This is a genomic window from Sphingobium sp. VMM (assembly GCF_056790315.1).
In genome coordinates this window covers 224854-281584 of record NZ_JBXGSI010000001.1, presented here as the reverse complement: position 1 = coordinate 281584, position 56731 = coordinate 224854, and the positions used below count along the sequence as shown (strand labels likewise).

Below are 56731 nucleotides of genomic sequence, written 5' to 3'. Positions count from 1 at the left end.
CGGCACCGCGATGATGAAGACGTCGCTGGCCTCGACGCTGAGCGACGCGCGCAGATTGCCGCGTGCCACCACGCCCTGCACCAGGCCGTCCAGATCGACTTCCTCAATATGGACCCGGCCCGAATTGACCGTCTCGACCACATGGGCGCTGACATCGACACCGACGACCTGCGCGCCGCCGCGCGCGATCAGCGCCGCAGTCGGCAGGCCGATATAGCCCAGGCCAATGACGGAAACCTTCTGCTTGCTGTCGACGGGCATGGGGGAGATAATCCTTCATTCACCAAGTTTCGGAGCGACATTGCCCGGAAATGTTGAAGATTCCGGTAATATCAGGCGGCAAGATGCGCCGCGCCGGCCTTTCCTGCAATGATATCGGCAATCCGCTCCGCCGCCTTGCCATCGCCGAACGGGTTATGGGCACGGGCCATCGCCTGATAGGCGGCATCATCGTCGAGCAGCGCCAGCACCTCGCGCACGATCCGGTCCCGGTCCGCCCCGACCAGCTTCGCCGTGCCCGCCTGCACCCCTTCGGGCCGTTCGGTGGTCTCGCGCATCACCAGCACCGGCTTGCCGAGCGAAGGCGCCTCTTCCTGCACGCCGCCGCTGTCGGTCAGCACCAGATGACACAGGTCGAGCAGGCGGACGAAATGGGGATAGTCGAGCGGTTCGATCATCGCGACATTGGGCAGCTCGCCCAACACCGCATCCATGACCGGACGGACATTGGGATTGGGATGGACGGGGAAGATCACCGCGACATCGGGCCGCGCGGCAATGTCCGCGATGGAACGGGCGATCGCCTCCATGCCGCCGCCGAAATTTTCGCGCCGGTGACTGGTGACGGCAACGATCCGCTTGCCCGCGAAACGCGCCGCCAGATCATCAAGGCCGCTGGCCAGCGCTGGTTCGCCATGGACCCGATCGACCGTCGCCAGCAGCGCGTCGATCACGGTATTCCCCGTGACATGAATGCCGGCCGCATCGCGATTTTCCCGCAGCAGTGCGTCGGCCGCCGCCTGGGTCGGCGCGAAATTCATGTCGGCAATGCACGCCACAACGCGGCGATTAACCTCCTCGGGCCAGGGATGATGGATGTCGCCGCTGCGCAGGCCGGCCTCGACATGGGCGACCGGGATCTTGCGATAATAGGCCGCCAGGCTCGCCACCATCGTCGTCAGCGTGTCGCCATGCACCACCACCCGGTCGGGCTTCTCCGCGTCGAACGCCTCGCCCAGCGCGACGATCAACTTGGCGGTCAGCCCGTCCAGCGTCTGGTTGGGCGTCATGACGTCCAGATCGATGTCGGGCACGATACCGGCAATCTCCAGCACCTGGTCCAGCAGGCCGCGATGCTGCGCCGTCACGATCACGCGGGTGTCGATATCGGCACGCGCCTTGAGCGCGTGGATCACCGGAAACAGCTTGATCGCTTCCGGCCGTGTCCCAAATACCAGCGCTACTTTCACTCTGTGCCCTTTCGTTCGGATGCGCCTTCCCTGGCAAAAAAGGGTAACCAGCCGCTAAACGGTAGCATGGTAATTACGCAAAGGCGCGAATTGTATTGCGTTATGACTATGCTAGAGCCTCAAACCAATCACTTCCCGTTTGGAGTTCCACCAACTCATGAAAATCACCATGATCGGCACCGGCTATGTCGGCCTCGTCTCCGGGGCCTGCTTTGCGGATTTCGGCCATGATGTCGTCTGCGTCGACAAGGATGCGGGCAAGATCGCCGCGATCGAGGCCGGCACCATGCCGATCTACGAACCCGGCCTTGACCAGCTGGTCGGCACCAACGCCGCCGCCGGTCGCCTGACCTTCACCACCGACCTGCCCGAAGGCGTGAAGGGCGCCGACGCGATCTTCATCGCCGTCGGCACGCCCTCGCGGCGGGGCGATGGCCATGCCGACCTCAGCTATGTCTATGCCGCCGCCAAGGAAATCGTCGAATCCCTCGATGGCCCGGCGGTCATCGTCACCAAGTCGACCGTGCCCGTAGGCACCGGCGACGAGGTCGAGCGGATCGCGCGCGAACTGCGCCCGGACCTCGACATCCAGGTCGTGTCGAACCCCGAATTCCTGCGCGAAGGCGCCGCGATCGGCGACTTCAAGCGCCCCGACCGCGTCGTCGTGGGCACCACCGGATCGGAACGCGCCATTTCGGTGATGAGCCAGGTCTATCGCCCGCTGAACCTCAACCAGGCGCCGCTGATGTTCACCGGCCGTCGCACGGCCGAACTGATCAAATATGCCGCCAACGCCTTCCTGGCGACCAAGATCACCTTCATCAACGAGATGGCGGACCTGTGCGAGGCGGTCGGCGCCGAAGTGCAGGACGTGTCGCGCGGCATCGGCCTCGACAAGCGGATCGGCAGCAAGTTCCTGCATGCCGGTCCGGGCTATGGCGGCTCCTGCTTCCCCAAGGATACGCTGGCCCTGGTCAAGACCGGGCAGGATTATGACGCGCCGATCCGCATCGTCGAAACGGTGGTGCAGGTGAACGACCTGCGCAAGCGCGCCATGGGCCGCAAGATCGTGAAGGCGCTGGGCGGTGAAGCGCGCGGCAAGACCGTCGCCCTGCTGGGCGTCACCTTCAAGCCCAATACCGACGACATGCGCGACGCGCCCAGCCTGGCGATCGTGCAGGCACTGGAGGATGCCGGCGCGAAGGTCGTCGCCTATGATCCCGAGGGCATGGACGTCGCCGCGCCGATGATGCCCGGCGTCACCATGGCCGGTTCGGCCTATGAGGCCGCTTCCGGCGCCGACGCGCTGGTGCTGGTGACCGAATGGGACGCCTTCCGCGCACTGGATCTCAAGCGCCTGGCCAGCTCGATGAGCGCACCGGTGCTGGTCGACCTGCGCAACATCTATCCGGTCGCGGAAGCGGAAGCCGCGGGCTTCACCGTCACCCGCGTGGGTGGAAAGGGCAGCGCCGCCTGATGTGGCCATGGGAAGAGGAGGGCGTCAGCGCCCTCCCCCGACTGCGCCACTGGCTGCTGGCAGCCATGCTGATCCTGGGCGCGATGCTGGCCGTGCCGATCTTTGCGGCCCTGACCTGACGCCGTCAGGCCTTGAGCTTCCAGCCCTTGCGCAGCAGCACATAGCAGAGCACCGCCAGCCCGGCATTGAGCGCCAGCAGCACGACGCTGCCGACCAGCACATTGCCGTCCGCCGCCGCGACGAAGCCATAGCGGAAACCGGAAATGGCGTAGAAGAAGGGGTTGGCGTGGCTGATCGCGCGAAAGAGCGGCGACAGGCGGTCGATCGAATAAAAGGTGCCCGACAACAGGGTCATCGGCCCGATCACGAAATTGGTGATGGCGGCGGCATGATCGAATTTTTCTGCCCAGATCGACGTCATCACGCCGATGAACGCGGTCAGGCTGGCGCCCATCAGGCCGAACCAGATCACCGCCCACAGATGCGTCGGCGTCACATGCACGCCCGGCCACAGCGCCATCGCCCCCCACAGCGCCAGACCGACCGCAACCGCGCGCGTCACTGCCGCGCCGACCAGCGCCAGCAGCAATTCGCCCACCGACAGCGGCGGCATCAGATAGTCGATCAGCGTCCCCTGCATCTTGCCCGCCAGCAGCGAGAAGCTGCTGTTGGCAAAGGCATTGTTCATCATGCCCATCACCATCAGGCCCGGCGCGATGAAATCGGCAAAGGGCACGCCCAGCACCTGGCGGTTCGCCCCGCCCAGCGCGATGGTGAAAATCACCAGGAACATCAGCGTGGTAACGGCCGGCGCCCAGATCGTCTGGAGCTGCACCTTCATGAAGCGCCGCACTTCCTTGCGGTAGAGCGCGCGCATGCCGGCCCAGTTGACGTTGCGGATCACCAACTCCCCCGGTTCATGGAAGGGAACGGGTGCGGGATGGGCGGCTGCAATTTTGGGCTGGTCGTTCATGATGGGATCGACTATCGGCTGGTCCGTTATGCCGCAAGGGCGTTCTGCGCGGTTGGAAGTCGCGCCTGCATGCCCCATATAGGGCGCATAGCACAGATTGTGAGGAGTTTTCATTGTCCTGGACCGACGAACGTATCGACCAGCTCAAGGCGATGTGGGAAAAGGGCCTGACCGCGAGCCAGATCGCGGACGAACTGGGCGGCGTCAGCCGTAACGCGGTAATCGGCAAGGCGCATCGCCTTGGCCTGCAGTCGCGCCCGTCCCCGGTGAAGGCCAACGAGGCGCCCAAGAAGGCCGCGCCCGCCCGCAAGCCGGCAGCCCCTGCCCCGGAAGCCGAAGCGCCCCGCGCCGCCGCGCCCGTGGCCGCCCCGCCGCCGCCGCCGCGTCCGGCCCCGGTCGCCGCACCGACTGCGCCTGCCGCACCGGCTGCCGCCGCTGCCCCCAGCGACGCGCCCGCCGCGCCGCAGCCGCGCATCGTGTCGGTCGGCCCCGGCGGCTTCCTGCGCCAGGGCCCCGGTGACCAGCAGGCACCGATCCCGCCGGCACCGCCGCGCCGTCTGGTGCCCGCCAAGCCGAGCGCCGAAATTGCCGGCAAGACCAGCCTGCTCGACCTGACCGAGCGGATCTGCAAGTGGCCGATGGGCCATCCGGGCGAGCCGGACTTCCATTTCTGCGGCGAAGCAGTGAACCCCGGCTTCCCCTATTGCGTGGAACATTGCGGCCGCGCCTATCAGGCACAGCTGCCGCGCGGCACGCGCCGCCCGCCCCCGCCGCTGCCCTTTGGCGGCCCGCGGGTTCGCTGAACAAACGAGACAAGGAAGGCCGCCCCACCGGGCGGCCTTTTCTTTTGCTCCTATTTGCCGACCAGTTGCGGATTTTCCGCCTTCCAGACCATCGCCGCATGGATGCGCCGTTCGACACTGGGATGGTCGTAGAACAGGATTTCCTCCAGCCGCGAGGGCGATGAGGCGCGATATTCGATCGTCTTGACCAGCGCCTTGGCAAGGCCATCGGGTTCATGCGCGACCTTGAGCGAGAAACGGTCGGCGGCATTCTCGTCATAGCGGCTGATGCTTTTCATCAGCGGCACCAGGAATACCCCGACCACCGCTGCGACCGCCCAGGCGACCGGCATATGCGCCGGATCGCTGATCGCGCTGCCCGCGCCGAACCAGCGCGCCGCGACCGGATAGAGCCGGTCGACCAGGAAGAAGAGCAGCATCGCCAGCAGGCTCATGCCGCCGGCCAGCCACAGCACATGATGTTCGGCATAATGGCCCATTTCATGGCCCACCACGCCCCGCACCTCGGCCAGGTCGGCGCCGCGCTTGAACATGGTGTCGCTCATCGCCACTCGCGCCGTGCCGAACAGGCCGGAGACATTGGCGGTATAGCGTTCCGACTGCTTCGACCCGTCATAAATATAAATTTTGTCGCCCGGCACGCCGGCACGATGGGCCAGTTCGACCACCGCATCGCGGGTCGGCCCGGCTGGCGCGGGGGTATATTTGTTGAACAGCGGTTCGATCGCCACCGGTGCGATGACGACCATCAGGATGATGCCCAGCACGACCACCAGCCCCGACCAGGCCCACCACCAGCGCGGCGTGCGGCGCATCAGCGCATAGATGGCGACCGCCAGCAGCGCCACCAACGGAATGCTGATCGCGCTCGACAATATATCCTCGCCCAGCCAGCCGCCGAAACCCTGGCTGGTCAGCCCATAGCTGCGCTCGCGTCCCCAATTGGCATAGACGGACCAGGGCAGTTCGATCAGCCAGTCGAGCAGGAAGAAGAGCAAGGCGGACAGGAACACCGCCAGATTGGGGCGCCGCACATGCACCCGCCGCCCCAGCCGCACCAGCAGGCCGCTGCGCCAGATCAGCGCCATGGCGACCAGTGTCACCAGCATGCCCCAAAGCAGCAGCCAATGCCCGCCCTGGGTATAGGCGATCGCCCGTTCATGCTGGGCCGGCGACAGCGTCGCGAGATAGGCGGCGGTCGCCGCATCGGGGTTGAAACCTGCCGGCATTTTCTCGACCTCCCGCCAAATCCTGTCGGCGGGAAGCTATGTCGGGCGCGGGATCAGGTAAAGATCACAAGAGGAAAGGGCCGGAGCATCGCCCCGGCCCTTTCATTGCGGCGGATCAGAAGCGGAAGCTGGCGGTCGCCATCAGGCTCTGATTGTCGAACTTGTCGCCACGGTTGATGCTGGTGCCGCCGGATGGTGTGATGATGAAGGGGTTGGTCGCGGGCGCGCTGCCCTGCCCCACATCGACGCGATAGTCGCCCGTGTTATAACGGGTCCAAAGATAGCGCGCGCCGATCGAGAAATTCTGCGCGACCTTGGCCTCGACACCGCCGCCCATGGTGTAGCCCCAGGCATCTTCCTTGCGATCATATTCGGTGAAGCTGTTGGCGGTGTTGCTGGTGTCGAAATGGTTCTTCACCTTGGCATAGGCCAGACCGCCGGTGATATAGGGCATGACCCCGCCATCGGTGGTGTAGCCCAGCCGCGCGCGCAGATTGGCGTTCCAGCCGATCCGCCGGGTCATGGTATAGCTGGCGGGCGTGGTCGAATATTCGGTCACGCTGTCGCTGACATAGGCCTTGCCCGCTTCGCCGACGATGCCCGCCACGATATTGCCGAACTGCCGGTCATAGCCGACATGGCCCATCCAGCCGATCGCATCCTTGTCGCCATTGCAGCCGCTGGCCGACGTCGCGCCCCGTGCCGAACCGCCGCAGGTGCCGGGCGAAAAGGCATTGGCCCCGGCCGCCGTGGTGACGACATTGTCATAATTGCCGTCCCCGTCCGTGTCGAAGCGCAGATGCTCGCCGCCGTCACCCTTCGACCAGTTATAGCCGAAGGAGCCGCCGACATAGGGGCCGGTCCAGTCGACCTTACCGCTGTCCTGCTGCGCCAGCGCGGGGGTCGCCAGGGCGAGCGCCAGCGTGGCGCCGATCGGCGCAAAATGCTTGAATGTCATGAATTTCTCCAGCCTGACCTTGGGAATATACCCTGATGGAGGCAACGGCTCTGTCGGCCAATTTGTTGCAAAGCGCCTTGTAACAATTGATTGCTAGCGATCGCGTGCGCGCAGCGCTTGCGCCCGACGCCCGGCTGCCTATAGCTTGGCGGAATGTCCGAAGACCTGTTCGCCTCCGCCCAGTCCACCACCTCGCCGGGCTATGACGCCTCCACCATCGAAGTGCTCGAAGGACTGGAGCCGGTCCGGCGCCGTCCGGGCATGTATATTGGCGGCATTGACGAGCGCGCCTTCCACCATCTCGCCTCCGAAGTGCTCGACAACAGCATGGACGAGGCGGTGGCCGGTCATGCCACCCGGATCGAGATCAGCCTGGAACCGGGCAACAAGCTGACCATCACCGACAATGGTCGCGGCATTCCGGTGGATGACCATCCCAAATTCCCCGGCAAGTCGGCGCTGGAAGTCATCCTCACCACGCTCCATTCGGGCGGCAAGTTCGAGGGCAAGGCCTATGCCACCTCGGGCGGCCTGCATGGCGTGGGCATCAGCGTCGTCAACGCCCTGTCGATCAAGACCGTGATCGAGGTCGCACGCAACAAGGAACTGTTCCGCCAAAGCTTCAGCCAGGGCCTGCCCACCAGCGGCCTGGAAAAGGTCGGCGCCGCCCCCAACCGGCGCGGCACCGCGGTCAGCTTCATCCCCGACGGCGAGATTTTCGGCGAGCAGAAGTTCAAGCCGGCCAAGCTCTATCGCCTTGCCCGGTCCAAGGCCTATCTGTTCGCCGGGGTCGAGATACGCTGGAAATGCGCGCCCGAACTGATCGGCGACGACACCCCGCCCGAAGCGGTATTCCAGTTCCCCGGCGGCCTGGCCGACCATCTGAAGGAGCAGCTGGGCGACCGCGAATGCGCCACCACCCAATTCTTCTCGGGCAATCAGGATTTTCCGGGCGAAGCCGGCCGGGTCGAATGGGCGGTCGCCTGGCCGCTCTGGTCCGACGGCAGCTATAGCTGGTATTGCAACACCATCCCCACGCCCGATGGCGGCACCCATGAAAACGGCCTGCGCGCCGCGCTGGTAAAGGGCATCCGTGCCTTTGGCGAACTGGTGGGGCAGAAGAAGGCGAAAGACATTACCGCCGATGACATCATGACGTCATCGGAGATCATGCTGTCGGTCTTCATCCGCGATCCCCAGTTCCAGAGCCAGACCAAGGATCGCCTGACCAGCCCGGACGCCGCGCGCCTGGTCGAAAATGCCGTGCGCGACCATTTCGACCATTTCCTGACCGACCATATGGACCGTGGCAAGGCGCTGCTCGCCTATGTCATCGACCGCATGGACGAGCGCCTCAAGCGCAAGCAGGAAAAGGAGGTCAAGCGCAAGACCGCGACCAGCGCGCGCAAGCTGCGCCTGCCCGGTAAGCTCACAGATTGTTCGAACGACGACCCGGAAGGTGCTGAAATCTTTCTGGTCGAAGGCGACTCGGCCGGCGGATCGGCCAAGCAGGCTCGCGACCGCAAGACGCAGGCAATCTTGCCCCTGCGCGGCAAGATCCTCAACGTTGCCTCAGCAAACACCGCCAAGATATTGGCAAACCAGGAAATTGCAGACATGATCCTGGCGCTGGGCTGCGGCACGCGCAAGGATTGCAACCCCGACAATCTGCGCTACGAACGCATCGTCATCATGACCGATGCCGATGTCGACGGCGCCCATATCGCCACCCTGCTGATGACCTTCTTCTTCCAGGAAATGCCCGAACTGGTGCGGCGCGGCCATCTCTATCTGGCGCAACCGCCGCTCTATCGCCTGACCGCCGGCGGCAAGAGCCTCTATGCGATGGACGATGCCCAGCGCGAGGCGATGCTGGCCAAGGAGTTCAAGGGCAAGAAGGTCGAGATCAGCCGCTTCAAGGGGCTGGGCGAAATGAACCCGATGCAGTTGCGCGAAACCACCATGGACCCCAAGACCCGCAGCCTGATCCGCATCACCCTGCCCGACGATATCGAGGATCGGCAGCAGGTGCGCGATCTGGTCGAGCGGCTGATGGGCACCAACCCGGCCCATCGCTTCGCCTTCATTCAGGAAAATGCGGCAGCGGTCGATGAGGAAGCGATTGACGCATGAGGCTGCTGGCGGCCGCGCTTGTCCTCATCGGGATGGCGCTGCTGCCGGGTCGCGCCATGGCTGATCCCGCCCCCGCCTTTCGCGCGCGCGCCGCGCAACTGGTGACCATCCTCGCCGGCCCCGGCAACGAATCGGACTTCTTCTCCCCCGTCTTCATCGACGCCATCCCGGTCGACCGCTGGCGCGCGCTCGCCGCCGACCTGCGCCGCCAACATGGCCGGCCGGTCGCGCTTGGCGCGCTCACCCAGCAGAGCGCAACCGCCGGGCAGATGGAGGTCCGCTATGAACGGGCGATCGTCGCCATCACGCTGGTGATCGCCCCCGATCCGCCCAACCGCGTCGTCGGCCTGCGCATCATCGGCAGCCGCCAGGCCGATGACAGCATGGCCACAGTGCTGCGCGACATCGCCGCCCTGCCGGGTCGCAGCAGCTTCGCCATCGCCCGGCTGACCGATGCCGGCCCCGTCCTGCTCCAGTCGCACCATCCCGACCAGCCGATGGCGACCGGCTCCTCCTTCAAGCTGACTGTGCTGGCAGAACTGGCGCGTGCGGTGCAGGCCGGCGAGCGGCGCTGGAGCGATGTCATGCCGCTCGGTCCGAAAAGCTTTTCCGGCCGGCTGATGGCATGGCCTGATCACGCGCCGATGACGCTGCACAGCCTGGCGACCGCGATGATCGCCGAAAGTGACAATAGCGCGTCGGACACGTTGCTGCTGGGCCTCGACCGCGACAAGGTCGACGCCATGCGCCAGCGCTTCGGCATAGCCGATCCCCGCAGCCTGCCGATGCTGACCACGGCCGAGGCCTTTGCCCTCAAGATGCCGGCCAATGCCGAATTGCGCCGCCGCTATGAGGCCGGGACCATCGCCGATCGCCGCGCCCTGTTGCGGGATGCCGCCACCCGGCTGACCGCCGCTCATGTCGATGTCGGCACCGTGTCGGAAAATCCGGTGGCGATCGACACGCTCGAATGGTTCGCCAGCCCGCAGGAGGAAATCGCCCAGCTCGACTGGCTGCGCCGCACCGGTGGCGATGCCCTGTCGATCATGGCGGTCAATCCGGGCATCGCCCCCGCCAACGCGAAACGCTGGCGCTATTTCGGCTATAAGGGCGGCAGCGAACCCGGCGTCATTGCGATGAACTTCCTGGTGCAGGCGCAGGACGGCCAATATTACGCAGTCAGCGGCGCCTGGAATGATCCGGTCGCCCGCGTCGACGAAGGCCGCTTCGTCATGCTGATGACGCGCGCGCTCAACCTGCTCGCCGACTGATCGCCCGGTCCGGCGCCTGTCCTACACGCCGCCGATCCTCTACACATGCCCGATGGGACATGGACGACGCTCGCAACAATCCATCACCAGTTGGACATTTAATGTCAAAATGCGCGGGAAATATGCGAAGTTAAGCGGACCAAATCCTATTTTCCTGCCCCCGCCGGGTCAGGCCGTGAGCGCCTCAACCAGCGCCTTGACCTTCTTCTGGCGCCATTGCGGCAGCGGGGCGATCAGCCAGTAGCTGAGCATTGTCGGCAGGGCATCGCCCACCTTGCGCACCCGTCCATTCTCGATATCCGCCTGCGCCAGCAACAGCGGCACACTCGCCCGGCCAAAGCCGTTCGCCGCCGCCTCGATCGCCAGCCCAGCATCCGCCACCCGGATTGCGGCGGGCAGGCCACCCGAGGGACAGCCGGGCCATTCGATCCGCTGCTCCGGCCCGCCCGCCGCCGCTTCCACGGTGACGAAGGCGGTTTCGCCGATCTTGATGCCCTCATGCTCGCCCGCGCCATCGGTCAGGCGCAGCGCCAGATCCAGATTGGCCTCGGTAAAGTCCAGCGCCTCATCGGCGGCGACCAGCGAGAAGGTCAGGCCGGGCTGGCCCGCAGCATAGGCGGCCAGGCGCGGCTGCAGCCATTTGGCGGTGATGTCGCGCGGCGCGGCGATCGTCAGCGACGAACTGGACTGGCCCGCCTGCATCGCCCGCACCGCTTCCTCGAACTCCAGGAAACCGGCGCGCAGCGCTTCCAGCCCCGCCTCGGTCTCGGGCGTCAGTTCCAGCCCCTTGGGCGTGCGGCGGAACAGCACCACGCCCAGCATATCCTCCAGCGCGCGGATCTGCTGACCGACGGCCGCCGGCGTCACCGCCAGTTCGTCCGCCGCGCGGGTGAAGGACAGGTGGCGTGCCGCTGCATCCAGCACGCGCAGGCCGTTGAGCGGCAAATGGGTCCGCTTCATTCGGCCACCGCCGGCGCGATCAGCGCGAAATGGGGAATGGTCACCTCGAACGTCTCGCCATCGGAACCGATCATCGTATAGGCGCCGCGCATCGACCCCGTTGCCGTGTTGAGCGGGCAGCCCGACACATAGTCATAGCTTTTGCCCGGTTGCACCACCGGCTGTTCCCCGATCACGCCTTCACCCTCCAATTCCTGCTGAATGCCCCGCCCATCGGTGATGATCCAGTGACGGCTCAGCAGTTGCACCGGCTGTTCGCCCTGATTTTCGATCCGGATATGATAGGCCCAGAACCAGCGCCCCCGGTCCGGCTCCGACTGTTCGGGCAGGAAAGTCACGGCGACATGGATGATGATGTCCCGCGTCGTCGCGTGCAGGGGGAACAATGCGTTCATATCTCCCGCATGCGCCTCCCTGCCCGGTTCCGTCAACGCCCTATCGTCTTGAGCGCCTGGTCGAAGTCCGCGATCACATCGTCCGGATCTTCCAGGCCGACGTTCAGGCGCAGCATATCCTCGGTGATGCCGACTTCCAGCCGGGCTTCCTCGGCCATGCCGAAATGGGTGGTCGATGCCGGATGGGTCATTAGCGAGCGCGAGTCGCCGATATTGTTGCTGATGTCGACCAGTTCCAGCGCATTGAGCAGGCCATGCGCCTCGGCCCGGCCGCCGCCGACATAGAGCGAGAAGATCGGTCCGGCCGCGTCCATCTGCCGCATCGCCAGCGCATGCTGGGGATGGCTCTCCAGCCCCGGATAATTGACCTTGGGCAGGCGGGTTTCCAGGAACTGGGCAACCTTGAGCGCATTCTCGCTCTGGCGGCGGATGCGCAGGTCCAGCGTCTCCAGCCCCTTCAGCACCACCCAGGCGTTGAACGCGCTGAGCGTCGGGCCGGTGTTGCGGTGGAAGGGCAGCAGCACATTGTCGATCCACTCGCGGCTGCCGCAGATGGCGCCGGCCAGCACGCGGCCCTGCCCGTCCATCATCTTGGTCGCGCTATAGGCAACCACGTCGGCGCCGAACTCCATCGGCCGCTGCAGCGCGGGCGAGGCGAAAGCGTTGTCGACGACGGTGGTGATGCCGCGGGCCTTGGCGATCGCGCAGACGGCAGCGATGTCGACCACGTCCATGGTCGGGTTGGCCGGCGTCTCGAAGAAGAAGACCTTGGTATTGGGCTGTACCGCCGCTTCCCAGGCGGCAACGTCGCTGCCGTCGATCGTCGTCGTCGCGATGCCGAACTTGGGCAGCAGCGTGTCGACCAGCCAGCGGCAGGAGCCAAAGGCGGCCTTGGCCGCGACGACATGGTCGCCGGCCGACAGCTGGCACAGCAGGGCAGCGGTCATCGCCGCCATGCCGGTCGCGGTGGCGCGACAGGCTTCGGCGCCTTCCAGCAGGGCGATGCGCTGCTCCAGCATCTCGACGGTCGGGTTCTGCAGCCGGCTATAGGTCATGCCCTGCTGTTCACCGGCGAAGCGCGCGGCGGCATCCTCGGCCCGGTCGTAGCAATAGCCGCTGGACAGGAACAGGGCCTCGGACGTCTCGCCATATTCGGTGCGCGCGGTGCCGCCCCGGATGGCCAGCGTCGCGGGCTTCCAGTTCTTGGTGATCTCAGGGTTCTGCCCGCTCTTCCGCTTCATATCGCCTTCCGCATATCCGTCGTGACGCGCGGCGTTTCGCCGCCCAATATCTGTGCCATCTGGCTCATGTCGCCATTACCGCCCGAGAGGATAACCGCAACCTCCTTGCCACGCATTCGATCCTTTTCCTGGATCAGCGCGGCCAGCGCCACCGCACCGGCACCCTCGGCCAGATTGTGGGTGTCCTGCCAGTAGATGCGGATCGCAGCCGCCACCTCGTCGTCGGTGACGCCGACGAAGCGGTCGGCGCGCGGCCCGAAATAGTCGAGCGCGGCCTGGACCGGGGTGCAGACGGCGACGCCATCGGCAAAGGTATAGGCGGTCGGGCTGGTGAGCAATTCTCCGGCCTCGAACGAGCGCTTGGCGGCATCCACATGGGCGGACACGACGCCCACGACCTTCGTCGTCAGGCCCAGCGCATCGCGCGCCGCGATCGTGGCGCACAGGCCCGATCCGCAACCGACGGGAACATAGACGGTGTCGAGGTCGGGCACCGCGTCGAACAGTTCCAGCCCATAGCTGGCGACGCCGCGCACCAATTGCGCATGATAGGCCGGGACCATGAACAGCCCCTGCTCGGCGGCGAGGCGCACCGCCTCCGCCTTGGCGCTGTCGAAATCATGGCCATGTTCGATCAGGGTCGCGCCGAATGCGCGCATCGCCGCATTCTTTTCCAGCGCATTGCCATGGGGAACGACGATCGTCGCCTGCAGCCCGGCGGCGCGGGCCGCACGCACCTGCGCCTGGCCATGATTGCCGCGGGTCGCGGTGATGATGCCCTTCACCTCGGGATGGGTGCGGCGCAGCCAGTCGATATAGGTGATGGCCCCGCGCACCTTGAAGGCGCCGGTCGGCGTATGGTTCTCATGCTTGACCCAGGTCTCGACGCCGATCCGCCCGGCCAGCAGCGGCCAGGCATATTGCGGGGTCGGCGGCACCTGGTCATGGACCATGGCGGCGGCGGCACGAAGGCTGGGCAGGGAAAAGTCGTCCATGCCGCTGCCTAGCTGGCGCGTGGCAGAGCCGACAGGACCGATATGCGCGAATTGGCCCCCTAGAGCCTGATCGTTTGAGGCGGAAGCGCCTTGCGCTTCCACCGATAGCGTGAATCAGGCTCTATTCTTGGATGCTAGACCTTGATTCACGCTTCAGGCAGATTCAGCCTGAAGCGATCAAGGTCTAGGCGGCCCTGCGCACCCTACCCTCGATCAGCGGATGCAGATGCGCCTCTTCCCACTCCATATGGTCATAGAGGGAATCCTGCAGCGCCAGCGTCGCCCGCTTGTAATTGCCCCAGTCGGCGGCGATCTGGGCCGGGGTCCATTGCTTGATATGGTCGCTGTAGCGCAGGAACAGGGCCACCATGGTGCGGCCATGCTGATGCACGACCGGCTCGGCTTCCATCGCCAGCGGCCCCTGGCGCAAGCTCCGCGCCAGCATGTCCTCACGCCCCATATGGTCGCGGAACAGCTGGGCGAAGCGAATACGCCAGCGGGTCAGAAGTGCCATGTCGCGGACGTCATCGTCCATCATGCTGGCAAAATCCCGCATCATGCCCCGCAGGACATGATGGTCTTCAATCAGTTCAGTCGGCATTTGCGTCCCCATTCACCGCTCATATCGACCGGAAACGAAGAAACTTTACGTTCGCGTCACGCAAATGCGACGAACCGAAGTCGGATCAGAGCGCAGCGAGAACCGCGTCGCCCATCTCCACCGTGTTCATCGTGCCGCCCAGATCCGGCGAACGGGCGCCGTCGGCGAGCGCCTTGGCCACTGCCGCCTCGATCCGGTCGGCCGGCTCGGACAGGTTCAGCGAATAGCGCAGCATCATCCCCGCCGACAGGATGGTCGCCAACGGATTGGCCTTGCCCTGGCCGGCAATGTCGGGCGCGGACCCATGGATCGGTTCATAGAGGCCCTGGCCGCTACCGTTGAGCGTCGCCGACGCCAGCATGCCGATCGAGCCGACGCACATGCTCGCCTGATCCGACAGGATATCGCCGAACATGTTGCCGGTGACGATGACGTCGAACTGGCCGGGGTTGCGGACCAGCTGCATCGCGGCATTGTCGACATACATATGGGTCAGGGCGACGTCGGGATATTCGGCCGACACCTCGATCACCACGTCGCGCCACAGCTGGCTGGTTTCCAGCACATTGGCCTTGTCGACCGAGCAGAGCTTGCCGCGACGGGCGCGCGCCGCCTGGAAGCCGGCATGGGCGATGCGGCGCACCTCGGCCTCGTTATAGGACATGATGTCATAGCCTTCGCGCAGGCCATCGGCGATAGTGCGCATGCCCTTCTCGCCGAAATAGACGTCGCCATTGGTCTCGCGCACGATCAGCAGGTCGATCGATCCGGCCACTTCGGGCTTCAGCGCGCTTTCGTGCGCCAGTTCGGGGAAGACCTTGGCCGGCCGCAGGTTGGAGAAGAGGCCCAGTTCCTTGCGCAGGCCCAGGATCGCCTGTTCCGGACGCAGATGGCGTTCCAGCGAGTCGCAGTCGGGATCACCGACCGCGCCGAACAGGATGGCGTCGGCGCGCTTGGCGATGTCCAGCGTCTCGGGGGGCAGCGGATGGCCGACCGCCTTATAGGCCGAACCGCCGACCAGACCCTCTTCATAGGTGAGGCCGTCGATCGCCAGCGCATCGAGCACGCGCTTCGCCTGCGCGACGATCTCGGGGCCGATACCATCTCCAGGGAACAGGGCGATCAACATGGGAAACCTCTTTCTAAATCTCTGCCGGCACGGTTCCGCGAAAGAAAATGGCCGCCGTTGCCCGACGGGCGAACGGAGAATGCGGAAACGGCGCGCCCGCCCTTGCAAAAACTGCGCGCGTTACGCAACCGCTCTTTTCAGCCGATCGACCAGTCTTTCGCGCGCGGCCAGCACATCGGCCCGCCTTTCGGTCAGCACGGACCGCTCCAGGAAGAAGCCGGTCAGGCGCAATCCATCCATGATCTGCGGCCAGTCGCCAGCCCCGCCTTGCAACAGGAAAGGCGGCAGCGGCAGCAGGCGCGCCTCATAGCCATCCGCCCCGACCCGGCTGACTGCCGCCGCGCTGCGCGGGCTGACAAAGGCCAGGTCGTCGGCAGTCCCGGTGGCGGCGCAGCGGCTCAGATCAAGGCCGAAACCCAGCTCCGCCAGCAACAGCAATTCGTAGCGGACCAAAGCCGCCGCCCAGCCCCGCGCCGCCGGCGCCGCCTCGACCGCGCCAAGCACGCCATCGAGCGCTTCGTAAAGCGTCGGATAGGGCGTTCCTTCCGGCAAAGCCGCCGCCGTCAGCGCGCAGGCCCAGTCGATCGCTGCCGCCGGCAATGGCTCGCCCAGCAAAGGCGCGCGGCTATGCTCCAATTCGACGGTCAGGCTCGCGAGCTGATCTTCGGTACGGGCGCGGAACTCGGCCTTCACCGCATTGCCCGGCAGCAGCACCGGGCGCAGCGCCCGCGACCGCCCGCCGCGCACATAGCCCGCGACTAGCCCATGATCGGGCGTCAACAGCCGCGCGACCGCGCCATGTTCGCCATGGGCACGCAGCGCGCAGACGATGCCGGATGTGATGAGGACGGGCATGGCGCCTTCCTATCGACGATCCGGCATCCGTGCCAAAGCTAATGTTGCGGCTGCGCCTCGCCACGGGTGCGCCACAGCGACAGGCCGATGCCCGCGCCCAGCACCCCGGCCGTCACCAGCAGGGAAAAGAGCGGCGGGATCTTCTCCAGCCCCAGCGCATCGGCCAGGAAGATCTTGGCGCCGATGAAGATCAGCACCACCGACAGCGCATATTTGAGATAATGGAAGCGGTGGACCGCCGCCGCCAGCGCGAAATAGAGCGCGCGCAGGCCCAGGATCGCGAAGATGTTGGAGGTATAGACCAGAAAGGGATCGGTGGTGATGGCGAAGATCGCTGGTACAGAATCCACCGCGAAGATGACGTCGGCAATCTCGATCATCACCAGCGCCAGGAACAGCGGCGTCGCATGGAGCAGCGGCTTGCCACCCGGCTCGGCCGGCTGGCGCACGAAGAAATGGTCGCCCTCCACCCGGTCGGTCACACGCATGTGGCGGCGCAGGAAGCCGAGCAGCCGGTTGCCCTCCATCGTCTGTTCCTTGCCCACCGTCCACAACATGCGGATGCCGGTGAAGATCAGGATCGCTGCGAAGACATAGAGCGCCCAGGAGACATTCTGGACCAGCGCCGCGCCCAGCCCGATCATGATCGCGCGCAGGACAATGACGCCGATGATGCCCCAGAACAGCACCTCATGCTGATAGCGGCGCGGCACATGGAAGAAGGAGAAGATCATCGCGATGACGAAGACATTGTCGAGCGCCAGCGATTTTTCGACGACGAAACCGGTGAGATAGGCGACAGCCGCCTCCTGCCCCATCTGCCAGGCGATCCAGCCGCCAAAGGCCAGGCCGATCGCAATGTAGAAGCCGGCCAGCTTCACGCTCTCGCGCACGCCGATCTCGCGCTGCTTGCGATGCAGCACGCCCAGATCCAGCGCCAGCAGCGCGATGATGATCGTCAGGAAGAGCGCCCACATCCAGATGGGCTTGTCGAGAAAGTCGGTCGTCAGGAAATCCATGATGGGTCCGTGCTGCGAATATGCAGGTCAAGCGGACGGCATGGCTCCCGGTTCCCTCAGCGGGAATATGTCGGAAAGCGGCAATCGAACAGCAATGATCAGTGGCCCGGCGCAGGTCAGGCTGCACCGGGCCATTTATGATCAGCCCGGCATCATGGAGCCGGTATCGATGAAGCGCTGGTGCCAGGCGAAGGCCTCGGCCGGCAGCATCGGCGACTGCAGGCCATAGCTGCCCTGCATCGCCCGCCTGAAATAATCCTTCAGCATCGGGCGATAATCGGGATGGGCGCAATTATTGATGATCAGTTCGGCCCGCTGCCGCGGCGCCAGCCCGCGCAGGTCGGCCAGCCCCTGCTCAGTGACGATCACCTGCACATCCTGATTGATATGGTCGACATGGCTGGCATGCGGCACGATCGCCGAAATCTTGCCCTGCTTGGCGGTCGAGGGCGTCATGAAGATCGACAGATAGGCGTTGCGGGCAAAGTCGCCCGATCCGCCGATGCCGTTCTGGATGCGCGATCCCATGACGTGGGTGGAGTTCACATTGCCATAAATATCCGCCTCGATGAGGCCGTTCATGGCGATGCAGCCCAGGCGGCGAACCAGTTCGGGATGGTTGCTGATTTCCTGCGGGCGCAGGATCATCTTGTTGCGGAAACGGGCCATGTCGGCATTGAGCCGCGCCGCCGCCTCGGGACTGAGCGAGAAGGCGGTGGCGCTCGCCATGCGCAGCTTGCCGGATTCCAGCAGGTCGAGCATGCCGTCCTGAATGACCTCCGTATAGGAAACCATATTGTCGAAGGGCGCATCGATCAGGCCGGTCAGCACCGCATTGGCAATATTGCCGACGCCCGACTGGAGCGGCAGCAGCGACGCCGGGATGCGGCCCATCTTCACTTCATGGCCGAGGAATTCGAGCAGATGGCCGGCGATCGCCCGCGCACTGTCATCGGGCGGGGTGAAGGGCGCGTTGCGATCCGGCGAGTCGGTTTCGACCACCGCCAGCACCTTGGCGGGATCGACGCGGAAATAGGGCTCGCCGATGCGATCGTCGGCGCGGGTCAGCGGGATCGGCACGCGGCTCGGCGGCAACGCCGTGCCGTAATAAATGTCGTGCATCCCTTCGAGTGCGGCATTCTGCCAGCTATTGACCTCCAGGATGATGCCCTTGGCACGATCGAGCCAGGTCTTGTTGTTGCCGACCGAGGCGGACGGGATCAGCAGGCCGTCGGGCGTGATGCCGGTCACTTCGACCACCGCGACATCCAGTTCGCCCAAAAAGCCCTGCCATGCCATCGGCGCGACCTGGCTCAGATGCATGTCGAAATATTGCATCTCGCCGCGGTTGATCCGCTCGCGGGCGATCGGATCGCTATTATAGGGAAGACGAAATTCGACGCCGTCGGCCTTGGCGAGCGCGCCGTCCAGTTCCGGCCCGGTCGATGCGCCGGTCCACACCTTTACCCGGAACGGATCGCCGGCCGAATGGGCGGCGGTGATTCGGTCGGCGAGCGCCAGAGGGACGGCCTTGGGATAGCCCGAACCGGTGAAGCCGCTCATGCCCACGGTCATGCCGTCGGCAATCAGGGCAGCTGCGTCCTGCGCACTGCGCCTTTTTGCCGCAAACCCTGCATGACCGATACGATCCGATGCCATCCTCTCGTCTCCATTAAATGTCTGACTGGCGTCCCTGCGCCGGCGCTTAGGTCTGGCTTTTCCGTTCTCCGCACAATAGGGATTCCCGGCACAATATCTGTGCAGGACATGTTCAAATGAGCGACCTGCTTCTTTCGATCCGCACCTTCATACGGCTATGCGAAAAGCCCAGTTTCACGCGCGTCGCTGCCGAGATGCATGCGAGCCACACCACCATAGCGCGACGGCTCGATCAGGTGGAAGCCCATTTTGGCACCGTGCTGTTTCATCGCACCACGCGCCGGCTGGTCCCGACGCCAGAGGCGGACCAGTTGCTGGTCCATGCCCGAATGCTGGTCGATGCGCTGGAAGTGGCCGAACAGGAATTGCGCCCGGTCCAGGGCGATGTCAGCGGCACGGTGCGGATCGGCGTCACCACCGCGCTAGGCCTCTATTATCTGGGCCTGCTGAGCCTGCTGAGCGATCAGCATCCCGGCCTGCGGATCGACATGGCGATGACCGACTGGCAGCGCGATCTGGTCCAGGACCGGCTCGATCTGGCGCTGCGCGTCGGCCCGGTCGGGGACGATATGCTGGTCGTGCATCGGCTCGGTGCCCTGCCCCGCATGCTGGTCGCCCATCCCGACTATGTCGCGCGCCATGGCCTGCCAACCAGCGCCGACGACCTGCCCGGCCATCGCTGCATCGCCTATGGCTATGGCGACCTGCCCGCCAAATGGACCGTGGACGGCCGCGACCAGTTGATCAGCGGCCCGTTCCGCAGCGACAATAGCGAGGCGGTGCATCGCGCCGCGCTCGCCGGCCTCGGCATCGCGATGCTGCCCGCGGTTCGTGTCGCGGACGATCTGGAGGCGGGGCGCCTCATGCGCGTCCTCCCCGCCAGCCAGATCGACCCGATCGACATATTGGCGGTGCATCCCGCGCTGAAGCGCCTGCCCGCCCGCGCCAGGCTGGTGCTCGATTTCCTGAAGGCGAATTTCCCCGGCGACCCGCCCCAGCGCTAAGCGGCACGCAGTTCCTCCAGCACGTTACGCACCGTTTCCTGCAATTCCTGTGAACGACTGGACAAGGCGGTCGCCGCCGCGTCGGTTTCGCCCATGGCCGATTGCGCCTCCGCCAGCGCCAGGCTCAGCGCTTCGGCCTGGGACGCCGCTTCGGCGATATGGCGGGCCATCTCCTCGGTCGCGGCCGCGATCTCGCCGGTGGCGCGTATCTGCTCCGCCACATCATCGACGATGCCGGCAGTCGACCGGTCGATCGTGTCGGCCGATTGGGTCGCGACATCGATCGCGCCCGACACGCTGTCGGCCGCGCGGCGGATATCCTGCAGATAGATGTCGATCTGGCGGGTCGCCTCGGCCGTCTGCGCGGCGAGGCTCTTCATCTCCGATGCCACGACGGCAAAGCCGCGCACCTCGCTGCCGCTACGCGCCGCCTCGATCCCGGCATTGAGCGACAGGGTCCGGCTCTGCGCCGCGATCTGGGCAATCAGCGCGACGATCGAACTGGCGGAATCGACCGTCGCCGACAGCATGTCGACCTCCGGCGTCAGCGCACGGGTCGCCATCGCGCCGCGCAGCGCATTGTCGCGGGTATGGCTGGCGCTGCCGCCCACGCCATTGATCGAAATGGCCAGCTTTTCCGTATCCTGCGCCACCGCGCGGACATCGCCATCGGCGCGGGCATGGGCCTTGCGCAATTCGGCCGAGCGCTGGGTCGTGCGATCGAGCAGATCGAACAGCCATTGCTTGCTGGCCGACAATTGCCCCGCCAGTTGGCCCAGATCGCCGACCACCGCGCCCAACCGCGCCTCCAGCGCATCGGCCACCAGCCGGCGCCGCTCGCTTGCCTCTTCGGCCCGCCGCGCCGCTTCCTCGATCGCGCGCTGTCGGGTGGCAATTGTCTGCGCCCGCTCCAGTTCGGCCAGCGCAACTTCCGCCCGATCCTTCGCCGCGTCAGCTTCCTTGCGTAAACCTTCGCTCCGCTGCCGCTCCTCGGTCTGCAGGCGGATGGTCTGGGTGAGCAGCGACACGATCCACCACAGCATCAGGGTCTGGATCACCACGATCAGCGCATGCACCAGCACCCGCGGCAGATCGCCCTCGCTGGCGAACACCCAGGCGGGGTAGCTATAGTTGAGGATCAGATGATGGAGCGCCGTCACGCCGGCCGCCACCAGTAGCGCCCGGCGATCGAGCAGCACGGTCTGCGCCGCCAGCGCCGCGAAAAAGCCCATATGCATGTCCATCTGCCAGCCATGGCCGCGCAGCAGGAAGACATAGAGCGCCGGGATCGCCACCGATGTCACCGCCAGCGTCATCCGCGCTGGCGCCGAAATGTCGCGCCGCCGCACCATATGGGTCGGCAGCAGCGCCAGCAGCGCGGCCGCCAGCGCGCCGACTTCCGCATCGGGTGCCTTCAGCCACCATCCGATCAGCATCAATGCCGGCACATTCAGCCAGAACAGCCACATCAGCATGCGCGCACCGGCCAGGCGGATACTTTCCATCGGGCGTTCGACGTTCATGCCCGTTCTCCCTTGCCCGCGCAGAGGAAATCGGGCGCCGCCAGCAACAATACGCCGCGCGTCAGCATCGGCCAGGCCAGGCGATCACGGTCCCCCCGCACCACCAATGCCCCCTCGATCTGCCCCTTGCCGATCGGGATCGCGCCGACCGCAATCAACCCCGCCGCCAATCCATGGCCGCTGGTCGTCGTCAGGGGAATGGCGAGCATGTCGCCCCGCGCCGGCGGCGCCAGAGCGCCCGCCATCATCAGAAAAGCGACTGTCGCCAATTGCGCAGCCGCAAGCCCCCACCTGTTCCCCACTCTTGTCTCCCCTGCCGATCGGCCGGGGAAACATCACCAACAATTGTTAACGCGACACTTATGAGCCAGCAGAAATCATTGCGTTATCGTCACATTTTTTTCAGCCGTGGAAATAATCATAGACCTGCTGGGCCACCGCCTTCGACACGCCGGGGGCGCGTTGCAGATCCTCCAGCGCTGCATCGCGCACCGCCCGCGCCGTCCCGAAATGCATCAGAAGCGCCTTTTTCCGGGCCGGGCCGATGCCGGGCACTTCGTCCAGCGAGGACACGGTGATCGCCTTGCTGCGCTTCGCCCGATGCGCGCCGATAGCAAAGCGATGCGCTTCATCGCGCAGGCGCTGCATGTAGAAGAGCAACGGATGATTGATCGGGAAACTCACCTCCCGCCCGTCCATCAGGTGGAAAACCTCGCGCCCGTCGCGGCCATGATGTGGCCCCTTGGCGATGCCGATCATGCAGACATCCTCGATGCCCATATCCTCCAGCATCGCCCGCGCCGCCGACAATTGCCCCTTGCCGCCGTCGATCAGCACAAGGTCCGGCCATTCGCCGCCGTCGCGATCGGGGTCTTCGCGCGCCGCCCGGCCAAAGCGCCGCTCGAACATCTCGCGCATCATCGCGAAATCGTCGTTCGAGATTTCGGGGTTCTTCATGTTGAACTTGCGATAGGCGTTCTTGCGGAAGCCCTCCGGCCCGGCGACCACCATCGCCCCCAGCGCATGGGCGCCCTGGATGTGGCTGTTGTCGTAGATTTCGATCCGGTCGGGCACGCCGTCCAGCCCGAAGGCCTCGACCATCTCGTCCAATATCTTGGCCTGGGTCGTGGTCTCGGCCAGACGCCGGTCGAGCGCCTCCACCGCGTTGCGCTGCGCCTGCTTGATCAGGCGCGTGCGCTCGCCGCGCTGGGGCACCTCTATCCTTACCTTGCTGCCCAGCCTTTCGCTCAGCGCCAGCGCCATCAACTCGCACTCGGCTGGCTCACGGTCGGTCAGGATCAGCTTGGGCGGCGGCACTTCCTCGTAAAATTGCGCCATGAAGCTTTCCAGCACCTCTTCGGTCGCCACATCATTGGTGTGGACCGGGAAGAAGCTGCGATGCCCCCAATTCTGGCCGCCGCGGATGAAGAAGGCCTGGATGCACATCGATCCGCCCTTCTCCGCCAGCGCGAAGATGTCGGCATCGCCCAGCCCCTCGGCATTGATCGCCTGCGATCCCTGGATGAAGGTCAGCGCCTTCAGCCGGTCGCGGATCATCGCCGCCTGTTCGAAATCCAGCGTCTCGGCCGCTGCCTCCATCGCCGCGCCCAGCTTCTGCTGCACGGCGGTTGACTTGCCGCCCAGGAAATCCTGTGCGTCCTGCACCAGTTCGGCATAGCCGGCCGTGTCGATGCGATCGACGCAGGGCGCCGAGCAGCGCTTGATCTGATACAACAGGCAGGGCCGCGAACGATTGGCGAAGAAGCTGTCGGTGCAGGACCGCAGCAGGAACAGCTTCTGCAGCGCATTGATCGTCCGCGTCACCGATCCGGCGCTGGCGAAGGGGCCATAATAGCGCCCCTTATATTTACGCGCGCCGCGATGCTTCTGCACGCGGGGAAAGGCGTGATCCTCGCGCAACAGGATGAAGGGGAAGCTTTTGTCGTCGCGCAGCAGGACATTATAGGGCGGGCGGTAGCGCTTGATGAGTTGCGCCTCCAGCAGCAGCGCTTCGGCTTCGCTGTTGGTGGTGACGATCGTCATGCTGCGGGTCTGCGCCACCATGCGCCGCAGCCGGTTGGGCAGCCGGTCGACCTGGGTATAATTGGCGACCCGATTCTTCAGCGCCCGCGCCTTGCCGACATAGAGGACGTCGCCGCGCGCATCCTGCATGCGGTAGACGCCAGGCCGGATCGGCAGCGTCTTGAGCGTCGTGCGGATCGCCTCCACGCCCGCATCGATATCGGGCTGGCTGCCGGTGACGGTATAGGTCGCCTTGTCTTCATTGAAACGGTCGGGGGATTGCGGCTGCGACATGGCCGCAGAGATAGCGGCACCGGCGCGGATCGCAATGGCGGTGTGGAACAAAGGGCGGCCAACACCGGCATTCATGATTGCCATTCATGGCTGTTTTACCGAAAGCCGGCCTAATCAACAGCCTGTCGACTTCCTACATGAGACAGGCACAGGCCGTCCCACGGCCCGCGCCCATCCAAGAATAGCAGCGGAGGGGCATATGCCCTGCACACCGCGAACCTCAAGCAAAGGGACATCCCCATGGCCACCAAAGCCTATGGCGCCAACGCCGCCGACAAGCCGCTCGAAGCCCTCGACATCGAACGCCGCGCCGTCGGTCCGCATGATGTCGCGATCGATATCGCCTATTGCGGCGTCTGCCATTCGGACCTGCACCAGGTCCGTTCCGAATGGGACGGCACCCTCTATCCCTGCGTTCCCGGCCACGAGATCGTCGGCCATGTGACCGCCGTTGGCGATCATGTCAGCGCCTTCAAGGTCGGCGACACGGTCGGCGTCGGCTGCATGGTCGACAGTTGCCAGGGCTGCCCCTCCTGCGACGAAGGGCTGGAGCAATATTGCGAGAGCGGCTTTGTCGGCACCTATAATGGCAAGACCGATGATGCGCCGGGCCACACGCTGGGCGGCTATTCGCAGAATATCGTGGTGAAGGACAAGTTCGTCCTGAAGATCAGCCACCCCGCCGATCAGCTCGCCGCCGTGGCGCCACTGCTGTGCGCGGGCATCACCACCTGGTCGCCGCTGCGCCACTGGAAGGTCGGCCCCGGCCAGAAGGTCGGCATCGTCGGCATTGGCGGCCTGGGCCATATGGGCATCAAGCTGGCCCATGCCATGGGCGCCAAGGTGGTGGCCTTTACCACCTCGGAATCCAAGCGCCAGGACGCGCTGGACCTGGGCGCCGACGAAGTCGTCGTCTCGCGCAACACCGAGGAAATGCAGGCCCATGCCAACAGCTTCGACTTCATCCTGAACACCGTCGCGGCCAGCCATAATCTCGACGCCTTCACCACTCTGCTGAAGCGCGACGGGACGATGACACTGGTCGGCGTGCCCGAACATGCCCACCCCTCGCCCAATGTCGGCGCGCTGATCTTCAAGCGCCGCAGCATTGCCGGCTCGCTGATCGGTGGCATCGCCGAAACGCAGGAGATGCTCGATTTCTGCGCAGAGAAGGGCATCGTTGCGGACATTGAGATGATCCGCATCCAGGACATCGAAGACGCCTATGCCCGCATGCAGAAGAGCGACGTCAAATATCGCTTCGTGATCGACAACGCCACGCTGGCCGCCTGATCGCCAGGCAAAGGGGCGAATGGCCAGGCGCCATTCGCCCCGACTGCGGGCCATGCCCGCCCCTTTCCGGGGGAAACCCCGATTGCTCCCAGCTTCCCGTCCCGGTCCAATCACCGGACGTCCAAGCGCGAAGGAGCCAGTCATGTCCGATCCGCTGCCATCCTGGAATGACGGACCTGCCAAGGCCGCGATCCTGGATTTCGTCGCCCGCGTGACAGGCGCGGGACCGGAGCATGTCCTCGCCCCGCAGCGCATCGCCACCTTCGACAATGACGGCACGCTCTGGGCGGAACAGCCACTTCAGACCCAGTTCCTGTTCGGCCGCATGCTGCGCGCAAAGCTGATCGCACAGGAACCGGAACTGGCGCAGCAACAGCCTTTCAAGGCCTATGTCGAGCAGGACATGCCGGCCATGAAAGCGCTGGGGAAGCTAGGGCTGCTGGAGGTTGCCGCCCGTGAACATGCGGGTGCGACCGAAGAGGAATTTGACAGGATCGCACGCGACTGGCTCGCCACCGCACATCATCCCCTGCTCGACCGGCCCTTCACCCGATGCGTCTATCGCCCGCAGATCGAATTGCTCGATTTCCTGCGCGCCCATGATTTCAAGACCTATATCGTCTCGGGCGGCGGGCTCGACCTGATGCGCGCCTTCGCCGAAGACGTCTATGGCATTCCGCCCGAACAGGTGATCGGCTCCAGCCTTCGCACCCGGTTCGAAATCGACGGTGATGGCGTCGCGCAACTTGTCAAGCTGCCCGAACTCCACTGTTTCGACGACCGCGAGGCGAAGGCGCAGAATATCGCCCTTCATATCGGCCGTCGCCCGATCCTGGCCTTCGGCAATTCGGACGGCGACCTCGCCATGCTCCGCTATGTGAAGACCGGATCAGGGCCACGGCTGGCGCTCCTGCTGCATCATGACGATGCCGTTCGGGAATTTGCCTATGATCGGGATTTCTTCCTGAGCCCCCTGGCCGAGGCGCTGGACAAGGCCCCTGATTATGGCCTGACCCTGGTCAGCATGAAGCAGGACTGGAACAGCATCTTCGTCTGATCCGTTGACCGCGCCACCTTCGGACAACCGGCCGTGGCACTCCGCAGGCTGGCGCGCCTATGACCGTCTTATGGTCCATCTCCTTCCCTTCACCCCCGATCATTTCTCCACCCTGTCGGGCTGGTTCGGCAGCGACGCGGATGTCGTTCAGTGGGGTGGGCCTTTTGTCCATTTCCCGCTGTCCGGTGAGCAGATGACGGCAATGCTGGATGAAGGACGCAGCGATCCGCCCGCGCGCTTGTGCTGGATGGCCCAGGACGACGGTCAGCTTGTCGGCCATGTCCAGATCGCCTTCGACTGGCGCAACGGCAATGCCACGCTGGGCCGGGTCGCGATCGCGCCCGATGCGCGAGGCCGGGGTCTGGCGGTGCCGATGCTGCGTGTTGGGCTCGCCGCCGCCTTTGCCTTCGATGCCGTCGAGCGGCTGGAGCTCAATGTCTATGCCTGGAACCGGCCCGCCATCCGCAGCTATGAACGGCTCGGCTTCGTGACCGAAGGCGTCCGCCTGTCCTCCGTTCGGGTTGGCGATGCGCGATGGGATACCGCGATCATGCGAATGCTGCGATCCGAATGGACGCACAGCACGCCAGCCTGAACCCAAACAAAAAGGGCCGACGCCTTTCGGTGCCGACCCTTTTGCTAATTCTGCCTGTTTTTCGATCAGGCGACCGGGCCGAGACCCTTGATCGCATCATCGACCAGCGCCTTGTCCGCCTTGGCATCATGGCCTTCGGCAATCAGGGCGGCGGCAGCGCCGGTAGCGGCCTTCACCGCCTTGGCACGAATGTCTGCGAGAGCGCTGCGCTCAGCCGCACCGATCTTGTCTTCCGCCATCTTCTGGCGACGGGCGACCAGATCGGCAGCCTGCACCTTGGCATCGGACAGAAGCGTTTCGGCTTCATGCTCGGCCGACTTGCGCATGGCGTCGGCTTCGCCGGCCGCAGCGGCCAGCTTGGCTTCATATTCGCCCTTGAGCGCTTCGGCTTCGGCACGAAGCTTCGATGCTTCGGCCAGCTGTTCCTTGATCTGGGCGATCCGGCCATCCAGAACGCCACCGATCAGGCTGGGCACCTTCTTGATCAGCAGGATGACGATGAACACCGCCATCGCCAGGCTGACCCAAGCCGTCGCATCCATGCCGACCGCCTTGGGATCGGTATGCGGCGCGACGCCTTCATGCGCCACGGTGCCAACCGGCTCCATGCCTTCGGCATGGATTGCCTGATTGAGGTGCGGGGCCTGCGCCTCGCTATGCTCTACTGCTGCCTCAGCCATGAGCCAGTGCCGCCTTTACTGCGTTGCGGGCCGCTTCGTCCGACGCTTCCACGCCGGAAATCCGGACGACCATGTCGCGCGCCGCATCGGCGGCGACGGTTTCAATCTGTGCCATGGCGGCATCCGTGGCGGTCTTGATCCGGGCTTCGGCAGCGCCGATCTTGTCCTGGATCTCCGCATCGGCGGCGGCCAGCTTCGCTTCCGAAGCCTTGGCGGCATCCGCCTTCGCCTTGGCCAGCGTCGCCTGGGCGGCGGTACGGCTTTCGGCATCACGGACGCGATAGTCCGCTTCCGCTTCGTCGGCGCGGGCGAAGGCTGCCTTGGCAGCATCGAGATCACCCGAAATCTTCGCGTCGCGCGCGTCGGCCGTCGCCTGCACCTTGGGCACCATGCCGCGGCCGATGACGAAGAAGACGAAGCCGAACGTCAGCAGCAGCCAGAATATCTGGGAAGCATAGGTATCGGCGATTTGCGCGATTTGAGGCATTTTTATCCGTCCGAAAAGGGGGCGGTCGTCAAGGGGCAGGCAGCCAGGCTGCCCGCCCCGTCGATCTTTAGGCCACGAAGACCAGGATCATGGCGATAACGAACGCCAGCAGACCCAGAAGTTCGGCGGCGGCGAAGCCGATGAACAGGCGACCCTGCTGGCCGTCAGCGGCACCCGGATTGCGCAGCGCGCCTTCGAGGAACGAGCTGAAGACGTTACCCACACCGAGGGCGGCAATGCCCGCACCGATCGCGGCCAGGCCAGCACCGAGCAGCTTTGCGGCTTCTGCGTCCATGTTCTAAACTCCTTTTTCTAAACCAATTAAACGTTGAAGAATGTACGAAAACTCAGTGCAGGTTTTCGGCGTCGTTGATGTAGACCGAGGTCAGCAGCGCAAACACATAGGCCTGGATCACGGCGACCAGCACTTCGAGTGCGCTGATACCGACCATCAGCACGAAGCTGGCGGCACCGACGGTCAGACCGAAACCGGGGCCAGCATTCGAGCTGTTGATGACGAAGCCGGCCAGCACCTTGAGCAGCACGTGTCCGGCGGTCATCGCCACGAACAGTCGCAGGCCCAGGCTGAACGGACGCACCATGAACGAGATCAGCTCGATCGGGAAAATGACCGGGATCATCGGCAGGGGCGTGCCGTGCGGCACGAACAGGGAGAAGAAGTGCAGCCCATGCTTCCAGAAGCCAACGATCAGCACGATCGAGAAGCTCATGATCGCCAACACGCCGGTGGCGGTGAAATGGCTGGTGAAGGTGAAGGGGTGGACCCCGACCAGACCCAGCGGCAGCAGACCCAGAAGGTTGGCCATCAGGATGAACATGAAGAGCGAGAAGACATAAGGAATGTACTTCTTGCCGCCCTCACCCACGTTCGAGATCAGCAGGTTCTTGATGAAGCCGGTGAAATATTCGACCGCCATCTGCCAACGACCGGGCACCAGTTCGCGCTTCATGCCGCCGATCACGAAGATCCACAGCACCACCGCAGCGGCGACCATATAGAGCGCACTGTTGGTGAAGGCGATGTTGAAGCCGCCGATGGACAGGTGATCGGTACCGAACAGCGGTTCGATCGCAAACTGATGCATCGGATCGATTTTGCCGGATTCTGCCACTTGGACCCCTGTACCGTCTAATATTCGGACTAAGACAAAAGCGCCCCTATTGATCGGAACGCTTCGTCGTCGTCAATCTGATGATGTTCCTGAACGCCGCCACGATCCCGAGACCGAGGAAGACAAGCAGGAGCCATGGGGATGTGCCGAGCAGCCGGTCGAGAACCCAGCCGATCAACGCACCACCGACAAGACCACCGATCAGCTCTGCGAGAACCCTGTTGCCCAGACGCGAACCATCGTCCGCCTGCTGCACCTTCGTCCCCTGTCTGACCTGCTCGGCATGTTCCGCCTGCGCAATTCTCGCTTCCAGTGAAGCGATCCGCGCATCTTCCCCCGCCGGGTCCTGCCCGGATTCACCCGCAACCATTGCCAATCCTTCCATCAGGCTGAAACCCAATGGCAGGCGGCATGGCGCTTGCGGCTGCACCCGTCAAGGCGCGGCCCGTTTAGAAAGGGGATGACGGATAGTCAACTATACTTGGGCAGGAGATTATCCTGCCCAGACGAACTGGCGGTCAAAGTCCGCCAGCCACGCGCATTTTACTGGCCTGCGGTGGCGCAATAGGCCGGCAAAGAGATCGCCCCGGCGCCCTTGGTCTGCCAGGCACCACCGCCGACGCGATAGACCTGCCCCGGCTTCACCCGGCTGCTGAGCGTCTGGCAACCGGTTGCGGCCGCCACATCCTGCACCGTCACACCACGCTTGCCTGCCAGATCGGTATAGACGGCGCGGCGCTTGATGTTGATCGATTCGACCTCGGCCCGCACATCCGCGCCCACCGTGCCGGCGATGCCCAGATAGCCATCGGCCTGCTCGCCCACCGTGCCGGCGGCGATCGCGGCGGCCGTACCACCCTGAGCCTGCGCGGCACCGGCCAGGACCAGGCCGCCCAGCACAGCGGCGGCCAGCATGAACTTGCGTGTCATTGCGGGAACAACTCCGGGTTATTGTTGATCAGATCCTTGGCGTCCTTCTCCAGACGGACGACGACCTCCTGCTGGACCTTCACGTTCAGATTGATCTCGATCGGCTTGTCCGGGGCCTTGACCTGGATGCATCCCCCCAGGGCCGAAGCGGCCAGACCGGCCATCATGATTGCTGCTATCTTCATTTCGGCTCCGTATTTGACACAGTCTCGCTTGCCGCAGGCTGAACCGCAAGACCAGATTGCAGATCGGCCGCGCTTTGTGCGCGCATCTTCTGCTGGGCATCCTCGCCAATCTGGTCGCGGATCACCTGCGACGGGTCGACATAGGATTGGGCGGATTTCATCAGGCCGCGAAAAGGCGCGGAAATCCGCACGTTGAAGATGAAGGGCAGGCCGACGAAGCTTTTCGCTATCCCCTGCGGCGCCCCGCCCAATTGGCCCCGGTTGACGCCGTTGAACACCACATTGGTCACCATCTCGCCATCCAGCGCGCCATCCATCAGGATGGTGAGGCATTTATATTGCAGATCCTTCAGCGCATCGAAGGCGACCTTGCCCATAACTCCGACTTGTTCGTTCGACACTGGCCCCACATAGGACAGCACGCCGGACTGGCGCGTTGGATCGCAGGGGATGCTAGGCAGCACGCCCTCGGGCATGATCAGCGGCGCCATGCCCTGCTGCCGTGCGACCAGCACGCCGCCGGCAACCCGCCCGCCCTGCGCATTGAAGATCAGCGGCATGATGCCGTCGAACGTGCCGGTCGCCGACACATTCTTGAGGTCCATAGCCTGGATGAAGGCGCCGGCGTCGAGGCCGATGACCCGGAAGGTCAGATAGCGGTCGACATCAGCACCAAAGTCCATGGTCGTGGGCAGAAGCACCAGTTCACCGCCCGAAAAGGGAAAGCCGCCGCCCTCGATATGCACCTTCTGGCCGGCACCCAATCGATAGCGCACCGTACCATTGCGTGCCTCGACCCCCGGATTGACCAGCGCGATTCGCGCCTCCTGTCCGGTCGGCGTCACCATGTTGAGCAGGTCGGAGAAGCGGATCTCGCCCGACAGTCCCTCGACCGGGCCGAAGGCCGCCGCCAGATCCAGCCGGTCGGTCCGGAAGACGCCATCGCTGCTGACATCGGAACCGGTCCAGCGAATATGCCCCTCGCCGGTCACGCGGCCAGCGACATTGGCGATCACGCCGAGCGTCAGCGGCGTCAGTTCCTCCGGCTGCAATCCCGGCCCGAAGCCCAGGTCCGGCACGGTCAGGTCGGCATGCCCCTTCCCGCTGCCCAGGTCGTGCGCAATATCGGCGCGTGCCACCGTGACACCCTTGCCCGGCACCTGCAGCGTACCGGTCGCGGTGATTCGGCCATCTTTCATCGCCAGGGCAAAGTCAGACACAGACAAGGGGTTGAAGCGCACCGAAGGCTGCGCATCGCGCACCTGCATCGCCGCCTTGAGCGACAGCGCACCCTTGGCAAAGGCCCAGCCGCCCGCACCCTGCTCGACGATCAGCGGCACGGTGCCGATCCTTCCGCCCGCGCCCTTGATGTCGCCGGCAAAGCCATTCTTCGTCGCCGCGCCGGTGACGCTCGTCGCAGACAGGCGAACCGGCGCATCCTCCGGGCCAATGGCGAAGTCTGCATTGCCCAGGGTGAAGCCGGTCTGGCCCAATATCAGCCGGGCATTGTCCGCCTTGATCAGCATCGGGCTGTCACCGCTTCGCCCGTTCAGCGCGACATTGCGAAGCTCCGCACCACCCTTCATGCCGCCCGGCCCCATGGCAAAAAGCGCCGAATTGGGCAGCGGGCAGAGCGTCTGCCGGGTCTGCCCCAGCGCGAAGCTGCCATAGCGCGCTTCCAGCAAGGTCAGTGGCGCGCAATGTTCGTTGATCGCGATCGCGCCATTAGACGCCAGCCGGCCATCGATCGGCAGGCCAAGACCGCGAACAGCCCCATCGGGCAGCGGCCCATCCAGCCGCAACGCGGTCGTGAAGCGCGTGTCGCCCTTCGGCCCGGCAACGAATCGGACAGGCTCGAACGCCAGTCGAGCGCCGTCGGCCGTATAGGGATCGATGAACAGCTGCCCGCCAAAACCGCCGCCGGCGCGGCGGGCCAGTCGGAGCGCCGCCTTGGGCAAGCCGCCGCCCTGCGACGTGATCGCGCCGTCCAGCGCCCAGTCGATCGCTGCGCCGCCCTTGCCCGGCCAGGCCAGCGTCACCCGACCATCGCGCGCCACGGCCACCTGCGCGCCGCTGCGCGCTGCAAATTCGGTATCGGTCAGGACCAGACTGCCGGCATCGCCCTTCTGCGCCAGCGCCACGCGCGCCCGCAGCAGATTATCCGCCCCGGCCCGCCGGGCTGCATCCGCCAACCGCAGGGCCAGCGGCGCCACCGGCGTGCCGGCCGTCGAGGTCCGCAACGACGCCAGCGGATCGCGCCCGGCCATCCGTCCGTTCCGCGCGGTCAGATCGCCGCTGAAGGTCGCATCACCGCCGCGCAGCGTCCAGTCACCGGCCAGTTCGGTTGGCCCCGCCAGCACCCCGGCACCGGAGAAGGCGCGTGCGCCGATCCGCGCCCGCCCGGCCATGGCCTTGGCCGTACCGTCGAACTCGATCCGACCGACCGGGGCCGCCAGCAGCATGCCCTGCGCCTTGAGCGCCTCGCCCGCCAGCTTGGCCGATCCGTTCCAGCGGTCGAGCCCCTGGCCAAGCCACAGATCGATGTCGGCCGTCGGCGCAGCCATCGCCATGTCCGCGCAGGCGAGCGCATCGCCCTTGATCGGCCCGCGCAGATGCGGCCGGCCGTCCACCATCGCCACGTCCAGCCAGGCGCTGGCCCTGGCCACGCCACAGCCGGCCATCCGTGCCCTGGGCATGGCAGCGGCCAGCTTGCCGCGGAAACCCGATTTCAGATTGCCATTGCCATCGATCTGCATGCCGACTGCCCCCGCGTCGGTATCCAGCCGCAACCGCGCGTCGCGCAGATGAAGCAGCAGGTCGGGCATGGCGAAGGGGGCAGTCGAATCGGGATCCCGAAACTTGTCCAGTTCGCCCAGCGTCAGCACGCCGTCGCGATAGGCGCCACGCATCCGCACACCACTGGCGCGAACCGCCGCCACCTGTGGCGTCACGCCGGAAAAGGCGATGTCGACCTCCACCCAGCGGGCGGTCAGGTCCGGCCGTGCCGGATCGCCCAGCACGACATTCTCGATCCGCTGGGTGCGCAGGCCCACCTGCGTCAGGTCATAATTGGCCTGGACCCCGCGCCGGTTGAGTTCGCGATTGACGAAATTCTCGGCGATCGGCGCGCGCTGCGTCCACAGCGCGACCAGCACCAGGCCGAGCGAACCCGTCCCGACACCCAGCCAGCGCAGCCAGCCCCGGCGAATTTCGGCTTCGCCGTTCTCGTCTTCCATCTGCCTGGCCAACCCCGACTTTCGCTCGCACTTCAGGTCCGTAACGCATCCATAACGTCCGACCCATTGGAAATATCCACCCCTGAAATAGCCTTGCCCACGAAATCCGCAAAGCCTAGCCTTCATTTGCCGGGGAATGGGGGATCGCCAGCATGACCGAAAAGGACGAACGCGCGAGCCAGGATGGTGCCGGTCATCGCGCCCGCCTGCGCCAGCGCCTGGCCGAAGGCGGCGACGGGCTGCTCGACCATGAACTGATCGAATATCTGCTCGCCCTTGCCATCCCCCGCCGCGACACCAAGCCGCTGGCTCGGCTGCTGCTGCGCGAATTTGGCGGGATCGGCGGATTGATGGCGGCCGACTGGCAGGCGATCGCACGGGTGCCCGGCATGGGCGATACCAGCGTCGCCGCGATCAAGATCGTCCAGGCCACCGCACTGCGAATGCTGCGCAACGATGTGGCGGAACGACCGGTGCTGGGCAGTTGGCAGGCACTGCTCGACTATCTGCGCGCCGACATGGCCTATCTCCATGTCGAACGCGTGCGCGTGCTGCATCTCAACAGCCGCAACATGCTGATCCGCGACGAGAATATGGGCGACGGATCGATCGACCAGGCGGCCATATATACACGCGAGGTCATCAAACGAGCCATGGAACTGGGATCGGCAGCCCTGATCCTGGTGCATAATCATCCATCGGGCGATCCGTCCCCCAGCAAGCAGGATATCGAGATCACCCGCCAGATCGTCGAGGCAGGCAAGCGGCTGGGCATCGGTGTCCACGACCATATCATCATCGGCGCGCAGGGGCATAGCAGCCTGCGTGCGCAGGGACTGCTGTAGAATCAGGCGCCCTCGATCAGTTCGGACGGCCAGCCGATCCGCACCAGCAGCCCATCCGGCCCGTTGATCCCGACCTCATACAGTCCCCATTCGCGATGGCGCAAAATGCCGCCCGGCCGGATGATCAGATCATCGACCCGCGCCGCGATCGCCGCCACATCGGGCGTGCGCAGATAGATGCCAAAGGGATTATGCGCCGGCACATCCCAGGGCGGCGCGCCGGCCTGGGTCAGATGCACCTCGCACCCCCATCCCTCCATGATATGATAATGGTGATCACCGCCGACCCGCGCGAAGCCCAGCCTTTCCCAGAAGGCCAGGGCAAGGGCGGCGTCATTGCTGGGCACGATCGCGAAAGCGCCGACGCCTGGAATTGCGGACATGGCCTTACCCTCCCGTTGCGCCATCATGGTCACATGACAAAAAAGCCCCCGCCATGCCTGCGCGTGACGGGGGCCTTTTCAATCAAAGTGGCGCCGTTCAGCCGCCAAAACCGAAATTCAGGAATTCGGGCACCGGACCGTTCCAGCCATCGTCCGGACCATCATCGGGTTCCTGACGGCGGCTATGCGGCGCTGGGCGTGCAGCCGGCGCATCGCGGCGGTCGTCACGACGATCATCCCGCTTGTCGCTGCGCCGGTCATCCTTGCGCTCGGGCTTGCGGCGCGCGTCGCGGCCACCGGAACGCTCATTGTCGCGCTCCTCGCGATCGGCCTTGCGCGGCTCTTCCTTGGTGCGCGGCGCAGGCGCAGCCGCGACCGGCGTTTCGACATAGTCGATCTTGGTGCCGATCAGCTTCTGGATATTGTCGATCGCCTCGGCATCCTCGGCCGCGACGAAGGTATAGGCGACACCCTTGGCCCCCGCGCGACCGGTACGGCCGATGCGGTGGACATAGTCATCGGGATGCCAGGGCGCGTCGAAATTGAAGACATGGCTGACGCCCTTGATATCGAGGCCGCGGGCCGCGACGTCCGACGCCACCAGGATGTTCACGCTGCCATCGCGGAACCGCTCCAGTTCGGCGATGCGCGATGCCTGGTCGATGTCGCCATGGATCTCGCCCGACTTGAAGCCGTGACGCTGCAGGCTCTTGTTCAGTTCGCGAACCGTGGTCTTGCGGTTGCAGAAGATCACCGCGCTCTGCACGTCTTCTGCTTCCAGCATCGCGCGCAGCGCTTCACGCTTCTTGCGCGAATCGACCTTCACCAGTCGCTGAGTGATGTTGGTCGACGCCGTTGCCGGGCGCGCCACCTCGATCGACTTGGGATTGTCCAGGAAACGATCGGCCAGCTTCTTGATGACCGGCGGCATGGTGGCAGAGAAGAGAAGTGTCTGGCGCTGCGCCGGCAGCTTGGTGCAGATTTCCTCGATGTCCGGGATGAAGCCCATATCGAGCATGCGGTCGGCTTCGTCGATCACCAGCATGTTGCAGCCGTTGAGCAGGATCTTGCCGCGCTGGAACAGGTCCATCAGGCGCCCCGGCGTCGCGATCAGCACGTCGACGCCCTTTTCCAGCGCCTTGATCTGGTCGCCCATCTGCACGCCGCCAATCAGCAGCGCCATGGAGAGCTTGTGATATTTGCCGTATTTCTCGAAATTCTCGGCCACCTGGGCAGCGAGTTCGCGGGTCGGCTCCAGGATCAGGCTGCGCGGCATCAGCGCACGGGCACGGCCGTGCGCGAGGATGTCGATCATCGGCAGCACGAAGCTGGCGGTCTTGCCCGTGCCCGTCTGCGCGATGCCGATGATGTCCTTCATCATCAGCACCGGCGGGATCGCCTGCGCCTGGATCGGCGTGGGCGTGTCGTAACCCGCCTCAGTTACGGCCTTGAGCAATTCGTCGGAGAGGCCGAGATCGGCAAAAGTCATTCAAATGTCCGGGACAGGAGGTTGGCCGTCCTGCGCGTCCGCACGACGGAAATCGCGCGCGACTTGCGAAAATATCGCCATCTTGTCAAGGAAATCGCGCAATATGCTGGCCGAACCAGCCGTTTTTCTGCCGATCAATCCTCGGCGTCCGCTTCCACCAGCCGCCTGAAGCTGTCGATCCCGCAACTCGCGCCACTGCGGGCCTGCAACTCGTCCCGCCCCGAACAGAGCGACCCATCCTCGTCCGGCTCGACATAGAAGCCGGAATAGAAGCTGGCGGAATCGCATCCCCGCTCCAGCCGCGCGCGGTAGCGATGCTTGTCCGCCAGGATCAGGTCGACCCCGTTGGACACCACGATGCTGGCCCCGCGAATCGATCGCAGCGCCACACAGCGCGGCCCCTTCTTCTCGTCCCAGCGCTCGTCGCTCTTGGGCACGACTCGCGTCGGCGCCCGCCCCTTGGCCATCGGAACACGAATGATCACGCGCTGCTCGATCGTCAGTTGCGCCCATTGCACCGGGTCGGCAGCAGGCGCTGCAAGCAGCATCAGGATGGTATGAACCAAGCGGAACCCCTTTTGGGAGTGGCAAGCTATCGGCCAACGGTTGAACCGTCGATGAATTCCGGGGCATAGCATGTCCCATGACAGAACAAGCCATAATCGCACAGGATGCCATCGATCGCTTCGTCGCCCTGCTCGGCCCCAAGGGCGTCATTACCGATGCCGACGATATCGCCCCCTGGGTCAGCGACTGGCGCGGCCGCTATCATGGAAAGGCCCGCGCGATCCTGTCCCCCACCACGACGCGCGAAGTGGCCGACTGCGTGGCGCTGGCAGCGGAGATGGGCATCGCCCTCGTCCCCCAGGGCGGCAACACATCAATGGTCGGCGGCGCGACACCGCCGGCCGACGGATCGGCCTTGATCCTCTCGCTGCGCCGCATGAACCAGATCCGCAACCTGTCGGCCGACGACAATCTGGCGGTGTGCGAGGCCGGGGTCATCCTTTCCAACCTGCACGACGCCGCCGAAGCGGCCGGCCGTCGCTTTCCGCTCAGCCTGGGCGCCAAGGGATCAGCCACGATCGGCGGCCTCGTCTCGACCAATGCCGGCGGCACCCAGGTGCTGCGCCACGGCACGATGCGCGCGCTGGTCGAGGGGATCGAGGCTGTGCTGCCTGATGGCAGCATCTTCGACGGGCTGGACGCGCTCAAGAAGGATAATCGCGGCTATGACATCAAACAGTTGCTGATCGGTGCGGAGGGTACGCTGGGCGTCATCACCGCGGCCGCCCTGCGGCTGGTGCCCGCCATCGCCGCCCGCGCGGTCGGCTGGGTCGGTGTGCAGACGCCCGCCGATGCCCTCGCCCTGCTGCGTCTGGTCGAAGGCGAACTGGGTGACAGCGTCGAGGGGTTCGAGGTGATTGCCGACGATGGCCTTGGCCATGTCCTGTCCCATATTCCCGGCACGCGCTGCCCGATCGAGACCCGCACGCCCTGGCATGTGCTGATCGAGGTCGACCATGGCGACATGCGCGAGCCCGGCCCGACCGAGCGGCTGGAAGGTGCGCTCAGCCTGGCGCTGGAACGCGGCATCGCGATCGACGCCGCCATTGCCGCCAGCGAATCCCAGGCAGAGGCCTTCTGGCGCATCCGCGAATCCCTGTCGGAATCCGAAAAGGCGCAGGGGCCCGCGCTGCAATATGACATCAGCGTGCCGGTGCCGCGCATGCCGGCCTTCATGCTGGAGGCTGCCGCCGCCGCCGAAGCAGCCTTCCCCGGCACGACCGCCTCTTCCTTCGGTCATCTGGGCGATGGCAATGTCCATTTCCATGTCCGCGCGCCCAGGGGCACCAGCGACGGTCCGGCCTGGATCGCGGCGCAGGGCCAGGCGATCAACGCCTTCGTCCATGACGCGGTGGTCGCCGCGGGCGGTTCCATCTCGGCCGAGCATGGCATTGGCCAGATGAAGCGCGCCGAACTCGGACGCCTCGCCAGCCCGGCCCGCATCCATGCCCTGCGCGCGATAAAGACAGCCTTCGATCCGGGCGGCATCATGAACCCCGACAAGCTCATCCCTCGCCCCGACGAGGGTTGAGCGCAGCATATCCACAAAGCGATTGCCTAGCGGGATAGCTCCGATTATCCCGTCACACCCATATTCGGATCAGCGACGCAAGCCTTGCGCGCTTTCTAACAGGACGGAACAACATCATGGCCAGCGCGCCCGCGAACAGCCTTCCCATCTTCTACAACGACCTGATCCCGCTCAGCACCGTCGATCATGCCGATTATCGCACCCAGCCGGTCGATGCCGCTCCGTTCCTGGTGACCCAGCACGCCGTGCCGCTGACGATCGACGAATTCGTCTCGGCTCAGCGTTTCGTGCCGATCATCTTCTCGGCTGGTCAGGATTCGGTGCCGCTCGCGCTGATGGGCCTCAATGAAGGCGTGAACGTCTTCGTCGATGACGAAGGCAAGCTGCGCGGCCCGGCCTATGTCCCGGCCTATGTCCGCCGTTACCCCTGGATGCTGGCCAAGCTGCGTCCCGACAGCGACGAACTTTCGCTCTGCTTCGACCCGACCAGCAAGGCGATCGGCACCGAAGGCGATGGCCCGGTCCTGTTTGAAAATGGCCAGCCGACCGACGTGACCAAGGGCATCCTGAAGTTCTGCGAGGATTTTGAGCAGGCAGCCGCCCGCACCGGCCAGTTCATGAAGGATCTGGCCGAGATGGACCTGCTGATGGACGGCGAAGTCGCGATCCAGACCCCGAACAACGAACAGCCCTTCGTCTATCGCGGCTTCCGCATGGTGAACGAGGAAAAGCTGCGCGACCTGCGCGGTGACCAGCTGCGCAAGATCAATCAGAACGGCCTGCTGCCGCTGATTCACGCCCACCTCTTCTCGCTGCAGCTGATGCGCGAGATCTTTGAAGGCCAGGTCAGCCAGGGCAAGGGCCCCATCGCTGTACCGGCCGCACCGGTGCCAGCAGACGCCTAAAGCCTGATTAACTCCGTTAATCGCAAATATATCGGGACAGGGCGGGGCTTGCTCTTGAAAGCAGCCGCGCCCTGTCCTATTTCTGTTGCATGCGATGCACCTGCCCCCCTTTCGGGTGTGTCGTATAGGGCGCCTCCCCCTTGGAGGCGTCTCCTCCCTGAACCTGGCCACCCCGTGCATCGCATGGGGTGGTTTTTTTATGGGCTGCAGTCAGCGTAGGTCGCCGGAAATTTTCGCTGCTTTCGCTTGACGCCATCGCCAGCCCTGCCTAAAGGCACGCCCCTGCCTGTCGCCCATGCGACATACGGCCCCTTCGTCTAGCGGTTAGGACGCGGCCCTCTCACGGCTGAAACACGGGTTCGATTCCCGTAGGGGTCACCAATCTTTTCAATGACTTAGCTCTTGAGGTTGGCCCCAAAATACCATTTTGCCTATTTCTTGTCCTTTTGACCGTCTGGGATTGTGTAGGACGCGCTTGGAAAAATTTTTCTTGATGAACTGCGGCGTAGTGCCTCGCCGCTGGCTCAGTTGACCAGCGTTGTGCAGCGCGAGGCTACACCTGCCTGAGCCCCACTCCGCATTCTTGTCTGGGCTTTAGCGTGATCGCCGTCGCTCGATCGCCTCACGCAAACTTGCAACCATGATCAAAGTCGAACTTCGATCTTTCACGATCTCCAACTCACCGGATTTGATCAGCTCATAGAGGCGGGACCGGCTTAACCCCGTCATTGTCACCGCTACCGCGATCCTTACGCTGATGGGATCAATGAGTGTAGGTGGCTTTGACTTCTCGACAGGAAGTGGCGCGTTAATTCTTGGCAGGCTCTTACGCACGGCAGAAGGTCTCCTTGTTGGAGTCTGCCAAATGGGATGAAGCCTTCTCAATCTATCGGAACTATGCGGAATTGGAAGTCCAAAGCTGACAGGTATGGGGCGGCGAAATGCGCGCGCGGCGAGGCCTCACCGTTTACGAGGAACATAAACCTACTGAAAGAGCCGCAGGTCCTGACCCTGACGCCTCACGGTGTCGCCAGCGCGGCACGCCGGCAAGGTGCCCGGAAAAGGGCTGGTTGAATGAACTCCGAATCGAAAATGTGCACTGCACAGCGTCACATTCGCTTTTCCTGAATACCGTTGCGGCAGGCTCAGATGACCGGGGGCGCCGATCATTTTGTTCGCTCAACGAACTCTTCCTCCAATGCCCCCCGCGCCGAAAGATGAGAAAATCGTTACACCAAACCGGCGCTTCAAATGTTCCGCTACGCTGCGGGCATATCGCCTCTGCCGATCAGACCTCGGACTGTGATAGACGCCCACCGCCTTCCAATAGCTGCCCGTCGATGCCAGAGCAGCGACGAAAATCCAACGGGCTGCGTGGGCATTGAAGCATGGATCGTAACGCAGCCAATGGCGAACTTCCTCCGGTGAACGATCAAGCGTTGCTGCGATTTTTGGCACCCACCAGCTATTGATCTGGAGAGGTCCGAGGTCGTGGCTCCCATTGCGGTTCGGAACCGCTGCGCCGATCCAACCGCCTTCCTGATCGCGCAGCCCCCACAGGGTCACTTCGAGCCATTTCTGTCCGCCCGCTGCTTGCCTGATGCAATGGGCGACCCTCCGTTCATCGGCTGCATTATGACCCGACGGTGCTGCAAGACAATCCGATTGCCAGATGATCAGTATCATCAGGGCGGCTGTCCGCTTACCGATCGTGATCATGCGATCGCTCCCCAATGTTCCGCTCTGTGGCAAGGTCCTCCGCCTTGGGCGCATGGGCTTGCCGATTCTCGGCCAGCGTCTGCAAATGACGGTCGAGCGTCTCGAACAGTGAGCGGGCATCGCCTGCAAGACGTCCGACAATTCCGCGGTCCGGCTCTCGCTGATCAAGTTTGCGCGCGAGCGCCCTTCCCTCTGCCTTCCGCCGCTCCTCAACCTGTTCGAGCTTCATTCCCTTCAACCGCGCCTCGTTCCGTGCGGCAAAGCGCCTGTTGTGATCGCGCTCCAGACGGCCCAAACCTTCGAGCGCCGATGTCTTCTCGCCCGACCTCTCTTCGAGTTTCGCGATGAGCTTCTTAGGGTCTTCTGTCCAGAGTTTGACGCCGTAACGGGCTCGCGTGATGGCGGTGTAGAAGTTTTGTCCATTGACAAGCGGGGACGCCACAGGGGCCAGCACATAGACGCGGTCATAGGTCTTTGACTGAGCGGAATAGACGGTCTCGGCATAGCCATGGTCCCAAGTGGAGTGGCGTCCAAGGTCAATCTGCTGGACCCGATCCCCGCGGTCCCAGCGAACCGTCGCCACCATGCCATCGAGCCGCTCCACCGTTCCGCGTTCGGCGTTTTTGAGACCAAGCTCCTTGGTCGCGAGCCGCCACTGGATGCGATCACCAGCGGCGAGGTTGCGATGCTCGGAGAGGAATATATTCACGTGCGCCGCCTTGCTGGTTCGCGGATTCCAATTGTGGATGCGCCCCTGCTCATCCGCCAGTCGCACAAGCTGCCGGCCCTTCGCATCGCGCACCACGGAAACCACCCGATACTCGCCATCGCGCGCCAGGCCAGCGCCGACCTGATCGCGGTTGAATTTCAGAACCTGGCCGCCGGAATAGAAGCGGGCCATCTGCTTCTCTTGGTCGCTGAGCCCGGCGGGGGTTAGGACCGCGAGCCGGGTGTCCTCGGCCGCAACGACGCCTTCCCGCTGCAATGTCTCGCGGATCTGACTGTTGACGATGAGGCGCGTCGCATTCTCCAGAACGAGGATATTCGTGGTTGCTCGGCTTTCAGGCTTGAGGCGCGTCCATTCCCTCACCAGCCCCTTGGCCAGTTCCTCCGCGTCTCCGCCGCTGACCACCTTATCGAGATGGTCCAGCGAACCGGCATAATCACCGGCGCGAGCCTGGGTGACAGCAAGCTTCATCGCCCTGGTTTCCTGCCGCCGTGATTCAACCAGCTCGGCGGTCGCGAGCCCAAGCTTCTGCATCAGCCAGAATGCCTTTCCCTGTTCGATCGCGCCGGTCTGCCGGTTGTCACCAAGCAGGATAAGTCTCGCACCGGTCGCACGGCTGATCTCCAGCACCCGCAGCGCCTGGCGGTTTCCGAGCTGGCCCGCCTCATCGAGGACCAGGACATCGTTGCTGCTCAGGCCATGCCCGCCACTCGCCAACAGGCTGGCGACGGTGCGAGATGCAATCCCCGCGCGATCACCCAGTTCAGCGGCGGCAGATGATGTCGGCGCAAGCGCCGTCAGTACCATCCCCGGATGCGCGGCGTTCTTGAGTGAGCGAACCAGCATGGATTTCCCGGCCCCGGCCACGCCATGCACGGCCGTTATCCGGTCTCCTGACAATGCCATGTGCACGAGAGCCTGCTCCTGCGCCGGGGATAGACCAGCGCTTTCCAGAACGGGCAGCAGCCGGTCTGCGCTGGCTACCTGTCTGCCGTCTCCCAGCGAGAGCGCGAGATGCTGGGTCAGCGCCTGTTCCAGCCTTACCGTCCTGCGGCTGGTTCGCCCACGCGTGAGGATTGCGTCGCCGGTCTGCCCCCGAGTAGCGAGCAGTTTGCGGCGGCTCTCATGGTCAATCAGGAGCGGTCTCAGGTCTTCGAACCGAACCTCTCCCACATGGGAGGCAAGGCCTACGGCAATGACGCGACCAAGTGGATTGACCGCCTCGCGCCCTTCCGATTGCCTGATCCCAAACAGGGCCGCCCGCGCTGCGTCGGCGGGCTCAACCGGGACGGGGCGCTCACCAGCCTCCATGGCCTGGGCGAGGACAGCTGCAAGTTTGGGCTCATAAGGGATGAGCCGCGCATCCCAGCGATCATGCAGCTCGTTCAGCCCGACTTTCACCTTTGCGCCACGCGTCTGATAGAAGCTCTGCCTACGCGCCGCCTGCCCGGAAAGGCCATGCTCAGCGGCATGAGCGTTGATCTGCTCGGCACGCTGCGACATCTCTTTGATCAATGCCTTTGGGACGCCCCTGATTTCGAACAATCCTTGGCGCGGATCGAAGTCGATCTCAAATCCATATTCCCGCAAATGGTGGGCAAGGGCGTTACGGTAGATTTGGCCGCTGGCCATCTGCTCGGCATACATGGCCCGCGTTTCGAGACTGGCCATCGGATTGCCCGGATCGCGGTTCGTCATGTTGAGGATCACGATATGGGTATGCAGATGGGGGTCGAGTTCGCGGCTGGCATGCTCAGTAAAGCGTGCCCACAGGAGCCGCCCCGTCGTCTCATGAACGATTTTCCCTTCTTCCCGGCGGCGCAGCTGGGCATGTTCTTCAAGATAGGAAAGCGCTGCGTCGACAGCCTTCTCATGCGCCGCGACCATCCTCTCATCGCGAAGGGCAAGCGCCATGATCGATACGGATTTGGGGGCGCTGATCGCAAAATCCCATCCGGGATGGTGGTCGATCCCGTCTGCACGCCGACGCCCTAACTGCTGGTCCTCGACAGCGCCGCTGAGCAGCGCATTAAGCTGCGCGGAATCCACCTCTCCGTGCAAACCAAGCTCGCCAGCGAGCGCTCCGCCCCAGGAAGATGTCTCCGCATCTCCCTTCGTGTAATAGTCCCCGACGGTGTAATAGCGGGCGATGTTGCCCGGGGAGCCCTTGAGGCGGCGCGGATGCATCATGCCGGCCTCGCATCGTCACGCTCACCGTTGGAACGGCTATGCTTGTGGAGGTTGAAACCACTCCTTGGCCCAAGGAGCTTGGGCGGTTCGGCGTTCGAGCTGTCCCCATCCTGCTTCGGAATTTGGTTGCCCTTATGCGCAGGCGGTTCACCCGCAGTTGCTTCTTCGGGTGAGCTGCCGTCCAAGGGCAGCTGCGGCGCGGGCGGCGCTTCCTTCCCGGCGCGACGGCGCTTTTTCTGCGACACCTTTTCGGGGTGGGGTAGAGCGTTGCCCTCCTCGAACCTCCTCGCAGGTTCCGTTCGCTCGACGAACGCCGGCTCAATCGTTGGCAGCCCATTGTACCGATCCCGGAAATGGACGACGGGCAGATTTCTTCCGAACCGGAGAAATCCCGACAGGTTGGGGAGGTTCGTGACCTCGGTATGCATGACCAGCGGGCGGGTGACTTGCATACGGGAGAGATTGACGCCGTCCCGCATGTCGTTGACCCCATAGGACATGCCCTCATTGGCCTCGACCTGTTCGACCTGCCCCAAATTCTCGGACACATGCTTGGCCGTGGGGGTATCGTTCGCTCGTAGCGCCACCCAGGTGGAACAGTATCCGGTGATCGCGGCCGCATCCTGGATGCCATAGGTTGCCTCCAGCTGCGGATAAGACTGGAACCCCAATATGCCGCATCCGCCATATTTGCGGGCGCGCGCCAGGAAGTCGCTCAGCGAGGGCAGGCGCTGAAGCGTAGGCAGCTCATCGATGACGCAATAGAGGCGGCGCTTCTGGTCGGGCGGAAGGCTCATGATCGCGCTGATCGCGATGTCGAGCCAGACGGTGACGAGCGGCCGCAGAGAAGGAAGCTGGTCGGCTTTCACCGTGATGAAAAGCCAGCTGTCATCCTCTTCATTCGCCACCCAGTCGCGCACCGAGAAGCCGTCCAGTGTGTCGTCAAGATAGGAGAAGCTGCGCATGACAGAGGCCAGTTCGGCGCGAATGCCCGCGGACGTACGGTCTCCCTCCAGCGAAATAAAGGCGGCGGCGTCCGTCCCTTCCGCAAAGGCCGCCAGCGTCTTCAGAGGGCTCCGCAGTAGCGTGTCGAGCAAGACCGAAACGAGCATCTGCTTGTTCTTCGCAAGCTTGCGGAAGACGGCGACCAGCGTTCCCCTCGCCGCCTTCGCCCAAAAGGGATCGCCGCCCTTATCTGGTATCGTGGACTCCGCGATCTGATCATAATGATAGTCGCGCGGCACATCGACCCAAGGGGACCAGCTGTCGGCTCGAGCGTCGAGCGGGTTGAGCAATATGTCATGCCCGGGCCGGTAGAATTTTTCGACGAAGGTGCCGGCCGTATCGAACACGATCGCCCGGCGGCCCTTCCCACGCATTCCCGCCAGCATCTTGACGATGATGTTGGTCTTGCCCGTCCCCGGCGCACCGCAGATTAATATATGCTCAGGCTCAAACTCTTCAGGAACCGGCACACCGCCGATAGCGAAGCTTCCCCGCTTCGACCGCCACAACAGCCGGCGCAATTGCCGTGCCGTCCCGAACCGGGCGCCGCGAATGAACTGATTGGACCCAAGCCCTTTCCCCGTTCGCGTGAAATAGAACCAGGCCCACAGAAGCATAAGCGCGGCAAAGGCACCTGACAGCCCCGCGCCATAGATCAGATGCTGCTCCATCGCCTGCATGGTCTTCTTCGCGATGGGGGAGGCCAGCAGCGCGTCCGAGTTCGTCCAATATTGGCGCCCAGCCGGGGTCCTGAACAGGATCGGCGCCCCACCCGGCACGTCGCTTTTCAGCGTAGCTTCGGCGATCTTCATCGCGACGAAGCGCTGATAGTCGCTGGATTTTTCGAGGACATACCAGATGATGCCGCCAACCCAGATCGCGAGACCCGCAAGCGAGGTCTGGAAAAAGACCTGGGTGGTCATCCTGACATTGTGGACAATGGCCTGACCACCCCGGGTCCAGGAGCCCAGCGTGTCGTTGCGGAAGATGCTCATAGTGCACCATCCTCGGGCGCGAGCAGCCCCCTTTCGAGGAGCAGGGCGCGGGCATCGTCCATGCCCTTCTGGAGAATGTCGGGGCGCCGCGTTCCGACCGAGGCGGCCAATATAGCGAAGACCTGAATGAGCGTCGCCTGCACCTCATCGAAGCGACCATGATAGCCGCCGGCATCGATGCCTTCGAAGCGATCGAGGATGTCGCGGACATATTCGGGGAGGCTGAGCCGCGCCGATCGGGCGCCAGCGACAAGGCGCTCGTAAAGAGCATCCTTCAATCTGATATTGATCCTGGGCAAACGCCGAACTCCTGTTCGATGCCTGTCCAGATGGGGTGAAGCCCGGTCGTTATACGCCTATTTACAGGGGATCTCAACGCCTTACGATGAGGAAGTGCGGCACCGACATGGTGCCAAAGCTTATCAGGCACTTAGCCCTGAATTGCCTTCATATGGTGACCATTTGGTACCAGCTACCGATGAAGAAAGCGACATCGGCACCGGCTGGCACCTTGCCGAAACCCGCGGAAAACCTCGCGATTCGCGCCCGCAGCACCCGTGCGTACGGTGCATTACAAAACGCCCTGGGCGTGAGTACCCCTTTCGCAGCGGGCTCGCCCCGCTGCGCTGCCTCGTGCCGGAAGGCGCGGGGCACCCCGGAGGGGATTTCTCTTCCCGGCGGCAGCCAGCCGAGACTCTGATTGGCACAACGAGTTGCGTTCATGGGCATGATCCTTGATAATGAAATTGGCGGGCAGACCATCCGACGTGAAAGGATGATCAATGCCAAAGTTGAATGACCGTGACCGCCTTGCCGACCTCGAAGCGCGCCAAACGAAAATCGCGCAAGAGATCCTGGACGCCCGCCGCGCTCTGCGCAGCAAATATGCCTCTATCCTGAGCGACATGGAGGTGGAGAGGCTCAGCGAAAAAGACTTTCGCGACCTTCTCCAAAACGCGATACGGGCGGGTGGGCCAGCCTCAATCACTGCACTGAAAGGCATTCCAACGACGTCGAAATCTCAACCGGAAAAGCGCCCGTAGGGCGTCCCTGTGACGAGCACGGCGTAGCCGCGCGCGGGAGGCCCGCGTTCCTTAAGAGCGCGGCATCGTTGTCCGACGGGACGGGCGCGCAGCGCCTGTCCTCGAGGGCAACGACATAGAGCGACAGACAAAAAAGCGGGAGCTATCGGGCCTGAACCCGACCGCTCCCGCATATCCGCATGACTTCAGGAAGCCCAGTGCGCCGGGCCGCCATAGAGTGAGAGGAGCACCGGCGCGACACCGATGGAGCGCATAACCCTTACCAGTTGAGCCTGAACCCCGCTTCCTTCAGCGACGATCGCTTCGACAGGCCGCAGCCGCGCAATCTGGTCATTGCGTACGAACCCGGCTCGGTTCCCCCACCTCCCCTTGTCGATGCCCAGTTTCACCACCGGCGTCTTGGTCTTTGCCGCCCATGCCTCGGCAATCGCATCGCCGCCGCTATTCTGCGCGGTGGTGAGCAGCACCATCTGCGGCCGGGTCGCCTTGGCCCGCGAGAGCGCCTTCCAGATCGGCTCGGGATCTGCCCACTGGCTGCCGCCCGAGAAGACGACCAGCGGGCCTTCAGGATGATACTGCCCGATCCGGCGCTGGCGTCGCGCGGCCAGATAGTCCGTCCCGTTGATGACGCTCGCTGTCCGTTTAGAGGACACCAGCGTCGCCCTTGGCGCAGACCAGGGCTTACCGGTTTCGTTATGATACACCGCCGCGGCATGGTCCCGCATGCAGGCTAGTGCATCCGATGCCTCATCGAGAAACGCCAGTTCCTCCTGCGCGCGCTCCAGCTCGACGGCGTGGATTTCGCTGCCGTCCGCCTGCCGGAGAAGGTCGCGCATCTGTCTTGCAGCACCGTCGGCTTGTCCCGCTGCCCGATCGCTCACTCGGTGGAAACTGTGGACGATGCCCCACGCGATGCGTCCCGCCACTTTCTCCATCCTGCTGTCCCGCAGAACATCGAAGAGCGTCGTGACGATCAACTCGACCGCGAGCTGAACCTCGGTCGCGTCAGGCATCTGCGCAGTGCGCTCTTCGTCGTCCCTGCTGACCCGGACGCCATCGAGGTCCGTTTCGAATGCGGCTAGAAAGCTGTCGGACGTAACCGCGCTTTCGTCCGCAATGAGCGCTGCAATCTCGGTGAAGCTGCGGACGGAACGGAATGCCTTGGTCATGAGAACCTCCTGTGATTGAAAGAGGTCTTCCCCCTGCACGGGCTCCGAGTGACGGGGTCAAGGATCGGGGCGCAGCCCCGACCGCGAAGCGGCGATGGGGGTCACGATTTTTTTCGGCACGCGCCCCCGCCAGCATGGACGGACTGCCGCCTGCCTGCCGAAAAAAATGGTGGGGCCCCGTCATCCTTGAGGCCGGCGCTGTCCCCGTGCCAAGATTAAAAGACTTGAGAGAAGAAGTGTGGCAGCGCTCCAGGGGGCTCGATGCCCCCTGGAGCGCTATGATCCTCGCGCGACATGTGCCCAAGCGCCCTTCTGACATCGCCCCGGACACCCGCGTCGATAAAAAAAGGACCGCGCGCCCGAATGGCTGCGGTCCCAAGGTAAATTTGGATTTCGTCGTCCGCTGTCAGGTCAGCGCCCGGTAGGCGTCGTAAGGGTTACCTTCCGCGAGGTGGCCGAAAGGGGTCATGAGATAGGCCCCCTCCTCCCGCCCGACCGCGCAGATCACGTAACGCGGGTCCCCTGACGCTGAGTCCTGGCATTCTATAAAAGCGAGGTTTCCATCTTCCGCTGCCCGAAGGAGCGACTGGAAATTGGCGCTAAGATAGTCAGGTATTGCCATGCCACCCTCCTTCAATGGCTGCCGCGGGAAGCGCGCGTGGGGATTTTGACGGCGTCAGCCGCCTGGTCCGCCTTGCGCAACGCATGGATGGGAACATTGGCTTGGCGAAGCAACTGGTAGAGATTGGCTTGCACACCCGAGCCCTCGCAGAGCACTGCCTCGACGGGCTTCAGATCGAGAATCTTGCGATTGCGGGTAAAAGCGGTCTTTCGCCCGGTTCCGTATAGGCCATAGCGCACGACGGGCACTTCAACGCCGGTGCGAGCCGCCCAGGCCGCGGCGATCTGATCCACACCGCGGCGTTGCCCGGTGGTGACCAAAGTCATATGGGAGACCCGTGCATGGATGGCGTCAAGCCGTGCCCAAATCGCCTGCCAATCATGCCAGTCGGCCGGACCGGTGACGACGACCACCGGCCCCTGCGGCAGGTGACGTTCGCGCTGCTCCAGCTGACGGGCACGCAGGAAGTCGACCGCAGCGATCTGGCTGGCGCTCGATGCAGAAGAGGCTCGCGTGCCCTTGGCCGGCGACCAGGGCCAGCCTGACTGCGCCCGGTACATTTCCGCGGCATAGTCGCGCATGCATTCAATGGCCTGCCGCTGCTCGGCGACCGACTGACACTGAAGCTGCTTTTCTTCGAGCGAACGGGCATAGATCTCGCTCCCTTCAGGGTCTCGCGCCAGCTCCCCCAGTTCCCTGGCATAGCCATCCTCGCGCTTTTCGAGTTCCCCCGCGAGAAAGTGGAAGCTGTTGACGAAACCCCAGGCGATATCAGGTGCCAGAGGCTCCAAACGGGTACCGGTAAAGAGGTCGAAGATCGCAGCGATAATCCCGCCGCATTCAGCCTGGGCCGCGATCGGCTCGGGCATCTCATGCTCCGCAGGCGCGTCTCCAGGCTCGGCGATTGTAAGCGGCATTGGGTCGCCAAAAGCCGCCTGATATTCCGGCGTTGCGATCATTTGTGCGTAGAGGGCGGGCAAGTCAGCAAATCGATCGATGCTGTGGCGCAGGGCGGTAGCCATGATGCGCATCCTTTCCAAAATTGGCAGACAAAAAGAAAGGCCGGGGAAGCCATTGCTCCCCCGGCCCATGACGCACAAAGACCTCAGTGAGGCACTTCATCGTCGAAATCGCTACCGCCCATGTAGCTGCCATCCATGCCGGCTGTGCTCGCGCCGAACCCGCCCACTGCCTCGCCGCCCACCCCCGGACGTTCCGAACGCTGGCCGCCGCCAAAGCCGCTCAGCGCATCACGGCGCCGCCATGCGACCCGATAGCCTTCAGCATCGCTACCGAACAAAGCGATCGGCAGCGGTTCGGCCAGGCTCGGATCATCGAGCGATCCTTGGAGGAAGCATTCGCCAGTCTTGTTGGCGGTCGCTTCCCAGAGCGCACCGATCTGTACCCAGCGCTGCCCCACGTTAAGCGCGACGATCTCGAAGACCGGCGCGCGCTCATTGGTGCTTTCGACAGGCCTGAGCCCAAGCCGCGGCAAGTCGATCGAACGGGTCGCGATATGACCGATAAGACGACCGTTCACGGGCTTGATTTCACCGATATTCATAACCTCAACTCCTTGGAAGTTCCGCTCTCGACCATCCGAAAGCGACACTCTCCAAGATCCTTCTCCCCTCTCACACGCGGCGCGTCCGTCCGGCGCGACCGTCGGCCCCGAAGGAGCCCGCCTCGCACCGGGCTTCCGCCCGGCCGTCGACCCAAAGAGCCGGACAAATCCGGGATCCCCCTCGCCATTCTTATTAACGGGACAGAAAATTGCCGCCAATCTGGCGACGATTGTGGTGCGCCGTCCCCAGGGGGCCGGCTCTTGCGAGTCGTTCGCTTGGAACGAGAGTAGGTTTGGAGAACTTAGCAGCGGGGGCGAACAAGAGGAGTTTCACCATGGCTGACAGCTTCACTGACGCGATCGCACTGCTCAAAGCCGATCACCGGGAGGTAGAAGACCTTTTTGAGCAATTCGAAAAGACAAAATCCGCCTCGAAGAAGCAGGCGATCGCGCGACAAATCTGCACAGAGCTCAAAATTCACACACTGATCGAGGAAGAGCTGTTCTACCCCGCGTTCCGGGGGAAGATCGAGGACGACACCCTGGACGAAGCCTATGTCGAGCATGACGGTGCAAAGGTGTTGATCAACGACATTGAAGCCGGAAGCCCCGACGACGATTTCTACGATGCTAAGGTCAAGGTCCTATCCGAAGAGATCAAGCACCATGTCCATGAAGAGGAGATGCAGTCGGAGGGCATGTTCGCGCAGTGCCGCAAGACCGACGTCGATCTCGTATCCCTTCGCGACCTCATGCTGGCGCGAAAATCCGAGTTGCAGGCGCAAGCCGGATCCGGCGCGCTGCCGCCGGCCAAGCCAACGGCCGTCAATCTGATGCCGGCGTAAATTTTGGATCTGACCGGGTCACGAGGCCCGGTCAGTGCGCAATAGGCTTGAATTGGGGCCTGAGGGGAAAAGGTTGCTGAACACGGCAACCCACCGGACGAAAATGGTGTCCCACGCACCATTTCGGCAGCGTTCACAAGCGATGTCCTCTTGCAACTGGATGGCGAACTGGCTGCGTTACAGGAAAAGAACCATAATCGTTCCACCTGCGTTCCAGCACACAAGAACAGGCTGAGGGAGACGTCGGATGAGGGTGCTGCGCGATAATGGGCTGACAATTGTCCTTTTGCTGCTTTTTGTCGGCAGCATAGCGGGTCAATGGCTCGCGGGCTGGCATGTTGCGGCCGAGGATGCACAGCGTCACCATCAGGCCGCGATGAGCCTTAGTGCTTATACGTCGAGCCCAGAATTCCTATCCTCGGTTTTCGAGAATTGGGAAAGCGAGTTCCTTCAAATGTCCGCCTATGTCGTCCTGACAGCCTTTCTGATTCAGCGTGGATCGGCTGAATCCAAGGATCCTGATGCGCAGCCACGCGACAAAGATCTGGATAAGCAGGCACTAAAGCCCGGCGCCCCGACTGTGCTACGTGGGGGTGCGATGTGGCGCGCACTATATGCGCGATCGCTCGGCTTGGCGCTGTTCGCACTGTTTCTGATTTCTTTCGTTATTCACTGGACCCAAAGTGCCCAGGTCGCTGCGCAGAACGCAATCGAACATCGTGAGGTGCCGTTGAGCACGCTTGCTTACCTGGGCGACCCGCAACTCTGGTTTGAGTCTTTCCAGAACTGGCAAAGCGAGTTTCTCTCGACCGCCGTCCTGGTCGTGCTTTCGATTTTCCTGCGTCAGCGCGAATCTCCAGAATCGAAGGCCGTCGCAGCGCCCCATAGCGAGACGGGCAGTTGATCCGATTTATCGCGGTGCCACTTACCCGGATATTCGCTCACTTCAGCGATCATGGCCAAGTTGAGGATAATTGACCGTGTGTTCACCGCCATCGCGACCGTTGACCCAGATTATGGGTCACCCGATGGTTCACCATCTCCACGTTGCTTATCATTGTCTCGCCAGAGCGGTCCGCCACTTCAGTATTCCGTCACCTGACAGTCCACCTGTTTGCGCCCCGGCTGAGGCGCGCCCCAAATTCGTCGGCATCGAGCATCCGACCGATACCCAGATCGCCGTTGTAATTGACGGCTTAGGAGGAACCCGCAGCCATTTTATGTGTATTGCATTGTCATACAATGCCGGGGGTATGCATGTCAGGTCGCCAAATACGCACGATCTCGCTCAGCCGCGAGCTGGACCGATTCATATCGGATCAGGTCGCATCCGGACTATATTCCAACGCAAGCGAAGTTGTTCGTGCGGGCCTTAGAACGCTCGCGGCGCAGCCAGCATCTACTTCAAGCCGAGTGAAACAACCAGAACGATGATCGACCCGTCTCTTGCCCAATGTATTGTCGAAAGCTCGACAGATTTTGCCATTATTACCCTCGCTGCCGATGGGCGCATAACCAGTTGGAACCCCGGCGCGGCCAATCTACTGGGGTGGTCGCCGGAAGAGGCGTTAGGTAAACATGGGCGGATTTTCTTCACCCCTGAAGATCAGGCCGCAGGATCGCCGGAAGATGAAATGAGCCGTGCGGCGCAAGAGGGTCGCGCGCTCGACGAGCGTTTCCACATGCGCGCCGATGGGTCGAGATTCTGGGGCTCGGGTCTCATGATGCCGCTTCAAGGCGAACCGGGGTTTGTGAAGATCGTCCGTGATCGCACCCGCGAGCGCGAGGCTGAACGCAGCCTTGCCACTCTTACCGATGCGCTACCGGGCTTTGTGTTCCAGGCGGATACGGACGGGCATATCGTTCAGATCAACGAGCGCTATCGCGAATATACCGGCCGCGGAGACGAGGATTTGCTCGGCAATCGTTGGCTGGACGCGATTCACCCGGATCATCGCGACAAGACCCAGGCGGCTTGGTCGGAAGCGGTTGGTTCAGGGGCGGCGTTCAACCAAACCTTCCCTGTGGCGGCGCAGGATGGCACCTACCGATGCTTTTCCTGTCGCGCGCTGCCACAGACCGACGATGACGGCCGTATTCTTCGCTGGATTGCAACATGCATCGACGTCGAGAATGAGGCTCAGGCGCGCGCTACGCTCGAAAAACTTAACCTCTCACTCGAACATGCGGTGACGGACCAGGGTGAGGCGCTGGCAGAGTCTCTGCGGAGCCTGCAGGCCGAAGTTGCAGAGCGTGAGCGCATCGAAGAGACATTGCGCCAAAGCCAGAAGATGGAAGCTATCGGCCAGCTGACGGGCGGCGTGGCTCATGACTTCAATAATCTCCTCACAGTTATTCTCGGCAGCATCGACCTGCTGAAGCGACCCAACCTTCCGGAGGACAAGCGCGAGCGATATGTAAATGCGATCGCCGAAACGGCGCAGCGGGCGGCAAAGCTTACTAATCAGCTACTAGCATTTGCCCGGCGTCAACCGTTGCAGGCCGAAGCCTTCGATATCGCCGAGCGCCTTCGCAAGGACGAGGAAATGCTTCGCAGTGTATCTGGTTCACGCGTGACGCTCGAACTGGACATCCGGTGCCAGCCATGTGTGGTAGAGGCAGATCCGGTTCAGTTCGACACCGCGATGCTAAACATGGCCGTGAATGCCCGTGATGCAATGGGCGGTGAAGGACGGTTGCAAATCGTTGTCGAGGAGCGTGACGGCATACCCGCAACACGGGGCCATGCCGCGGTCCAGGGCAAGTTTATAGCGGTCCTCGTCAGGGATACTGGCGGTGGCATATCAAAGGCCGATATATCACGGATCTTCGAACCGTTTTTCACCACCAAGGATGTCGGACACGGCACCGGCCTCGGGCTCAGCCAGGTGTTCGGATTTGCCAAGCAGTCCGGAGGCGAAATCAGTATCGAAAGCGAGATCGACAAAGGCGCGACCTTCATCCTCTATCTTCCCCATGCGCAGGAAAAGCCGCAGAGCCGGCCGGTTGACGTATCTCCGCCGACCGAGCCGCAACCGGGCCAGGAGCGCTGTGTCCTTTTGGTTGAGGACAATCAGCTAGTCGGTGAATTTGCAGCCCAGTTGGTCGGCGACCTGGGATATGGCAATATCTGGGTGTCGAGCGCCAAGGATGCTCTGGCTCTCATCGAAGCCGATCCCGAGCGTTTCGATATCGTCTTTACCGATGTTGTCATGCCCGGCATGTCGGGGATCGAGCTTGCCGAAATATTGCGCGCGCGCTTTTCCGACCTGCCGGTGGTTCTTACCAGCGGTTATAGTCATGTCCTGGCGGCGGAAGGGACGCACGGTTTCGACTTGCTTCACAAGCCCTACACCGCTGATGGTCTCGCGCGCGCGCTGCGAGTGGCGCGAAAGTCAAACGGCGCGAAAGCCTGATGGATGAATTTGGGGGGCAGAAGTCAGATCTATGAACTCAGGCGGCGATCATAAGGCTTTGGAATTTCTCGCTTGCGGCGGTGAAATGGGTGCCATCATCGCGGATTTCGATTGGGCCAAAACCAGCATCGGCCCTATCGCAACATGGCCTGCGGCGATGCGCGCGAATCTGGCGTTCGTGCTGCGCTCGCAAGCCCCGATCGTCACGCTCTGGGGTCCTAAAGGCATCATGATCTATAATGACGCTTATCGCGCGTTTGCGGGCGACCGGCACCCTAGCCTGCTGGGAAGTGATGTCCTTCAAGGTTGGCACGAGGTTGCCGAATTCAACGCCAACGTGATGCGGGAGGTCTATCAGGGTGGGGGAACACTCTCCTACAAGGATCAGGAGCTGACCCTTATCCGCGACGGCACGCCCCGCCGCCTCTGGACTGATATCGAGTATTCCCCGGCTTTTGACGATGATGGTTCCGTTCTGGGCGTTATCGCCATCGTCCTGGAGACCACGCAGGCCGTGCTTGCGAATGAACGTATCGCTGACGAGCGCCGCAAGCTGCTTCAAATGGCTGAGCATAGTCCAAGCTTCATGGCCCTGCTGGAAGGCCCGGAGCATCGGTTCCTGATGACCAACCCGGCCTATCAAGCCTTGGTTGGCGGCAGAGAGGTGATCGGCCGACCGATCGTCGAGGTGCTGCCGGAAGCCTTGCAGCAAAATTTCGTGGCCATTCTCGACGAGGTGTATGCCAGCGGGGAAGTGTTCCAGGCCACAGGAGCGCCATTTCGGCTTGAGGGGTCACCTGACGATCCCTCGCTCGAACGCCGTCTCGATTTCGTCTATCAACCGGTCGCAAACGAAAAAGGCGAGACTACTGGCATCTTCGTGTCGGGCATCGACGTCACCGATCGCATGCGGGCCGAGGCGGCGATCAGTGCCAGCGAAGCGCAGTTCCGGACCTTCGCGCAGGCGCTTCCCAGCCATATCTGGACGGCAACCCCCGATGGGAATCTCGATTGGTTTAATGACCGGGTGTTGGAATATAGCGGTGCTTCCGAGCGAGACCTGATAGGGAATGGCTGGACGGCAATCGTCCATGCCGATGATGTATCCGCGGCGGCCGAGCAATGGCGATCCTCACTAAGCTCGGCGAAGCCTTATGAAACGGAATTTCGCATCCGCGGGGCTGACGACAGCTATCGATGGCATTTGGTGCGGGCGGTACCGATTTGTGATGATGCCGGCGGTATCATCCGGTGGATTGGTACGAACACAGATATTCACGAACAAAAGCTCAGCCAGGCCGAGAGTACAGCAGATCGCGATCGCCTCTGGTCGATATCTCGCGACCTTATGTTGGTATGCACTTTCGATGGAGTCATCACAGCGGTCAATCCTTCAGCGCGGCGCCTCCTTGGATGGGCCGAAGAGGAAATGGTCGGAAAGAATTTGGGAGATTTCCTCCATCCCGATGACATCAGGAGCACGCAGGAAGAGGTGGAAAAGCTTTCTCGCGGTGTGACCACGCTCGCTTTTGAAAACCGCTATCGCACGAATGGTGGCGATTATCGGTTGCTCGCATGGACTGCAGTTCCAGATGCCGACCGCATTCACGCCGTCGGGCGGGATATCACGCAGGAGCGCCAACTTCTGCGCGATCGGGATCGGACCTGGAGCTTGTCTCCTATCCTAAAGGTGGTCACCGACAGCCAGGGTTACATCACCGACGTCAACCCGTCCTGGACCAAGGCGCTCGGCTGGACCCGTGAAGAGACGCTCGGCAAGCGCAGCACAGACTTCATGATCGACGATGAAGCCTTTTGGGGCGAGCGGGTGCGGACGCTGTCCGCCGGGCAGCCTATGCTCGAATACCAGACACGGTTGCGCGCCAAGGACGGTCATGAGCGCTTGATCAAATGGACAACTGTGCCCGAGGGCGGCACCTTCTACGGCTTTGGCAGAGACATAACCGCGGCAGCAGAGGCCGCGGCCGCGCTGGCCGACGCCGAAGCCGCGCTCCGTCAGTCGCAAAAGATGGAGGCGGTCGGACAACTGACTGGTGGCATCGCCCACGACTTCAATAATATCCTGCAAGGCATCACCGGGAATCTGGAA

General features: G+C 63.6%; 53 protein-coding genes and 1 tRNA gene (2 of these 54 running past the window's edge). 18 read left to right on the top strand and 36 right to left on the bottom strand.

Annotated elements, in window-relative coordinates; all coding sequences use genetic code 11:
• Both wecC and wecB read right to left on the bottom strand, forming a co-directional pair.
• On the bottom strand, window positions 1–261 hold the 5' portion of the coding sequence (gene wecC, locus ACUCV3_RS01385) for a UDP-N-acetyl-D-mannosamine dehydrogenase (RefSeq protein WP_482240293.1). It extends 1035 nt beyond the left edge of the window; the window shows 261 of its 1296 coding nt (coding positions 1–261); it begins with the start codon at window positions 259–261; its stop codon lies beyond the left edge, outside the window.
• Window positions 262–332: 71 nt separating this feature from the next.
• Window positions 333–1469, bottom strand: a complete 1137-nt coding sequence (gene wecB / locus ACUCV3_RS01380; RefSeq protein ID WP_048939130.1) for a non-hydrolyzing UDP-N-acetylglucosamine 2-epimerase — start codon at window positions 1467–1469, stop codon at window positions 333–335.
• Between the two features lie 157 nt (window positions 1470–1626).
• Here wecB and ACUCV3_RS01375 point away from each other — a divergent pair, with 157 nt between their 5' ends.
• Window positions 1627–2946, top strand: a complete 1320-nt coding sequence (locus ACUCV3_RS01375) for a UDP-glucose dehydrogenase family protein (protein WP_004207365.1) — start codon at window positions 1627–1629, stop codon at window positions 2944–2946.
• A 124-nt stretch (window positions 2947–3070) separates the two neighbouring features.
• Here the strand turns inward: ACUCV3_RS01375 and ACUCV3_RS01370 are convergent, their stop codons facing one another.
• Complete coding sequence (locus ACUCV3_RS01370; protein WP_482240292.1) at window positions 3071–3919, bottom strand: ABC transporter permease; 849 nt, start codon at window positions 3917–3919, stop codon at window positions 3071–3073.
• A 113-nt stretch (window positions 3920–4032) separates the two neighbouring features.
• Between ACUCV3_RS01370 and ACUCV3_RS01365 the strand changes: the two genes are divergently transcribed.
• Window positions 4033–4722, top strand: a complete 690-nt coding sequence (locus tag ACUCV3_RS01365) for a GcrA family cell cycle regulator (protein ID WP_107917602.1) — start codon at window positions 4033–4035, stop codon at window positions 4720–4722.
• Between the two features lie 50 nt (window positions 4723–4772).
• Here the strand turns inward: ACUCV3_RS01365 and ACUCV3_RS01360 are convergent, their stop codons facing one another.
• Complete coding sequence (locus ACUCV3_RS01360; protein WP_279729159.1) at window positions 4773–5951, bottom strand: M48 family metalloprotease; 1179 nt, start codon at window positions 5949–5951, stop codon at window positions 4773–4775.
• A gap of 115 nt (window positions 5952–6066) precedes the next feature.
• A complete protein-coding gene (locus ACUCV3_RS01355) occupies window positions 6067–6909 on the bottom strand; it encodes an outer membrane protein (protein ID WP_048937900.1) in 843 nt (280 codons plus the stop codon).
• A gap of 153 nt (window positions 6910–7062) precedes the next feature.
• Between ACUCV3_RS01355 and parE the strand changes: the two genes are divergently transcribed.
• Entirely contained in the window at window positions 7063–9042 is a 1980-nt protein-coding gene (gene parE, locus ACUCV3_RS01350; protein WP_279729160.1) for a DNA topoisomerase IV subunit B, read from the top strand.
• Window positions 9039–10313 carry a serine hydrolase gene (locus tag ACUCV3_RS01345; RefSeq protein ID WP_279729161.1) on the top strand — a complete coding sequence of 425 codons (1275 nt, stop codon included), beginning with the start codon at window positions 9039–9041 and terminating at the stop codon, window positions 10311–10313. The genes parE and ACUCV3_RS01345 overlap by 4 nt, the downstream gene beginning before the upstream one ends.
• A gap of 168 nt (window positions 10314–10481) precedes the next feature.
• Here the strand turns inward: ACUCV3_RS01345 and ACUCV3_RS01340 are convergent, their stop codons facing one another.
• From ACUCV3_RS01340 to scpC, 9 genes are all read right to left on the bottom strand, one after another.
• Window positions 10482–11273, bottom strand: coding sequence for a LysR family transcriptional regulator (locus ACUCV3_RS01340; RefSeq protein WP_279729163.1), 792 nt, complete (start codon window positions 11271–11273; stop codon window positions 10482–10484).
• A complete protein-coding gene (gene apaG / locus ACUCV3_RS01335; protein WP_279729164.1) occupies window positions 11270–11668 on the bottom strand; it encodes a Co2+/Mg2+ efflux protein ApaG in 399 nt (132 codons plus the stop codon). The genes ACUCV3_RS01340 and apaG overlap by 4 nt, the downstream gene beginning before the upstream one ends.
• A 32-nt stretch (window positions 11669–11700) precedes the next feature.
• The gene (metZ, locus tag ACUCV3_RS01330) at window positions 11701–12909 is read right to left on the bottom strand and encodes an O-succinylhomoserine sulfhydrylase (RefSeq protein ID WP_279729165.1); all 1209 of its coding nucleotides are present in this window, start codon (window positions 12907–12909) and stop codon (window positions 11701–11703) included.
• A complete protein-coding gene (locus ACUCV3_RS01325; protein WP_482240291.1) occupies window positions 12906–13904 on the bottom strand; it encodes a threonine dehydratase in 999 nt (332 codons plus the stop codon). The genes metZ and ACUCV3_RS01325 overlap by 4 nt, the downstream gene beginning before the upstream one ends.
• 184 nt (window positions 13905–14088) lie before the next feature.
• A complete protein-coding gene (locus ACUCV3_RS01320) occupies window positions 14089–14505 on the bottom strand; it encodes a hypothetical protein (protein ID WP_279729167.1) in 417 nt (138 codons plus the stop codon).
• Window positions 14506–14590: 85 nt separating this feature from the next.
• The gene (gene leuB, locus ACUCV3_RS01315) at window positions 14591–15634 is read right to left on the bottom strand and encodes a 3-isopropylmalate dehydrogenase (RefSeq protein ID WP_482240290.1); all 1044 of its coding nucleotides are present in this window, start codon (window positions 15632–15634) and stop codon (window positions 14591–14593) included.
• Window positions 15635–15754: 120 nt separating this feature from the next.
• A complete protein-coding gene (recO, locus tag ACUCV3_RS01310) occupies window positions 15755–16489 on the bottom strand; it encodes a DNA repair protein RecO (RefSeq protein ID WP_279729169.1) in 735 nt (244 codons plus the stop codon).
• Between the two features lie 38 nt (window positions 16490–16527).
• Window positions 16528–17508 (bottom strand): TerC family protein, encoded by a 981-nt coding sequence (locus ACUCV3_RS01305; protein ID WP_279729171.1) that lies wholly within the window; start codon window positions 17506–17508, stop codon window positions 16528–16530.
• 141 nt (window positions 17509–17649) lie between these two features.
• On the bottom strand, window positions 17650–19167 hold the full coding sequence (gene scpC, locus ACUCV3_RS01300; protein ID WP_037519615.1) for a succinyl-CoA:acetate CoA-transferase ScpC: 1518 nt from the start codon (window positions 19165–19167) through the stop codon (window positions 17650–17652).
• Window positions 19168–19283: 116 nt separating this feature from the next.
• Here scpC and ACUCV3_RS01295 point away from each other — a divergent pair, with 116 nt between their 5' ends.
• Entirely contained in the window at window positions 19284–20171 is an 888-nt protein-coding gene (locus tag ACUCV3_RS01295) for a LysR family transcriptional regulator (RefSeq protein ID WP_279729172.1), read from the top strand.
• Here the strand turns inward: ACUCV3_RS01295 and ACUCV3_RS01290 are convergent.
• The 3 genes from ACUCV3_RS01290 to uvrC form a co-directional block, all read right to left on the bottom strand.
• Window positions 20168–21694 carry a methyl-accepting chemotaxis protein gene (locus ACUCV3_RS01290; protein WP_279729173.1) on the bottom strand — a complete coding sequence of 509 codons (1527 nt, stop codon included), beginning with the start codon at window positions 21692–21694 and terminating at the stop codon, window positions 20168–20170. The two genes, ACUCV3_RS01295 and ACUCV3_RS01290, sit on opposite strands and share 4 nt — an antisense overlap.
• Complete coding sequence (locus tag ACUCV3_RS01285) at window positions 21691–21942, bottom strand: hypothetical protein (protein ID WP_279729174.1); 252 nt, start codon at window positions 21940–21942, stop codon at window positions 21691–21693. Before ACUCV3_RS01285 ends, ACUCV3_RS01290 begins: the two co-directional genes overlap by 4 nt.
• A 154-nt stretch (window positions 21943–22096) precedes the next feature.
• Entirely contained in the window at window positions 22097–24010 is a 1914-nt protein-coding gene (gene uvrC, locus ACUCV3_RS01280) for an excinuclease ABC subunit UvrC (RefSeq protein ID WP_482240375.1), read from the bottom strand.
• A gap of 240 nt (window positions 24011–24250) precedes the next feature.
• Here uvrC and ACUCV3_RS01275 point away from each other — a divergent pair, with 240 nt between their 5' ends.
• The 3 genes from ACUCV3_RS01275 to ACUCV3_RS01265 all read left to right on the top strand — a co-directional run bounded on the left by ACUCV3_RS01275 (window position 24251) and on the right by ACUCV3_RS01265 (window position 26955).
• Window positions 24251–25303, top strand: coding sequence for an NAD(P)-dependent alcohol dehydrogenase (locus ACUCV3_RS01275; RefSeq protein WP_279731293.1), 1053 nt, complete (start codon window positions 24251–24253; stop codon window positions 25301–25303).
• 142 nt (window positions 25304–25445) lie between these two features.
• Window positions 25446–26360: an HAD family hydrolase gene (locus ACUCV3_RS01270; RefSeq protein ID WP_482240289.1), complete on the top strand. Its 915-nt coding sequence runs from the start codon at window positions 25446–25448 to the stop codon at window positions 26358–26360.
• 70 nt (window positions 26361–26430) lie between these two features.
• Entirely contained in the window at window positions 26431–26955 is a 525-nt protein-coding gene (locus ACUCV3_RS01265; RefSeq protein WP_279731296.1) for a GNAT family N-acetyltransferase, read from the top strand.
• Between the two features lie 65 nt (window positions 26956–27020).
• Here the strand turns inward: ACUCV3_RS01265 and ACUCV3_RS01260 are convergent, their stop codons facing one another.
• The 8 genes from ACUCV3_RS01260 to ACUCV3_RS01225 all read right to left on the bottom strand — a co-directional run bounded on the left by ACUCV3_RS01260 (window position 27021) and on the right by ACUCV3_RS01225 (window position 33606).
• Window positions 27021–27635 (bottom strand): F0F1 ATP synthase subunit B family protein, encoded by a 615-nt coding sequence (locus ACUCV3_RS01260; RefSeq protein ID WP_004207390.1) that lies wholly within the window; start codon window positions 27633–27635, stop codon window positions 27021–27023.
• Window positions 27628–28122 carry a F0F1 ATP synthase subunit B family protein gene (locus ACUCV3_RS01255; RefSeq protein WP_004207391.1) on the bottom strand — a complete coding sequence of 165 codons (495 nt, stop codon included), beginning with the start codon at window positions 28120–28122 and terminating at the stop codon, window positions 27628–27630. Before ACUCV3_RS01255 ends, ACUCV3_RS01260 begins: the two co-directional genes overlap by 8 nt.
• Before the next feature lie 67 nt (window positions 28123–28189).
• The gene (locus ACUCV3_RS01250) at window positions 28190–28417 is read right to left on the bottom strand and encodes a F0F1 ATP synthase subunit C (RefSeq protein WP_004207392.1); all 228 of its coding nucleotides are present in this window, start codon (window positions 28415–28417) and stop codon (window positions 28190–28192) included.
• 52 nt (window positions 28418–28469) lie between these two features.
• Window positions 28470–29255, bottom strand: a complete 786-nt coding sequence (locus ACUCV3_RS01245; RefSeq protein ID WP_017503282.1) for a F0F1 ATP synthase subunit A — start codon at window positions 29253–29255, stop codon at window positions 28470–28472.
• Window positions 29256–29301: 46 nt separating this feature from the next.
• On the bottom strand, window positions 29302–29625 hold the full coding sequence (locus ACUCV3_RS01240; RefSeq protein WP_004207394.1) for an AtpZ/AtpI family protein: 324 nt from the start codon (window positions 29623–29625) through the stop codon (window positions 29302–29304).
• 173 nt (window positions 29626–29798) lie between these two features.
• The gene (locus tag ACUCV3_RS01235; protein ID WP_270093144.1) at window positions 29799–30185 is read right to left on the bottom strand and encodes a YdbL family probable chaperone protein; all 387 of its coding nucleotides are present in this window, start codon (window positions 30183–30185) and stop codon (window positions 29799–29801) included.
• A complete protein-coding gene (locus tag ACUCV3_RS01230; protein WP_004207396.1) occupies window positions 30182–30370 on the bottom strand; it encodes a YnbE family lipoprotein in 189 nt (62 codons plus the stop codon). Before ACUCV3_RS01230 ends, ACUCV3_RS01235 begins: the two co-directional genes overlap by 4 nt.
• Window positions 30367–33606: an intermembrane phospholipid transport protein YdbH family protein gene (locus tag ACUCV3_RS01225; protein ID WP_482240288.1), complete on the bottom strand. Its 3240-nt coding sequence runs from the start codon at window positions 33604–33606 to the stop codon at window positions 30367–30369. The genes ACUCV3_RS01230 and ACUCV3_RS01225 overlap by 4 nt, the downstream gene beginning before the upstream one ends.
• A 152-nt stretch (window positions 33607–33758) precedes the next feature.
• Here ACUCV3_RS01225 and radC point away from each other — a divergent pair, with 152 nt between their 5' ends.
• On the top strand, window positions 33759–34451 hold the full coding sequence (radC, locus tag ACUCV3_RS01220; RefSeq protein ID WP_004207398.1) for a RadC family protein: 693 nt from the start codon (window positions 33759–33761) through the stop codon (window positions 34449–34451).
• Between the two features lie 2 nt (window positions 34452–34453).
• Here radC and ACUCV3_RS01215 read toward each other — a convergent pair whose 3' ends face one another.
• The 3 genes from ACUCV3_RS01215 to ACUCV3_RS01205 all read right to left on the bottom strand — a co-directional run bounded on the left by ACUCV3_RS01215 (window position 34454) and on the right by ACUCV3_RS01205 (window position 36889).
• Window positions 34454–34834 (bottom strand): VOC family protein, encoded by a 381-nt coding sequence (locus ACUCV3_RS01215; protein ID WP_099232906.1) that lies wholly within the window; start codon window positions 34832–34834, stop codon window positions 34454–34456.
• 97 nt (window positions 34835–34931) lie between these two features.
• The gene (locus ACUCV3_RS01210; protein ID WP_097383455.1) at window positions 34932–36323 is read right to left on the bottom strand and encodes a DEAD/DEAH box helicase; all 1392 of its coding nucleotides are present in this window, start codon (window positions 36321–36323) and stop codon (window positions 34932–34934) included.
• Window positions 36324–36457: 134 nt separating this feature from the next.
• Window positions 36458–36889: a hypothetical protein gene (locus tag ACUCV3_RS01205; RefSeq protein ID WP_279731306.1), complete on the bottom strand. Its 432-nt coding sequence runs from the start codon at window positions 36887–36889 to the stop codon at window positions 36458–36460.
• A gap of 77 nt (window positions 36890–36966) precedes the next feature.
• Between ACUCV3_RS01205 and ACUCV3_RS01200 the strand changes: the two genes are divergently transcribed.
• From ACUCV3_RS01200 to ACUCV3_RS01190, 3 genes are all read left to right on the top strand, one after another.
• Window positions 36967–38421, top strand: a complete 1455-nt coding sequence (locus ACUCV3_RS01200; protein ID WP_279731308.1) for an FAD-binding oxidoreductase — start codon at window positions 36967–36969, stop codon at window positions 38419–38421.
• Window positions 38422–38537: 116 nt separating this feature from the next.
• Window positions 38538–39326 (top strand): SapC family protein, encoded by a 789-nt coding sequence (locus ACUCV3_RS01195; protein WP_125985855.1) that lies wholly within the window; start codon window positions 38538–38540, stop codon window positions 39324–39326.
• Between the two features lie 306 nt (window positions 39327–39632).
• Window positions 39633–39707: transfer RNA gene (locus ACUCV3_RS01190), tRNA-Glu, on the top strand.
• 798 nt (window positions 39708–40505) lie between these two features.
• Here ACUCV3_RS01190 and ACUCV3_RS01185 read toward each other — a convergent pair.
• Genes ACUCV3_RS01185 through ACUCV3_RS01170 form a run of 4 tightly spaced genes read right to left on the bottom strand, consistent with a single transcriptional unit; the run spans window position 40506 to window position 46261 of the window.
• Window positions 40506–41045 (bottom strand): lytic transglycosylase domain-containing protein, encoded by a 540-nt coding sequence (locus ACUCV3_RS01185; RefSeq protein ID WP_230461472.1) that lies wholly within the window; start codon window positions 41043–41045, stop codon window positions 40506–40508.
• A complete protein-coding gene (gene mobF / locus ACUCV3_RS01180; protein ID WP_017502399.1) occupies window positions 41029–43962 on the bottom strand; it encodes a MobF family relaxase in 2934 nt (977 codons plus the stop codon). Before mobF ends, ACUCV3_RS01185 begins: the two co-directional genes overlap by 17 nt.
• The gene (locus tag ACUCV3_RS01175) at window positions 43959–45962 is read right to left on the bottom strand and encodes a type IV secretion system DNA-binding domain-containing protein (protein WP_017502400.1); all 2004 of its coding nucleotides are present in this window, start codon (window positions 45960–45962) and stop codon (window positions 43959–43961) included. Before ACUCV3_RS01175 ends, mobF begins: the two co-directional genes overlap by 4 nt.
• On the bottom strand, window positions 45959–46261 hold the full coding sequence (locus ACUCV3_RS01170; protein WP_026109438.1) for a hypothetical protein: 303 nt from the start codon (window positions 46259–46261) through the stop codon (window positions 45959–45961). The genes ACUCV3_RS01175 and ACUCV3_RS01170 overlap by 4 nt, the downstream gene beginning before the upstream one ends.
• A gap of 483 nt (window positions 46262–46744) precedes the next feature.
• On the opposite strand from ACUCV3_RS01170, the gene ACUCV3_RS01165 reads away from it, so the two are divergent.
• A complete protein-coding gene (locus ACUCV3_RS01165; protein ID WP_017502403.1) occupies window positions 46745–47005 on the top strand; it encodes a hypothetical protein in 261 nt (86 codons plus the stop codon).
• A gap of 185 nt (window positions 47006–47190) precedes the next feature.
• Here the strand turns inward: ACUCV3_RS01165 and ACUCV3_RS01160 are convergent, their stop codons facing one another.
• From ACUCV3_RS01160 to ACUCV3_RS01145, 4 genes are all read right to left on the bottom strand, one after another.
• Entirely contained in the window at window positions 47191–48174 is a 984-nt protein-coding gene (locus ACUCV3_RS01160) for a DUF2493 domain-containing protein (RefSeq protein ID WP_038292990.1), read from the bottom strand.
• A 406-nt stretch (window positions 48175–48580) separates the two neighbouring features.
• Window positions 48581–48796, bottom strand: a complete 216-nt coding sequence (locus tag ACUCV3_RS01155; protein WP_026109578.1) for a DUF6117 family protein — start codon at window positions 48794–48796, stop codon at window positions 48581–48583.
• 11 nt (window positions 48797–48807) lie between these two features.
• Complete coding sequence (locus ACUCV3_RS01150; protein ID WP_293921997.1) at window positions 48808–49818, bottom strand: DUF2493 domain-containing protein; 1011 nt, start codon at window positions 49816–49818, stop codon at window positions 48808–48810.
• An 83-nt stretch (window positions 49819–49901) separates the two neighbouring features.
• Window positions 49902–50360, bottom strand: a complete 459-nt coding sequence (locus ACUCV3_RS01145; RefSeq protein ID WP_017503022.1) for a DUF736 domain-containing protein — start codon at window positions 50358–50360, stop codon at window positions 49902–49904.
• 335 nt (window positions 50361–50695) lie between these two features.
• On the opposite strand from ACUCV3_RS01145, the gene ACUCV3_RS01140 reads away from it, so the two are divergent.
• The 5 genes from ACUCV3_RS01140 to ACUCV3_RS01120 form a co-directional block, all read left to right on the top strand.
• Window positions 50696–51205, top strand: coding sequence for a hemerythrin domain-containing protein (locus ACUCV3_RS01140; RefSeq protein WP_017503021.1), 510 nt, complete (start codon window positions 50696–50698; stop codon window positions 51203–51205).
• A gap of 247 nt (window positions 51206–51452) precedes the next feature.
• On the top strand, window positions 51453–52109 hold the full coding sequence (locus ACUCV3_RS01135; protein WP_026109577.1) for a DUF6766 family protein: 657 nt from the start codon (window positions 51453–51455) through the stop codon (window positions 52107–52109).
• Window positions 52110–52447: 338 nt separating this feature from the next.
• Complete coding sequence (locus tag ACUCV3_RS01130) at window positions 52448–52639, top strand: type II toxin-antitoxin system ParD family antitoxin (RefSeq protein WP_373562054.1); 192 nt, start codon at window positions 52448–52450, stop codon at window positions 52637–52639.
• Window positions 52636–54621 carry a hybrid sensor histidine kinase/response regulator gene (locus ACUCV3_RS01125; RefSeq protein WP_038293050.1) on the top strand — a complete coding sequence of 662 codons (1986 nt, stop codon included), beginning with the start codon at window positions 52636–52638 and terminating at the stop codon, window positions 54619–54621. The genes ACUCV3_RS01130 and ACUCV3_RS01125 overlap by 4 nt, the downstream gene beginning before the upstream one ends.
• Window positions 54622–54706: 85 nt before the next feature.
• Window positions 54707–56731: the 5' portion of a PAS domain S-box protein gene (locus ACUCV3_RS01120; RefSeq protein ID WP_482240287.1), read on the top strand. 1047 nt of this gene lie beyond the right edge of the window; only the first 2025 of its 3072 coding nucleotides appear in the window; its start codon is at window positions 54707–54709; its stop codon lies off the right edge, out of view.

Bases quoted from the DNA above. Each gene is read 5' to 3' on its own strand.
- metZ (WP_279729165.1), bottom strand. From the start codon at position 12,909: ATGAAGCGGAAGAGCGGGCAGAACCCTGAGATCACCAAGAACTGGAAG.
- ACUCV3_RS01165 (WP_017502403.1), top strand. From the start codon at position 46,745: ATGCCAAAGTTGAATGACCGTGACCGCCTTGCCGACCTCGAAGCGCGC.
- ACUCV3_RS01325 (WP_482240291.1), bottom strand. From the start codon at position 13,904: ATGGACGACTTTTCCCTGCCCAGCCTTCGTGCCGCCGCCGCCATGGTC.
- apaG (WP_279729164.1), bottom strand. From the start codon at position 11,668: ATGAACGCATTGTTCCCCCTGCACGCGACGACGCGGGACATCATCATC.
- ACUCV3_RS01355 (WP_048937900.1), bottom strand. From the start codon at position 6,909: ATGACATTCAAGCATTTTGCGCCGATCGGCGCCACGCTGGCGCTCGCC.
- ACUCV3_RS01290 (WP_279729173.1), bottom strand. From the start codon at position 21,694: ATGAACGTCGAACGCCCGATGGAAAGTATCCGCCTGGCCGGTGCGCGC.
- radC (WP_004207398.1), top strand. From the start codon at position 33,759: ATGACCGAAAAGGACGAACGCGCGAGCCAGGATGGTGCCGGTCATCGC.
- ACUCV3_RS01130 (WP_373562054.1), top strand. From the start codon at position 52,448: ATGCCGGGGGTATGCATGTCAGGTCGCCAAATACGCACGATCTCGCTC.
- ACUCV3_RS01160 (WP_038292990.1), bottom strand. From the start codon at position 48,174: ATGACCAAGGCATTCCGTTCCGTCCGCAGCTTCACCGAGATTGCAGCG.
- ACUCV3_RS01250 (WP_004207392.1), bottom strand. From the start codon at position 28,417: ATGGACGCAGAAGCCGCAAAGCTGCTCGGTGCTGGCCTGGCCGCGATC.
- ACUCV3_RS01265 (WP_279731296.1), top strand. From the start codon at position 26,431: ATGGTCCATCTCCTTCCCTTCACCCCCGATCATTTCTCCACCCTGTCG.
- ACUCV3_RS01155 (WP_026109578.1), bottom strand. From the start codon at position 48,796: ATGGCAATACCTGACTATCTTAGCGCCAATTTCCAGTCGCTCCTTCGG.
- ACUCV3_RS01125 (WP_038293050.1), top strand. From the start codon at position 52,636: ATGATCGACCCGTCTCTTGCCCAATGTATTGTCGAAAGCTCGACAGAT.
- leuB (WP_482240290.1), bottom strand. From the start codon at position 15,634: ATGTTGATCGCCCTGTTCCCTGGAGATGGTATCGGCCCCGAGATCGTC.
- ACUCV3_RS01235 (WP_270093144.1), bottom strand. From the start codon at position 30,185: ATGACACGCAAGTTCATGCTGGCCGCCGCTGTGCTGGGCGGCCTGGTC.
- ACUCV3_RS01230 (WP_004207396.1), bottom strand. From the start codon at position 30,370: ATGAAGATAGCAGCAATCATGATGGCCGGTCTGGCCGCTTCGGCCCTG.
- mobF (WP_017502399.1), bottom strand. From the start codon at position 43,962: ATGATGCATCCGCGCCGCCTCAAGGGCTCCCCGGGCAACATCGCCCGC.
- ACUCV3_RS01145 (WP_017503022.1), bottom strand. From the start codon at position 50,360: ATGAATATCGGTGAAATCAAGCCCGTGAACGGTCGTCTTATCGGTCAT.
- ACUCV3_RS01320 (WP_279729167.1), bottom strand. From the start codon at position 14,505: ATGCCGACTGAACTGATTGAAGACCATCATGTCCTGCGGGGCATGATG.
- recO (WP_279729169.1), bottom strand. From the start codon at position 16,489: ATGCCCGTCCTCATCACATCCGGCATCGTCTGCGCGCTGCGTGCCCAT.
- ACUCV3_RS01270 (WP_482240289.1), top strand. From the start codon at position 25,446: ATGTCCGATCCGCTGCCATCCTGGAATGACGGACCTGCCAAGGCCGCG.
- uvrC (WP_482240375.1), bottom strand. From the start codon at position 24,010: ATGTCGCAGCCGCAATCCCCCGACCGTTTCAATGAAGACAAGGCGACC.
- ACUCV3_RS01275 (WP_279731293.1), top strand. From the start codon at position 24,251: ATGGCCACCAAAGCCTATGGCGCCAACGCCGCCGACAAGCCGCTCGAA.
- ACUCV3_RS01295 (WP_279729172.1), top strand. From the start codon at position 19,284: ATGAGCGACCTGCTTCTTTCGATCCGCACCTTCATACGGCTATGCGAA.
- ACUCV3_RS01185 (WP_230461472.1), bottom strand. From the start codon at position 41,045: ATGATCACGATCGGTAAGCGGACAGCCGCCCTGATGATACTGATCATC.
- ACUCV3_RS01340 (WP_279729163.1), bottom strand. From the start codon at position 11,273: ATGAAGCGGACCCATTTGCCGCTCAACGGCCTGCGCGTGCTGGATGCA.
- ACUCV3_RS01255 (WP_004207391.1), bottom strand. From the start codon at position 28,122: ATGCCTCAAATCGCGCAAATCGCCGATACCTATGCTTCCCAGATATTC.
- ACUCV3_RS01225 (WP_482240288.1), bottom strand. From the start codon at position 33,606: ATGGAAGACGAGAACGGCGAAGCCGAAATTCGCCGGGGCTGGCTGCGC.
- ACUCV3_RS01260 (WP_004207390.1), bottom strand. From the start codon at position 27,635: ATGGCTGAGGCAGCAGTAGAGCATAGCGAGGCGCAGGCCCCGCACCTC.
- ACUCV3_RS01370 (WP_482240292.1), bottom strand. From the start codon at position 3,919: ATGAACGACCAGCCCAAAATTGCAGCCGCCCATCCCGCACCCGTTCCC.
- parE (WP_279729160.1), top strand. From the start codon at position 7,063: ATGTCCGAAGACCTGTTCGCCTCCGCCCAGTCCACCACCTCGCCGGGC.
- ACUCV3_RS01360 (WP_279729159.1), bottom strand. From the start codon at position 5,951: ATGCCGGCAGGTTTCAACCCCGATGCGGCGACCGCCGCCTATCTCGCG.
- scpC (WP_037519615.1), bottom strand. From the start codon at position 19,167: ATGGCATCGGATCGTATCGGTCATGCAGGGTTTGCGGCAAAAAGGCGC.
- ACUCV3_RS01175 (WP_017502400.1), bottom strand. From the start codon at position 45,962: ATGAGCATCTTCCGCAACGACACGCTGGGCTCCTGGACCCGGGGTGGT.
- ACUCV3_RS01375 (WP_004207365.1), top strand. From the start codon at position 1,627: ATGAAAATCACCATGATCGGCACCGGCTATGTCGGCCTCGTCTCCGGG.
- ACUCV3_RS01210 (WP_097383455.1), bottom strand. From the start codon at position 36,323: ATGACTTTTGCCGATCTCGGCCTCTCCGACGAATTGCTCAAGGCCGTA.
- ACUCV3_RS01345 (WP_279729161.1), top strand. From the start codon at position 9,039: ATGAGGCTGCTGGCGGCCGCGCTTGTCCTCATCGGGATGGCGCTGCTG.
- ACUCV3_RS01135 (WP_026109577.1), top strand. From the start codon at position 51,453: ATGAGGGTGCTGCGCGATAATGGGCTGACAATTGTCCTTTTGCTGCTT.
- ACUCV3_RS01285 (WP_279729174.1), bottom strand. From the start codon at position 21,942: ATGATGGCGGGCGCTCTGGCGCCGCCGGCGCGGGGCGACATGCTCGCC.
- ACUCV3_RS01305 (WP_279729171.1), bottom strand. From the start codon at position 17,508: ATGGATTTCCTGACGACCGACTTTCTCGACAAGCCCATCTGGATGTGG.
- ACUCV3_RS01140 (WP_017503021.1), top strand. From the start codon at position 50,696: ATGGCTGACAGCTTCACTGACGCGATCGCACTGCTCAAAGCCGATCAC.
- ACUCV3_RS01150 (WP_293921997.1), bottom strand. From the start codon at position 49,818: ATGGCTACCGCCCTGCGCCACAGCATCGATCGATTTGCTGACTTGCCC.
- ACUCV3_RS01215 (WP_099232906.1), bottom strand. From the start codon at position 34,834: ATGTCCGCAATTCCAGGCGTCGGCGCTTTCGCGATCGTGCCCAGCAAT.
- ACUCV3_RS01195 (WP_125985855.1), top strand. From the start codon at position 38,538: ATGGCCAGCGCGCCCGCGAACAGCCTTCCCATCTTCTACAACGACCTG.
- ACUCV3_RS01200 (WP_279731308.1), top strand. From the start codon at position 36,967: ATGACAGAACAAGCCATAATCGCACAGGATGCCATCGATCGCTTCGTC.
- ACUCV3_RS01240 (WP_004207394.1), bottom strand. From the start codon at position 29,625: ATGGTTGCGGGTGAATCCGGGCAGGACCCGGCGGGGGAAGATGCGCGG.